The sequence below is a fragment of the Nocardia sp. Root136 genome (assembly GCF_001427185.1).
Lineage (GTDB): Bacteria > Actinomycetota > Actinomycetes > Mycobacteriales > Mycobacteriaceae > Nocardia > Nocardia salmonicida.
On record NZ_LMFE01000011.1, the window covers coordinates 1 to 57,671 of the forward strand.

Annotated in this window: 51 protein-coding genes, 1 tRNA gene and 1 pseudogene (1 of these 53 running past the window's edge); 28 read left to right on the top strand and 25 right to left on the bottom strand. The window is 67.5% G+C overall.

The features are described from left to right. The 4 genes from ASD42_RS27660 to ASD42_RS27675 all read left to right on the top strand — a co-directional run. Positions 1-952: AMP-binding protein (locus tag ASD42_RS27660; protein WP_156677609.1), on the top strand; the 952-nt coding region annotated here is incomplete at its 5' end. 147 nt (positions 953-1,099) lie between these two features. Beyond that, a complete protein-coding gene (nhaA, locus tag ASD42_RS27665; protein ID WP_056821909.1) occupies positions 1,100-2,329 on the top strand; it encodes a Na+/H+ antiporter NhaA in 1,230 nt (409 codons plus the stop codon). Continuing rightward, positions 2,326-2,853 carry a phage holin family protein gene (locus tag ASD42_RS27670; protein WP_056821912.1) on the top strand — a complete coding sequence of 176 codons (528 nt, stop codon included), beginning with the start codon at positions 2,326-2,328 and terminating at the stop codon, positions 2,851-2,853. The genes nhaA and ASD42_RS27670 overlap by 4 nt, the downstream gene beginning before the upstream one ends. Before the next feature lie 55 nt (positions 2,854-2,908). Continuing rightward, the gene (locus ASD42_RS27675) at positions 2,909-3,895 is read left to right on the top strand and encodes an alpha/beta fold hydrolase (protein WP_056821914.1); all 987 of its coding nucleotides are present in this window, start codon (positions 2,909-2,911) and stop codon (positions 3,893-3,895) included. Between the two features lie 211 nt (positions 3,896-4,106). Here ASD42_RS27675 and ASD42_RS27680 read toward each other — a convergent pair whose 3' ends face one another. Genes ASD42_RS27680 through nth form a run of 4 tightly spaced genes read right to left on the bottom strand, consistent with a single transcriptional unit; the run spans position 4,107 to position 7,471 of the window. Continuing rightward, positions 4,107-5,300 carry a MarP family serine protease gene (locus ASD42_RS27680; protein ID WP_056821917.1) on the bottom strand — a complete coding sequence of 398 codons (1,194 nt, stop codon included), beginning with the start codon at positions 5,298-5,300 and terminating at the stop codon, positions 4,107-4,109. Continuing rightward, positions 5,297-6,025, bottom strand: a complete 729-nt coding sequence (locus ASD42_RS27685; protein ID WP_235569855.1) for an NUDIX hydrolase — start codon at positions 6,023-6,025, stop codon at positions 5,297-5,299. The genes ASD42_RS27680 and ASD42_RS27685 overlap by 4 nt, the downstream gene beginning before the upstream one ends. 40 nt (positions 6,026-6,065) lie before the next feature. Further along, the gene (locus ASD42_RS27690) at positions 6,066-6,716 is read right to left on the bottom strand and encodes a TlpA family protein disulfide reductase (RefSeq protein ID WP_235569856.1); all 651 of its coding nucleotides are present in this window, start codon (positions 6,714-6,716) and stop codon (positions 6,066-6,068) included. Beyond that, positions 6,713-7,471, bottom strand: coding sequence for an endonuclease III (nth, locus tag ASD42_RS27695; protein WP_056822715.1), 759 nt, complete (start codon positions 7,469-7,471; stop codon positions 6,713-6,715). Before nth ends, ASD42_RS27690 begins: the two co-directional genes overlap by 4 nt. A 167-nt stretch (positions 7,472-7,638) precedes the next feature. Here nth and ASD42_RS27700 point away from each other — a divergent pair, with 167 nt between their 5' ends. Beyond that, positions 7,639-7,881 (top strand): hypothetical protein, encoded by a 243-nt coding sequence (locus ASD42_RS27700; RefSeq protein WP_056821920.1) that lies wholly within the window; start codon positions 7,639-7,641, stop codon positions 7,879-7,881. A 145-nt stretch (positions 7,882-8,026) separates the two neighbouring features. Continuing rightward, positions 8,027-8,701 (top strand): Crp/Fnr family transcriptional regulator, encoded by a 675-nt coding sequence (locus ASD42_RS27705; RefSeq protein WP_040703546.1) that lies wholly within the window; start codon positions 8,027-8,029, stop codon positions 8,699-8,701. Between the two features lie 167 nt (positions 8,702-8,868). Here ASD42_RS27705 and ASD42_RS27710 read toward each other — a convergent pair whose 3' ends face one another. Genes ASD42_RS27710 through ASD42_RS34600 form a run of 3 tightly spaced genes read right to left on the bottom strand, consistent with a single transcriptional unit; the run spans position 8,869 to position 10,298 of the window. Further along, complete coding sequence (locus tag ASD42_RS27710) at positions 8,869-9,663, bottom strand: MBL fold metallo-hydrolase (protein WP_056821922.1); 795 nt, start codon at positions 9,661-9,663, stop codon at positions 8,869-8,871. A 9-nt stretch (positions 9,664-9,672) separates the two neighbouring features. Beyond that, the gene (locus tag ASD42_RS27715) at positions 9,673-10,134 is read right to left on the bottom strand and encodes a RidA family protein (RefSeq protein ID WP_056821924.1); all 462 of its coding nucleotides are present in this window, start codon (positions 10,132-10,134) and stop codon (positions 9,673-9,675) included. 2 nt (positions 10,135-10,136) lie between these two features. Continuing rightward, positions 10,137-10,298, bottom strand: coding sequence for a DUF4177 domain-containing protein (locus ASD42_RS34600; protein WP_101464811.1), 162 nt, complete (start codon positions 10,296-10,298; stop codon positions 10,137-10,139). Between the two features lie 59 nt (positions 10,299-10,357). Here ASD42_RS34600 and ASD42_RS27720 point away from each other — a divergent pair, with 59 nt between their 5' ends. Together ASD42_RS27720 and ASD42_RS27725 are read left to right on the top strand one after the other, a co-directional pair. Continuing rightward, entirely contained in the window at positions 10,358-11,395 is a 1,038-nt protein-coding gene (locus ASD42_RS27720; protein WP_056821926.1) for an ArsA-related P-loop ATPase, read from the top strand. Then, entirely contained in the window at positions 11,392-12,525 is a 1,134-nt protein-coding gene (locus tag ASD42_RS27725; RefSeq protein WP_056821929.1) for an ArsA family ATPase, read from the top strand. Before ASD42_RS27720 ends, ASD42_RS27725 begins: the two co-directional genes overlap by 4 nt. A 113-nt stretch (positions 12,526-12,638) precedes the next feature. Here the strand turns inward: ASD42_RS27725 and ASD42_RS27730 are convergent, their stop codons facing one another. Next, positions 12,639-12,962 carry a WhiB family transcriptional regulator gene (locus ASD42_RS27730; protein WP_056821932.1) on the bottom strand — a complete coding sequence of 108 codons (324 nt, stop codon included), beginning with the start codon at positions 12,960-12,962 and terminating at the stop codon, positions 12,639-12,641. Positions 12,963-13,334: 372 nt separating this feature from the next. Between ASD42_RS27730 and ASD42_RS27735 the strand changes: the two genes are divergently transcribed. After that, positions 13,335-15,713 carry a penicillin-binding protein gene (locus ASD42_RS27735; protein WP_082843777.1) on the top strand — a complete coding sequence of 793 codons (2,379 nt, stop codon included), beginning with the start codon at positions 13,335-13,337 and terminating at the stop codon, positions 15,711-15,713. A 48-nt stretch (positions 15,714-15,761) separates the two neighbouring features. Here ASD42_RS27735 and ASD42_RS27740 read toward each other — a convergent pair whose 3' ends face one another. Further along, on the bottom strand, positions 15,762-16,226 hold the full coding sequence (locus tag ASD42_RS27740; protein WP_056821934.1) for a GatB/YqeY domain-containing protein: 465 nt from the start codon (positions 16,224-16,226) through the stop codon (positions 15,762-15,764). A 122-nt stretch (positions 16,227-16,348) separates the two neighbouring features. Here ASD42_RS27740 and ASD42_RS27745 point away from each other — a divergent pair, with 122 nt between their 5' ends. From ASD42_RS27745 to atzF, 6 genes are all read left to right on the top strand, one after another. After that, on the top strand, positions 16,349-17,311 hold the full coding sequence (locus ASD42_RS27745; RefSeq protein WP_056821935.1) for a metallophosphoesterase: 963 nt from the start codon (positions 16,349-16,351) through the stop codon (positions 17,309-17,311). Between the two features lie 10 nt (positions 17,312-17,321). Continuing rightward, a complete protein-coding gene (locus ASD42_RS27750; protein ID WP_156677610.1) occupies positions 17,322-18,875 on the top strand; it encodes a hypothetical protein in 1,554 nt (517 codons plus the stop codon). 67 nt (positions 18,876-18,942) lie between these two features. Next, positions 18,943-19,016, top strand: a tRNA-Pro gene (locus tag ASD42_RS27755). 214 nt (positions 19,017-19,230) lie between these two features. Continuing rightward, positions 19,231-19,938 (top strand): YrhK family protein, encoded by a 708-nt coding sequence (locus tag ASD42_RS27760; RefSeq protein ID WP_082843778.1) that lies wholly within the window; start codon positions 19,231-19,233, stop codon positions 19,936-19,938. A 486-nt stretch (positions 19,939-20,424) separates the two neighbouring features. After that, complete coding sequence (locus tag ASD42_RS27770) at positions 20,425-21,129, top strand: GntR family transcriptional regulator (protein ID WP_056821939.1); 705 nt, start codon at positions 20,425-20,427, stop codon at positions 21,127-21,129. Between the two features lie 26 nt (positions 21,130-21,155). Further along, positions 21,156-22,853 carry an allophanate hydrolase gene (atzF, locus tag ASD42_RS27775; protein ID WP_056821940.1) on the top strand — a complete coding sequence of 566 codons (1,698 nt, stop codon included), beginning with the start codon at positions 21,156-21,158 and terminating at the stop codon, positions 22,851-22,853. Here atzF and ASD42_RS27780 read toward each other — a convergent pair. Next, complete coding sequence (locus tag ASD42_RS27780; protein WP_056821942.1) at positions 22,810-23,478, bottom strand: arsenate reductase ArsC; 669 nt, start codon at positions 23,476-23,478, stop codon at positions 22,810-22,812. The two genes, atzF and ASD42_RS27780, sit on opposite strands and share 44 nt — an antisense overlap. A 727-nt stretch (positions 23,479-24,205) precedes the next feature. Between ASD42_RS27780 and ASD42_RS27785 the strand changes: the two genes are divergently transcribed. Together ASD42_RS27785 and ASD42_RS27790 are read left to right on the top strand one after the other, a co-directional pair. Continuing rightward, positions 24,206-25,444, top strand: a complete 1,239-nt coding sequence (locus tag ASD42_RS27785; RefSeq protein WP_056822721.1) for an APC family permease — start codon at positions 24,206-24,208, stop codon at positions 25,442-25,444. 75 nt (positions 25,445-25,519) lie between these two features. Beyond that, positions 25,520-26,872, top strand: a complete 1,353-nt coding sequence (locus tag ASD42_RS27790) for a serine hydrolase domain-containing protein (RefSeq protein ID WP_063893758.1) — start codon at positions 25,520-25,522, stop codon at positions 26,870-26,872. Here the strand turns inward: ASD42_RS27790 and ASD42_RS27795 are convergent. Further along, the gene (locus tag ASD42_RS27795) at positions 26,862-27,230 is read right to left on the bottom strand and encodes a nuclear transport factor 2 family protein (RefSeq protein WP_162256243.1); all 369 of its coding nucleotides are present in this window, start codon (positions 27,228-27,230) and stop codon (positions 26,862-26,864) included. The genes ASD42_RS27790 and ASD42_RS27795 overlap by 11 nt on opposite strands. Positions 27,231-27,265: 35 nt before the next feature. On the opposite strand from ASD42_RS27795, the pseudogene ASD42_RS27800 reads away from it, so the two are divergent. Next, positions 27,266-27,553: pseudogene (locus ASD42_RS27800) on the top strand (SbtR family transcriptional regulator); the annotation flags it as partial. Positions 27,554-27,607: 54 nt separating this feature from the next. Here ASD42_RS27800 and ASD42_RS27805 read toward each other — a convergent pair. The 3 genes from ASD42_RS27805 to ASD42_RS27815 form a co-directional block, all read right to left on the bottom strand. After that, positions 27,608-28,642 (bottom strand): aspartate-semialdehyde dehydrogenase, encoded by a 1,035-nt coding sequence (locus ASD42_RS27805; protein WP_056821949.1) that lies wholly within the window; start codon positions 28,640-28,642, stop codon positions 27,608-27,610. Between the two features lie 3 nt (positions 28,643-28,645). After that, positions 28,646-29,911: an aspartate kinase gene (locus tag ASD42_RS27810; RefSeq protein WP_056821952.1), complete on the bottom strand. Its 1,266-nt coding sequence runs from the start codon at positions 29,909-29,911 to the stop codon at positions 28,646-28,648. A gap of 135 nt (positions 29,912-30,046) precedes the next feature. Beyond that, positions 30,047-30,622, bottom strand: coding sequence for a dihydrofolate reductase family protein (locus tag ASD42_RS27815; RefSeq protein ID WP_056821955.1), 576 nt, complete (start codon positions 30,620-30,622; stop codon positions 30,047-30,049). Between the two features lie 71 nt (positions 30,623-30,693). On the opposite strand from ASD42_RS27815, the gene ASD42_RS27820 reads away from it, so the two are divergent. The 3 genes from ASD42_RS27820 (at position 30,694) to ASD42_RS27830 (ending at position 33,091) form a co-directional block, all read left to right on the top strand. After that, positions 30,694-31,266, top strand: a complete 573-nt coding sequence (locus ASD42_RS27820) for a TetR/AcrR family transcriptional regulator (RefSeq protein ID WP_235569857.1) — start codon at positions 30,694-30,696, stop codon at positions 31,264-31,266. Positions 31,267-31,364: 98 nt separating this feature from the next. After that, positions 31,365-31,823 carry an SRPBCC family protein gene (locus ASD42_RS27825; protein WP_056821960.1) on the top strand — a complete coding sequence of 153 codons (459 nt, stop codon included), beginning with the start codon at positions 31,365-31,367 and terminating at the stop codon, positions 31,821-31,823. 65 nt (positions 31,824-31,888) lie between these two features. Then, complete coding sequence (locus ASD42_RS27830) at positions 31,889-33,091, top strand: low temperature requirement protein A (RefSeq protein ID WP_056821961.1); 1,203 nt, start codon at positions 31,889-31,891, stop codon at positions 33,089-33,091. Here ASD42_RS27830 and ASD42_RS27835 read toward each other — a convergent pair. The 3 genes from ASD42_RS27835 to ASD42_RS27845 all read right to left on the bottom strand — a co-directional run bounded on the left by ASD42_RS27835 (position 33,078) and on the right by ASD42_RS27845 (position 36,525). Beyond that, positions 33,078-33,911, bottom strand: a complete 834-nt coding sequence (locus ASD42_RS27835; protein ID WP_056821963.1) for an ion transporter — start codon at positions 33,909-33,911, stop codon at positions 33,078-33,080. The two genes, ASD42_RS27830 and ASD42_RS27835, sit on opposite strands and share 14 nt — an antisense overlap. Before the next feature lie 117 nt (positions 33,912-34,028). Next, a complete protein-coding gene (locus ASD42_RS27840) occupies positions 34,029-35,639 on the bottom strand; it encodes a GMC oxidoreductase (protein WP_082843787.1) in 1,611 nt (536 codons plus the stop codon). Positions 35,640-35,757: 118 nt separating this feature from the next. Next, positions 35,758-36,525, bottom strand: a complete 768-nt coding sequence (locus ASD42_RS27845; protein WP_056821967.1) for a sulfite exporter TauE/SafE family protein — start codon at positions 36,523-36,525, stop codon at positions 35,758-35,760. 298 nt (positions 36,526-36,823) lie between these two features. Here ASD42_RS27845 and leuA point away from each other — a divergent pair, with 298 nt between their 5' ends. Both leuA and ASD42_RS27855 read left to right on the top strand, forming a co-directional pair. Further along, on the top strand, positions 36,824-38,620 hold the full coding sequence (leuA, locus tag ASD42_RS27850) for a 2-isopropylmalate synthase (RefSeq protein WP_056821969.1): 1,797 nt from the start codon (positions 36,824-36,826) through the stop codon (positions 38,618-38,620). A gap of 572 nt (positions 38,621-39,192) precedes the next feature. Beyond that, positions 39,193-40,659 (top strand): MinD/ParA family ATP-binding protein, encoded by a 1,467-nt coding sequence (locus tag ASD42_RS27855; protein WP_371852061.1) that lies wholly within the window; start codon positions 39,193-39,195, stop codon positions 40,657-40,659. Between the two features lie 30 nt (positions 40,660-40,689). Here ASD42_RS27855 and ASD42_RS27860 read toward each other — a convergent pair whose 3' ends face one another. Beyond that, positions 40,690-41,589, bottom strand: coding sequence for a LysR family transcriptional regulator (locus ASD42_RS27860; protein ID WP_056821971.1), 900 nt, complete (start codon positions 41,587-41,589; stop codon positions 40,690-40,692). A gap of 71 nt (positions 41,590-41,660) precedes the next feature. On the opposite strand from ASD42_RS27860, the gene ASD42_RS27865 reads away from it, so the two are divergent. From ASD42_RS27865 to ASD42_RS27880, 4 genes are all read left to right on the top strand, one after another. Continuing rightward, the gene (locus ASD42_RS27865; RefSeq protein ID WP_056821973.1) at positions 41,661-42,587 is read left to right on the top strand and encodes an EamA family transporter; all 927 of its coding nucleotides are present in this window, start codon (positions 41,661-41,663) and stop codon (positions 42,585-42,587) included. A 186-nt stretch (positions 42,588-42,773) separates the two neighbouring features. Then, complete coding sequence (locus ASD42_RS27870; protein ID WP_056821976.1) at positions 42,774-44,528, top strand: hydroxysqualene dehydroxylase; 1,755 nt, start codon at positions 42,774-42,776, stop codon at positions 44,526-44,528. Between the two features lie 63 nt (positions 44,529-44,591). Further along, positions 44,592-45,827, top strand: coding sequence for a Mur ligase family protein (locus ASD42_RS27875; protein ID WP_056821978.1), 1,236 nt, complete (start codon positions 44,592-44,594; stop codon positions 45,825-45,827). Beyond that, on the top strand, positions 45,824-46,540 hold the full coding sequence (locus tag ASD42_RS27880) for a type 1 glutamine amidotransferase (RefSeq protein WP_056821980.1): 717 nt from the start codon (positions 45,824-45,826) through the stop codon (positions 46,538-46,540). Before ASD42_RS27875 ends, ASD42_RS27880 begins: the two co-directional genes overlap by 4 nt. A gap of 1 nt (position 46,541) precedes the next feature. Here ASD42_RS27880 and ASD42_RS27885 read toward each other — a convergent pair whose 3' ends face one another. The 7 genes from ASD42_RS27885 to ASD42_RS35475 form a co-directional block, all read right to left on the bottom strand. After that, the gene (locus ASD42_RS27885; protein WP_056821983.1) at positions 46,542-46,916 is read right to left on the bottom strand and encodes a type II toxin-antitoxin system VapC family toxin; all 375 of its coding nucleotides are present in this window, start codon (positions 46,914-46,916) and stop codon (positions 46,542-46,544) included. Beyond that, positions 46,913-47,164 carry a type II toxin-antitoxin system Phd/YefM family antitoxin gene (locus tag ASD42_RS27890; protein WP_056821985.1) on the bottom strand — a complete coding sequence of 84 codons (252 nt, stop codon included), beginning with the start codon at positions 47,162-47,164 and terminating at the stop codon, positions 46,913-46,915. Before ASD42_RS27890 ends, ASD42_RS27885 begins: the two co-directional genes overlap by 4 nt. A 116-nt stretch (positions 47,165-47,280) precedes the next feature. Beyond that, entirely contained in the window at positions 47,281-48,162 is an 882-nt protein-coding gene (locus ASD42_RS27895; protein WP_056821988.1) for a bile acid:sodium symporter family protein, read from the bottom strand. A gap of 118 nt (positions 48,163-48,280) precedes the next feature. Then, on the bottom strand, positions 48,281-49,348 hold the full coding sequence (locus tag ASD42_RS27900) for a zinc-binding metallopeptidase family protein (protein WP_056821990.1): 1,068 nt from the start codon (positions 49,346-49,348) through the stop codon (positions 48,281-48,283). Positions 49,349-49,351: 3 nt separating this feature from the next. Next, positions 49,352-50,248 carry a transglutaminase family protein gene (locus tag ASD42_RS27905; RefSeq protein ID WP_056821994.1) on the bottom strand — a complete coding sequence of 299 codons (897 nt, stop codon included), beginning with the start codon at positions 50,246-50,248 and terminating at the stop codon, positions 49,352-49,354. Continuing rightward, positions 50,245-53,370 (bottom strand): circularly permuted type 2 ATP-grasp protein, encoded by a 3,126-nt coding sequence (locus tag ASD42_RS27910; RefSeq protein ID WP_056821996.1) that lies wholly within the window; start codon positions 53,368-53,370, stop codon positions 50,245-50,247. Before ASD42_RS27910 ends, ASD42_RS27905 begins: the two co-directional genes overlap by 4 nt. A 41-nt stretch (positions 53,371-53,411) precedes the next feature. Further along, the gene (locus ASD42_RS35475) at positions 53,412-57,479 is read right to left on the bottom strand and encodes a transglutaminase family protein (protein ID WP_056821997.1); all 4,068 of its coding nucleotides are present in this window, start codon (positions 57,477-57,479) and stop codon (positions 53,412-53,414) included. Between the two features lie 131 nt (positions 57,480-57,610). On the opposite strand from ASD42_RS35475, the gene ASD42_RS27920 reads away from it, so the two are divergent. Further along, on the top strand, positions 57,611-57,671 hold the start of the coding sequence (locus tag ASD42_RS27920; protein WP_056821999.1) for a hypothetical protein. 581 nt of this gene lie beyond the right edge of the window; the window shows 61 of its 642 coding nt (coding positions 1-61); its start codon is at positions 57,611-57,613; its stop codon lies off the right edge, out of view.

A 57,671-nucleotide genomic window follows, 5' to 3' on the forward strand; every position in this document is an offset into this window, starting at 1 on the left:
CTCCCCCGACGAACACCGACACTTCCAGATCATCGAAAAATACGGCGTCACCATCTATTACACCGCGCCCACCTTGATCCGCACCTTCATGAAATGGGGGCGTGAAATCCCCGACGCACACGATCTGAGCACCCTGCGAGTGCTCGGCTCCGTCGGTGAACCGATCAATCCCGAAGCATGGCGCTGGTACCGAGAAGTGTTCGGCGCGAACAAGACTCCGATCGTCGATACCTGGTGGCAGACCGAGACCGGCGCGATCATGATCTCGCCGCTGCCGGGCGTCACCGCGACCAAGCCCGGCGCGGCGATGGGTCCATTGCCCGGGATCTCAGCGACGGTCGTCGACGAAGAGGGCAACCCGGTGCAGCTCGGGGAAACCGAGGCCAACGGATACCTCGTGCTCGACAAGCCGTGGCCGTCGATGCTGCGTGGCATCTGGGGCGACATGGATCGCTACCGCGCCACCTACTGGGAGCGCTACGCCGAGCAGGGGTGGTACTTCGCGGGCGACGGCGCCAAGCTCGACGCCGACGGTGACCTGTGGGTGCTCGGCCGGGTCGACGACGTCATGAACGTCTCCGGGCATCGCATCTCCACCGCCGAGGTCGAGTCCGCGCTGGTGGGGCATCCGGCCGTCGCCGAGGCCGCGGTGGTCGGCGCCACGGACGCGACCACCGGGCAGGGGATCGTCGCCTTCGTCATCCTCACCGGTGAGGCAGCGGGGTCGGCGGGGCCCGAGCTCGTCGCCGAGCTGAAGGCGCAGGTGTCCAAGGAGATCAGCCCCATCGCCAGGCCGCGTGAGATCCACATCGTGCCGGAGCTGCCCAAGACTCGCAGCGGCAAGATCATGCGCAGGCTGCTGCGCGATGTGGCCGAGGGACGCGAGCTCGGCGACACCTCGACGCTGGTCGATCCGGGCGTTTTCGAGGCCATTCGTACCGAGAGCACATGACGTGCACCCGGCCGGCGACACCCGATGTCACCGGCCGGGTCCGTTAGGATCACGTCAAGGTGTGCCGGGAAGTCTGGTCGGCATGCGGTCGTGAATCGAGTTGATGAGCGCCCGCAGCTCAGTCGACCCCTGCCGGAAGGCTTGCCCTTGATCACGCGCGTTCGCTCGGAGCTCACCCGCTATCTCCGCACCGAGACGGTGGGCGGTGCGCTACTTCTCGTGGCCGCCGCGGTGGCCCTGATCTGGGTGAACTCGCCGTGGAGCGCGAGCTATCAGACGATGATCGACACCCAGCTCGACATTTCCGCGCTGCACCTCGACCTCACCCTGGCCGACTGGTCCAAGGACGGGTTGCTCGCGATCTTCTTCTTCGTCGCCGGGCTCGAGCTCAAACGCGAGTTCGCCGTCGGTGAGCTGGCCGACCCGAAACGGGCCGCGCTGCCGATCATCGCCGCGGTGGGTGGTGTGATCACCCCGGCCGTGATCGCGCTGGCGGTGGGCCACGGCGTGCCCGGCATGGACAAGGGCTGGGCCATTCCCGTCGCCACCGATATCGCCTTCGCCCTCGCGATCCTCGCGATGACCGGTTCGAGGATTCCCGCCAGCGCGCGGGTGTTCCTGCTGAGCCTGGCCGTGGTCGACGACCTGCTCGCCATCATTCTCATCGCGGTGCTGTTCACCGCCTCGCTGTCGCTGCTGTGGCTGGCCGCCGCGATCGCCTGCTGCGGCGCGTGGGCGCTGGCCCAGAAGCTGCGACTGCACACGCCGCTGTTCTACATTCCGGTCGCGCTGGTGTGCTGGTACTCGCTGCACGAGGCGGGCATTCATCCGACGCTGGCCGGTGTCGCGCTGGGGCTGCTCACCAGGGTCCGCAAGGATCCCGGCGAGAAAACCGCGCCCGCGACGCATCTCGAGCATGTGGTGCAACCGATCTCGGCCGGGTTCTGCGTGCCGGTGTTCGCACTGTTCGCCTCCGGTGTGCCACTCAACAGCGAGGTGTTCGGATCACTGTTCACCGACCGGCTCTCACTGGCGATCATCCTCGGGCTGTTGCTCGGCAAAACGATCGGGATCTTCGGTGTGAGCTGGGTGGTTATCAAGCTCGGCTGGGCGAAACGCCCAGGCGGACTGGAGTATCGCGACATGTTCGCCCTGTCGGTACTCGGCGCGATCGGGTTCACCGTTAGCCTTCTCGTGGCGGAACTCGCGCTCACCGACGTCGGCACCGATGCAGTCGATCTTGCCAAGGCCGCCGTTCTGGTGACCTCGATGGCAGCATCGCTGATCGGATCGGCGCTACTGTTGCGCCGAGGACGTGTGCACCAGGCGCGCCGCGATGCAGACCAGTTACCACAGGGAGAAGGGTCGACGAAGTGAGTTACACCCAAGGCGGAAATGACGGTCGGACGGTCACTTCGATCCCGTTGACCGACGCCAATCCGCCCGGATCGGCGAGCATCGGCAGCCTCGTGCGCGATGCCACCGAGCAGATGTCGACACTGGTTCGCGCCGAGGTGGCGCTGGCCAAGGCCGAGGTCACCGGTGAGATCAAGAAGGGCCTCACCGGCAGCGTCTTCTTCATCCTCGCGCTGACAGTGCTGCTGTTCAGCTCGTTCTTTTTCTTCTTCTTCCTCGCCGAGCTGCTCGACATGTGGCTGTGGCGCTGGGCCGCGTTCCTGATCGTGTTCCTGCTGATGGTGCTCACCACTGCCTTGCTGGCATTGCTGGGGTGGCTCAAGGTACGGAAGGTGCGCGCGCCGGAGAAGACGATCGGCTCGCTCAAGCAGGCCGCCGAGGTGCTGCCCGCGGCGTTCACCCACCGCGACGCGGCCGACGCGCATGCGGCCATCGGATCTCGCGGTGCGGGCGCCACTTCGCTGGACAAGTCGAGCAACCGATGACGCGCCGGGCGGGCCCGGTCGCAACAGCCGGACCCGCCCACTAGGCTCGATCGGCGTGTCGGCTAACTCATTCCCGGATCCCTCCAGCGTCCGTTTCGACGGACCGTGGACCCACCGGGACGTGCACGCCAACGGAATCAGATTCCATGTCGTCGAAGCCGACGGTACGGACCGCTCCGAGGCGCCCTTGGTGCTGCTTCTGCACGGTTTCGCCGACTTCTGGTGGTCGTGGCGGCATCAGCTCACCGCACTCGCCGACCACGGGTACCGCACTGTCGCGGTGGACCTGCGCGGCTACGGCGACACCGACAAACCACCGCGCGGCTACGACGGGTGGACCCTCGCCGGTGACATCGCCGGACTGATCCGGGCACTCGGACACACCGAGGCCACGCTTGTCGGACACGCCGAAGGCGGACTGGTCTGCTGGGCCACCGCTGTGCTGCATCCGCGACTGGTCCGCTCGATCGCACTGGTCAGCTCGCCGCATCCCGCCGCGCTGAAGAGCGCTGTCCTGCGCGATCCGGCGCAACGCGCGACCTGGCTCCCCGATTTCCTGCGGTATCAGCTGCCCCGCTATCCCGAGAACCTGCTCACCCGGCGTGGTGGAGCCGAGGTCGAACGGCTGCTGCACGATCGGGTCGGTGAGCCCTGGTCACGCAGTGCGGAATTCGTCGAGACCGCGTCGCGGATGCGCCATGCCATCCGGATTCCGGGGGCAGCGCACAGTGCGCTGGAATATCAGCGCTGGGCCTTTCGCAGTCAGTGGCGGCCCGACGGTAAGCGGTTCATGGCCACGATGCGCACGCCGATCGACATTCCGGTACTGATGTTGCGCGGTGAGCACGATCGGTATCTGTTGGATGCCACATTCCAGCGTGGCGAGGTGTGGTCTCCCCATCGGACGCTGGTGTCGATTCCCGATGCCGGGCATTACGCGCATCAGGAGAATCCGGGCAGGGTGAACGAGGTGCTGACTACGCGCTGGCGCGAGCAGAACGGGGTGAACGGGTCGCCTTATGACGACCTGGTCTCTCCGTAAGTTGGAGCTAGGGCATATCGGGTTTGACCGGGTCCGGGTTGCTGGGGGCTGTGTTTTTGGAGCGCTGGCGCGCTCGAGCGGGGCCCTTCGGGCCCCCGATCTTCCCTCCCTACGGGTACTCCTTCGTCGCACCCTTCGGTCAGTCCAGATCGGGGCGGGCCCCTTTGGGTAGAGACATACGGGGTGAACCTGGCCCGGGGGGAGGGGATGATCAGGTCAGGACGCAGGCGCCGGTGTTCACCGGGGCGCTGCTCGGGGCTGCGGCTTTCAGTTCTGAGGCGACTTCGTTCAGGGTGAGCACGTAGCCCGTGTCGTCGTCGGTGACGGCCGCGCCGAAGACCACGCCGAGCAGTTGTCCCTCGGCGTCGACCAGTGGTCCGCCCGAGTTGCCGGCCCGGACCTGGCCGCGGACGGTGTACACCTCACGCTCGACGGTGCCGTCGCGGTGGATGGTCGGGCCGGTGAGGTCGAGGGTCTCGCGCACGCGAGCGGCGCTGGCCGTGTACGGCCCGCCACCGGGGTAACCGAGCACGATCGCGCTCTCGCCCGAATCCGCGGGCTCCGGGGCCTGTTTCAGGACAGGGGCGGTGAGCCCGGGTACCGCGAGGACCGCGATGTCCTTGGACGGGTCGAACAGCACCACGGTGGCGTCGAGCGCGCCACGGGCGGTATCGACCGACACGGTGTTGGTGCCAGCGACGACGTGCGCGTTGGTCATCACACGTTCCGGCGCGACGATGAAGCCCGAACCCTCCAGCGCCCGCTGGCAACTCGGTGCCGTGCCGCGGATGCGCAGCACGCTCTGCTGCAACGAGGCCGCCACCGGGCTCGCCAGTACGGACGGATCCGGTGGTTCGACGGCGGCGATCGGCGCGCGGCCGAACGGGCCGATCACATCGGGCAGACCGGAGGTGTCGAGCAGCCTGGAGAATTCGTTGGGTACCTTGCGCAGCCAGTCCGGCGCGACGGAGTTGACGTCGGCGAGAACCTTCGACCCGTTGATCGCGGCGGCGACCGCGGGTTGGGACGCGGTAGCCAGCGGCAACGCGAGCAGCCAGGCCGCGACCAGCACGGTCACCGCCTGCAACATCGCACCGACGACGCTGTCCACGCTGCGCGCGACCGGCTGACGGATGCTGGTGCGCGCGGCCCGGCCGAGCACCATGCCCGCGACCTCGCCCACGATCACCAGCAGCACGATCAGCAGGATGCCGCCGAGTACCCGACTGCGGCCCTCACTGAGGTGTTTGAGGATGTGCGGTGCGATCAGAATGCCCGCGACCGCGCCCAACGCGACGCCGAAGAACGCCAGCGCCGACGCCACCGCGCCTTGCCGCCAGCCGGTGGACGCCGCGACCAACGCGATCAATACCACCGCGATATCGAGCCATACCGAGGCGCTCACAGGGTCATTCCGACCGCAGCCAGCGAGCTCTCCAGGTCACGCACGTCGCCCCGATCCCAGCTTCTTTCCCACCCAGCGGATTTGATGATGCCGGCGAGGATACCGCCGGTGAGTCCCCACACCAGCATGCCGTCGACCTGGAACGCGGGGCTCTGGTAGCCGAGACTGCCACGCACCATGAATCTGTGTGCTGGATCGAGCAATTCGGCGAGCGGCACACGCACGACACGCTCGGTTTCGCCCTGATCGACGACGCGGACCGCACTGGGTGCCCGCCAATAGCCGAGTACCGGAGTGACATCGAATTTCGACGGCGGCACGAACAGTTTCGGCAGCAGCGCGAACGGCTCGACGCCCGAGGGGTCGAGACCGGTTTCCTCGGCTGCCTCGCGCAGCGCGGTGCCGACCGGGCCTCCGTCGCCGGGATCCTCGGCGCCGCCGGGGAACGCGATCTGGCCGCGGTGCTGGCGCATCGTCGAGGCGCGCTGGGTGAGCAGGACGTCGGCGTCGGCGGGCACGCCGCCGGGGGCCGACTCGTCGGCGTCGGGCGAGCCGCCGAACAGCACGAGGACGGCGGCCTGGCGTGGTTTGCCGGTGATCGACATGGCCCGGCGTAGTGCGCGGGAGGTAGCGAGGGTGTCGTCGGCATCGGGGCCGCCGGTTCTGGTCGCGGTGCGCAACCAGGGGGGAATGCCGGAATCGTCGAGCCTCGCTACATCGTTCACGCCATCGCCTTCGATCCGCACGCCACCATTACGTCTTCTGTCATACCGTTACACCGAGCTTCGCGGCTACCGTATCCGCGATGTCGGCCACGTCGGCAAAGGTACGCACCTCCACACTCGCGATGGTGCCATCGGCCCGCACCAGTACCGAAACGGGCAGGACCGCGGGCGCACCCACCGCGCTGCGCACCGCGGCCTGCGGATCCTCGACACCGGGCAGGGTGATGCCGAGCCCGCTCAGCCGCGACAGTGCCTTCGCCTCGTCGGGATCGCTGTGCACGGTCATGACCGTGAGTTCCGAACCTGCCCGCTGCGCGAATTCCTGCAGGTGGGGCAGCTCGATGGCGCAGGGGCCACACCAGTAGGCCCACAGATTGAGCAGTGCGGGCTTTCCGGCAAGGGCAGCCGCGAGATCAACGGGCTTTCCATCGGCCAGACAGCTCAGCGTGAGACCGGACAAGGGACCCGACCCGGTCGCCGTCGCGGTCGCCGGTGCCGGGCACGGCGCCGACCCCGCCGCTGCTCGTTCCTCGGCCGACACGCCCGACGCCTGTCGCGATGTCTGCGAAACGGTGCCTGCGGTCTCGGCGCCCTCACGCGGCCACAGCGCGACCGTGGCCGCCGCGACCAAGATCACCGCGGCGAGCACCCAGCGCAATGCGGGCCGCCGCAGCAGCAAGGGTTCGCTCACAGGCCGACCATATTCAGCAGGTGTTCGCGCTCGGGCCCCTTCACCAACTCCGCGGCCACCGCAGGATCGGTCGGGCCGAGCCCGAACGAGGGGCAGTCGGCAGCGAGCACACACGCGCCACAGGCCGGTTTGCGCGCATGGCACACCCGGCGCCCCTGGAAGATCACCCGGTGCGAGAGCATCGTCCAGTCCTTGCGCTCGAACAGCGCGCCGACCGCGTGCTCGACCTTGACCGGATCTTCTTCGTCGGTCCACTTCCAGCGGCGCACCAACCGTCCGAAGTGGGTGTCGACGGTGATGCCAGGAACATCGAACGCGTTGCCGAGGATGACATTGGCGGTCTTGCGCCCGATGCCGGGCAATTTCACCAATTCGTCCAGAGTGTGAGGCAACTCACCGTCGTATTTTTCGATCAGCGCCTGGCCGAGCCCGATCAGCGAACTGGTCTTGTTCCGGTAGAAGCCGGTGGGCCTGATGTATTCCTCCAGCTCCACCCGGTTGGCCTGCGCGTAGTCGTAAGCGCTGCGGTACTTCGCGAACAGGGCCGGAGTGGTGAGGTTGACCCGGACGTCGGTGCACTGGGCGGACAGGATCGTCGCGACGGCCAGTTCCAACGGAGTGGTGAAGTCGAGCTCGCAGTGCGCGTCGGGGAACGCCTCGGCGAGCGTGCGGTTCATCCGACGTGCGCGGCGAACGAGTCCGATCCGCGTTTCCGCAGCTATCGCACGGTTCTTACGCTTGCGGGCGGCGGTGATGCCGGTGGGCGCGGCGGCCGTTTCCACGGCCGGATCGGCATCGCCCGCGGCGGCGGGGGCAGGGGAAACGGGCACTGCTTCACCATACGGAACCACTACGACAACATTGCCCGGCCAGTTTGCCCGCTGTGTTCCATCTGAGACCTGGACCGTGTTTACTGCCAGTCATGCAAGGACTCGCTGTGGTGCTCTTCCCAGTGCTGTTGATGCTGTTCGCGCTGGGGATGGAGCGGGTCGAGAATCGGCTCCGAAAGCTTCTCGAACCCGACGAAGAGGTTCAGCAGTACCTGGACAACGCAAGCAACGCCGAAGTGAAAGAGCTGACGAAGCTCGGCCTGCCCGCCGCCGTGGCGCGCGTGCGCAAGCGCCGTTCCCGCACCTCCGAATTGGATGTGGCCCGGGCAAGCTGACCGATAGATAAACGATCGATTCTCAACGCGCAATCCACTCTTTACGTGGTGTCTGTCACTGCGGTGCCGGAATGCCGCGTAGACTGCGCGGTTGGTCGATTCGCTCGACCAGGTTCGCAAGCCATATCCCATAAGGAGCACATTCGTGGACGAGGCCCTCGCCAGAGCAGGCATCTTCCAAGGCGTCGAGCCCACCGCGGTGGCCGCGCTCGCCAAGCAGCTGCAGCCGGTAGATTTTCCGCGCGGCCACGTCATCTTCAACGAGGGCGAACCCGGCGATCGGCTGTACATCATCACGACGGGCAAGGTGAAGATCGGCCGACGGTCCCCGGACGGCAGGGAGAACCTGCTGACCATCATGGGTCCGTCCGACATGTTCGGTGAACTGTCGATCTTCGACCCGGGCCCGCGTACCTCGACCGCAACCACGGTCACCGAGGTCCGCGCCGTGACGATGGATCGCGACGCTCTCAAGTCGTGGATCGATCAGCGCCCCGAGATCGCTGAGCAGCTGCTGCGCGTGTTGGCACGACGCCTTCGCCGCACCAACAACAACCTCGCCGACCTGATCTTCACCGACGTGCCAGGTCGCGTCGCCAAGGCGCTGCTGCAGCTCGCACAGCGTTTCGGCACCCAGGAAGCGGGCGCGCTGCGCGTGACCCACGACCTGACCCAGGAAGAGATCGCCCAGCTGGTCGGTGCTTCCCGGGAAACCGTCAACAAGGCGCTCGCCGACTTCGCTCATCGCGGGTGGCTGCGGCTCGAGGGCAAGAGCGTGCTGATCTCGGATTCCGAGCGTCTGGCACGTCGCGCTCGCTGACGTTCTAACACAAGGCCGTTCCGGTACGACGGGACCGCGTCTGCGTGTGGGCTGCGAGGAGAGGGCCTCGTCCACACCAGCGCGGTTTTGTCGTGCCGGGACGTCTGCGTTGTCGCCGTGACACGACTCGATCGCCGAGCGAGCAAGCGTCGGCGATCGAGTCGGTATCAGTTCTGTTCGGCCCGCAGATATTCCAGCTGCGCCTGCACGGAACTGCGTGCGGCGGGCCACAGCCGTTTGTCCACATCGGCGTACACCTTGCGGACCACCGCCAGGGCGCCCGCCTCGGAACCCAGTTCCACCAGCGCGGCCCGCACCTGATCGAGCCGCTCACGCCTGTGGTCGAGGTAGTACTGCACCACCGGTACCGCATCGGGATGATCGGGCCCGTGCGCGGGCAGCAATGCCTTGCCCTCGCCCAGCTCACGGAGCTTTTCCAGCGACGCGAGGAAGTTCGCCAGCGCACCCGGCGCGGATTCGAGCACCGTGGTGCCACGGCCGAGGACCGTGTCACCGGTGAGCACCGCGTCGTCGAGCAGCAGACTCACCGAATCGGTGGTGTGTCCCGCCGTGCCGAGCACCGTGATCCCCACACCGGCGACCTCGATGACCTCGCCGTCGGCCAACGGCACGACCGCACCGCGCAGATACGCCGGATCCACCGAACGCACCGGCGTCCCGGTGGCCTTCACCAGGTGATCGATACCGCCGGTGTGATCGTGATGGTGATGGGTGATCAGGGTCAGCGCGATCCGGCCGCCGGTGGCCTCGACGATGGCGGCGGTGTGTTTCTTGTCCCTCGGTCCCGGATCGACGACCACGTAGGAGTCGCTGTCCGAGCCGCGCAGCAGCCAGGTGTTGGTTCCGTCGAGGGTCATCTGACCGGGGTTGTCGGCCAGAAGTACCGATGCTGTCGAGGTGACCTGCCTGACCTGGCCGTACGCGGGATGTTCTGATGCCATGACGGCTACCTATCCGACCTCGACGATCAATTCCACCTCGACGGGCGTGTTCTTGGGCAGTTCCGAGACGCCCACCGCCGAGCGCGCGTGCACGCCCGCCTCGCCGAACACCTCACCGAGGAACTCCGACGCGCCGTTGATCACGATCGGCTGATCGCCGAATCCGGGCGCCGAGGCGACGAATCCGACGACCTTCACGACCCGCACCACCTGGTCGAGTCCGACCAGATCGTGCACGGCGGCGAGCGCGTTCAACGCGCACAGCCGAGCTGCCTCCTTGGCCTGCTCCACATCCACCTCGGCCCCGACCTTGCCGACCGCCGACAATTCACCGTCGACGAAGGGCAACTGGCCGGAGGTGTACACCAGCGAACCGGTGCGCACAGCGGGGATGTAGGCCGCGACAGGAGCGGCGACCGGCGGCAGCGTGACACCGAGCCGGTCGAGCGCGTCCTTCCACGCGGTGGCCACGGCTACTTCTGCCGCTTCAGGTAGGCGACGTGCTGTTCTCCGGTCGGTCCTGGCAGCACCGAAACCAGCTCCCAGCCGTCGGACCCCCACTGGTCGAGGATCTGCTTTGTCGCGTGCGTCAACAGCGGCACGGTCGCGTACTCCCACAGGGTGACTTCACTCATGGTGTGAGTTTAGGACTCACCCCGAACGCCTGGGAGAAACGGGTTATAGGCTCGGCGACGTGGGAGCACCAACAGTAGAGCCGGTTTCGTCGGTTCCCGAACCGTCGACCGGATGGCCACAGCGCGCGGCCAAGGCCCGCTTGCACTACGTGACCGGCAAGGGAGGCACCGGCAAGTCGACCGTTTCGGCCGCACTCGCACTCGCGCTCGCCGCGGGGGGACGCAAAGTGCTGCTGGTCGAAGTCGAGAGTCGCCAGTCCATCGCGCAACTCTTCGACCGGCCACCGTTGCCGCCCACCGAGACCCTGATCGCCAGCGCCGACGGCGGTGGCGAGGTGACGGCGCTGGCCCTGGACATCGAGTACGCGTTCCTCGAATACCTCGACATGTTCTACAACCTCGGCTTCGCGGGGCGGGCGATGCGCCGGATGGGCGCCATCGAGTTCGTCACCACCATCGCGCCCGGTCTGCGCGATGTGATCCTCACCGGCAAGATCAAAGAATGTGTGGTGCGGGTCGGCAAGGACGGCAAACCCGCCTTTGACGCCATCGTCGTCGACGCGCCGCCGACCGGCCGGATCGCCGGGTTCCTCGACGTCACCACGGCCATGGCCGAGATCGCCAAGGGCGGCCCGATCGCCTCGCAGGCAGAGGGCGTGTCCAAGCTGCTGCACTCCGGTCAGACGATGATCCACCTGGTGACGCTGCTCGAGGCGCTGCCGGTGCAGGAGACCGCCGACGCGATCGCCGAACTCACCGCCGACGATCTACGGATCGGCACGGTGATCGTCAACCGGGCGGCCACCGCCGAGCTCACCCCGACCCAGCGTGACGCGGTCGTGGCGGGCGAACTCGACACCACCGCCATCGCCGCCGAACTGGCGAAGGCCGGCATCGTCCTGTCCGAGTCGGACTTCGACGGCCTGATCGCCGAAACGATCGACCACGCGACGGTGCTCACGGCGCAGAACGTGAGTGCCGCCGAACTGGCGCAGATCGATGTCCCCCAGCTGTCGCTGCCCGCCCTCGGCGACGGCATCGACCTGGGCGGCCTCTACGAATTGGCCGAACAGCTATCCGCGCAGGGAGTCCGATGAGCGAGCACGTTTCCACCCCGCCCTTATTGGACGTTTCGAAGATCATCGCCGATCCGAACGCCAAGGTGATCGTGTGCTGCGGGTCCGGCGGGGTCGGCAAGACCACCACCGCGGCCTCGATCGCGCTGCGCGCGGCGGAATCGGGTCGCAAGGTGGTGGTGCTGACCATCGATCCGGCGCGCAGGCTGGCACAGTCGCTCGGCGTGGCCGAGCTGGACAACAACCCGCAGCGCGTGGAACTCGGTCCCGAGGTGCCCGGCGAGCTGCACGCGATGATGCTGAACATGCGCCGCACCTTCGACGACATGGTGCTCGAGCACACCAGCGCGGACAAGGCCGAGCAGATCTTCGCCAATCCGATCTATCAGACGGTGGCGTCCTCGTTCGGCGGCACACAGGAATACATGGCGATGGAGAAGCTCGGCCAGCTGGCCGCGCGCAAGGAGTGGGACCTGATCGTGGTCGACACTCCCCCCTCGCGCAACGCGCTGGATTTCCTCGACGCGCCCAAACGGCTCGGCACCTTCCTCAACGGCAAGATGATCCGGTTGATCATGGCGCCGGGGCGCGGTGTCGGCCGGATCGTCACCGGGGCGATGAGCCTGGCGATGCGTGGAGTGTCGACCATCGTCGGTGGGCAGATGCTCAAGGACGCCTCGACGTTCCTGCAGTCGCTGGAATCGCTGTTCGGTGGGTTCCAGGATCGGGCCGAGCGCACCTTCGCGATGCTGTCCAAGCCGGGCACCCATTTCCTGGTGGTCGCCGCGCCGGAGCCGGACGCGCTGCGCGAGGCGTCGTTCTTCGTCGACCGGCTGTCGACCGAGAAGATGCCGCTGGCCGGTCTGGTGCTGAACCGGACCCATCCCGCGCTGTCGGAGCTGTCCGGCGACCACGCGCTGACCGCGGCGGACCAGCTGGCCGATTCCGACCCGCTGATCGTCTCGGTGCTGCGCATCCACGCCGATCGGGTGTCGACGGCAGCACGGGAGCGGCGGCTGCTGCATCGGTTCACCGGGGCGCATCCGCACGTGCGGATCGTCTCCGTGACGGCGCTGCCTTTCGAGGTTTCGGACCTCGAAGCGTTGCGCGCGGTAGGCGATCAACTGACAGGTACTCCGGCTTCGGCCTGACTGATTCAGACAAATCCGCTATAGCTGACAATCCGGTAACACTCACGAACGGCGCCGATTCCGCAAACCATGCGGTCTCGGCGCCGTTTGTGATAGCGACCCGGTCTCGTCGGCTAGATGGCCACCTGGTGCTGCCGCTGGGCGTTGAAGAACTCCGCCCACGACGTCACGTCGGGATGCTGTTTGAGCAGCGCACGCCGCTGTCGCTCGGTCATCCCGCCCCACACTCCGAACTCGACCCGATTGTCGAGCGCATCGGCGCCGCACTGCATCAGCACCGGGCAGTGCCGGCAGATCGTTGCCGCCTTGCGCTGCGCCGCACCGCGAACGAACAGCTGATCAGGGTCCACTTCCTTGCATCGCGCCTGGGCAACCCAAGCGATCCTTGCCTCGGCCTGCTCTACATCCAGTCGAGCGATGGGGGTTGTGATGTGCATTTGATGTGCCCCTTTGCAGTCCGAACACCGTTGTGCGGCGCTCCAGAATCGCGAGCGCGGATCACAGCAACCCAACTACCGCTGCGGCCCGCACCACATTCCACTTTGAGTGTTAGCTCTATCACACTGGGTTCTCAATCTAGGTAAAGGTATGGCGGTTACGCAAGACCGCCCCCCGATTTTTTGGTACGGGCGTCCATTCAAATCGGGTCAGAACCGCGCAGTAGTGCTGATCACCGGCGTGGCCGGTCGCGACACGCCGATGTGATCATTTTGTTGACACGCCCGAGCAACCCCCCTGGCACCGCCCGGACATTCCCCGTCGAGCAGCACAGCCGTGAACCTCACCACCCCACCCTCTAGTCTGGGATCGTGCCGATCACTCAAACGCTCGCGAGGCTGGCCGGCAGCTGCGCGCTGGCCGCCGTGCTTGTCGCTGGGCTGTTGTTCCCCATGGCCGGTGGGTTCGGATTCATCTCCAACCGCGCCGCCGATGCCGTCGACAATGTCTCAGCCGAACTGGTGGAGGGCACCGTCCCCGCCGTTTCGACCATGGTCGACGCGAACGGGTCGCCCCTAGCGTGGCTCTACGAGCAACGCCGCTTCGAGGTGCCGAGCGATCGCATCTCCAACAACATGAAGCTGGCGATCGTGTCCATCGAGGACAAGCGCTTCGCCGACCACAAGGGCGTGGACTGGCAGGGCACGCTGCGCGCGTTCCTCACCAACACCTCCTCGGGTGCGGTGCAGCAGGGCGCGTCGACCCTGGACCAGCAGTACGTGAAGAACTTCAACCTGCTCGTGGTCGCCAAGACCGATGCCGAGCGCCGCGCCGCGATCGAGACGACACCGGCGCGCAAGCTGCGCGAGATCCGGATGGCGCTCACGCTGGACCGCGAGCTGTCCAAGGACGAGATCCTCACCCGCTATCTGAACCTGGTGCCCTTCGGCAACGGCTCCTACGGCATCCAGGACGCCGCCCAGACCTACTTCGGCGTCGACGCGTCCGAGCTCACCATCACCCAGTCGGCGATGCTGGCGGGCATGGTGCAGTCCAGCTCCAAGCTGAACCCCTACACCAACGTCGCCGGCGTCACCGACCGCCGCAACACCGTGCTCGACACGTTGATTCAGAACATCCCGCACCGCGCCGAGGAGTTCCGCAAGGCCAAGGCCGAACCGCTCGGCGTGCTGTCCGAGCCCAAGGGTCTGCCGCGCGGCTGCATCTCCGCCAACGACAAGGGCTTCTTCTGCGACTACGCGCTGCAGTACCTGGCCGAAGCCGGGATCAGCCGCGAGCAGATCGACAAGGGCGGCTACCTGATCAAGACCACGCTCGATCCGGTGCTGCAGGAATCGGTGAAGCGTTCGGTGAACGAGCAGGCCAACCCGAACCTCGACAACATCGCCGAGGTCATGTCGGTGGTCGCGCCCGGTCAGGATTCGCACCCCGTTCTCGCGATGGCATCCAGCCGCACCTACGGCCTCAACCGCGACGCCAACGAGACGCTGCTCGGCCAGCCGTACTCGATGGCCGGTGACGGCGCGGGCTCGATCTTCAAGCTGTTCACCACCGCCGCCGCGATGGAGAAGGGCCTCGGTATCGCCGCCCAGGTGGATGTACCGGGCACCTACGCGGCCAGGGGCATGGGCTACTCGAACTCACCGGGTTGCCCGGCCGACTCGTGGTGCGTCAAGAACGCGGGCAACTACCCGGGGTCGATGTCGGTGACCGACGCGCTCGCGACCTCGCCCAACACCGCCTTCGTGAAGATGATCCAGGACGTCGGCGTCGCCTCGGCGGTGGACATGGCCGTGCGCCTGGGCATGCGGTCCTACACCGATCCCGGCACCTCGGGGCACGGCAACGCGAGCCTGGCCGACCACATCAAGAACAACAACATGGGCTCGTTCACCCTCGGCCCGTTCGCGATCAACCCGCTCGAGCTGACGAATGTGGCCGCCACGCTCGGCTCCGGCGGCAAGTGGTGCCCGCCCTCGCCGATCAAGGAAGTCGTCGACCGCAGCGGCAAGGCCGTTCCGCTCACCCAGCAGGCCTGCGAGCAGGTGGTGGACCCGGGTCTGGCCAATACCCTCGCCAACGCGATGAGCAAGGACGACATCAGCGGTACCGCCGCCGGCGCGGCACGTGCCGCGGGGTGGGCAGCGCCGATGTCGGGCAAGACCGGTACCACCGAGAGCCACCGTTCCTCGGCGTTCCTCGGGTTCACCAACGCGCTGGCATCGTCGGTCTACGTCTACGGCGACAGCCCGACCCCCGGCGAGATCTGCTCGTTCCCGCTGCGCAACTGTGGCGCCAGTGACGCCTCCGGCCTGTTCGGCGGTAACGAACCGGCCCGCACCTGGTTCAACGCCATCAAACCGTTGATGGACCGATTCCCGCCGCCGGGGCTGCCGCCGGTGGACGACAAGTACGTCCGTGGCGCGAACAACTCCCAGGTCCCCGATGTCGCGGGCAAGTCGCAGGGCGAGGCCACCTCGATCCTGTCCGGCGCGGGCTTCCAGGTCTCCGCGGTGACGGGGGCAGGCTCGCAGCCCAAGGGCACGGTGATGGGCAGTTCGCCGAACGGCTCGGCCATTCCGGGCTCGGTGGTCACGATCTACATCAGTGACGGGACCGTGCGAGTGCCCGCGCCGACGACTCCCCCGCCCGCCGCGCCCGCACCGGTGATTCCGGGGCTGCCGCAGATTCCGCGCCTGCCACCGATCCCCATCCCGGTGCCGCGCTAGTCACACGACAAAGGCCGCCGTCCGATTCGGACGGCGGCCTTCACGTTTTCAGAGCCTGGCTTTGACCGCGGCGGACAGTCGCGAACCGTCGGCCTTGCCGTCGGCGAGCGCGGTGGCGGCCTTCATGACCTGGCCCATCTGCTTCATCCTCGGGCGCTCACCGAGCTGCTCGGCAACCTCGGCGATCGCGGTATCGGCGATCTGCGCCACCTCGGCGTCGTCGAGCTGAGTCGGCAGGTACTCCTCGATGATCTGTTCCTCGGCGCGCTCGTTCGCGGCCAGTTCACCGCGACCGTTCTGCTCGTAGATCACGGCCGCTTCGTTGCGCTTCTTCGCTTCCTTCTGCAACAGCGATACAACATCGGCATCGGAGAGTTCGTGCGCCTCCGTACCGGAGACCTCGGAAGTCTGGATAGCGGCGAGCAGCATCCGCAGGGTCGCGAGACGCAGTTTGTCCTTGGCTTTCATCGCGGTGGTCATATCCGCGCGCAGCTTGGCTTTCAGTTCCGACATGCGGTTTACCGTAGTCGTTCGCTGTGTGGAGTCCCATCACATTTTCGTCGCGACGGAAATTCCAGACCGTTTGTGCGGAAACACACGCGCCGATCCGGGAGGGGGTCGCCTATGCTGGGCAAATGCCCGTTATCTCGACGTCCGCTGTCCGCCGAACCGCGTTGGGAGCCGCAGGGGCCGCCGTCGCAGGCATCGGCTACGCCACGCTGATCGAACGGAACGCGTTCGTCCTGCGCGAAGCCACGATGCCGGTGCTCGCGCCCGGTTCGCCGACGTTGCGCATTCTGCACGTCAGCGACTTGCACATGATGCCAGGCCAGCAGCTCAAACAACAGTGGCTGCGCGAACTCGACCGCCTCGAACCCGACCTGGTCGTGAATACCGGCGACAATCTTTCCCATCCCAAGGCCGTGCCCGCCGTGGTGCAATCCCTCGGTGCGCTGCTGGCTCGACCGGGCTTGTTCGTGTTCGGTTCGAATGACTATTTCGCGCCGGTGCCGAAGAATCCGCTGAAGTATTTCAAGAAAGATCACCGTCGCGTCTACGGCGATCCGCTGCCGTGGAAGGACCTGCGCGCGGCATTCACCGAACGCGGCTGGCTCGACCTGACCCACACCCGGCGCGACCTCGAGGTGGCGGGCATCCGCATCGCCAGCGCCGGTGTCGACGACCCGCACCTGCAGCGCGACCGCTACGACACCGTCGCGGGCGCACCGAACCAGTTGGCCCAGCTCAGCATCGGTGTCACGCACTCGCCCGAGCCGCGCGTGCTCGATCGCTTCGCCGAAGACGGCTACGACCTGGTGCTGGCCGGTCACACCCACGGTGGGCAGCTGGTCGTTCCCGGTTACGGCGCGCTGGTCACCAATTGCGGCATCGACAAGTCGCGCGTGAAGGGCGCCTCCCAGTGGGGCGCGCACACCCAGCTGCACGTCTCGGCGGGCATCGGCACTTCCCCGTGGGCGCCCTACCGTTTCTGCTGCCGCCCCGAGGCCACGCTGCTGACATTGGTCGGCTCCCAGCCCAAACGGCCCTCCGCCGATACCGGCTTCGGCATTTCCACCTCGGAGGCCGTAGCCCGCTAGGGTCGCGACCGTGAGCAGTGGATCCGACGACAGGCGCGACGACCCGACCGTATTCGGCGGCCCCGGCGCACCGAACCAGCCCGATCAGCAGTGGCAGCGGCCCGGTTCGCCGGATCCGGCTACCGAACAGCCGAATCCGGGTACGCCTGACCCCACCGCGGTCTGGACGCCGGGCAGCACCGGCCTCCCCCCGACCCTGCGGTGGGACGGTTCCGGCCCGCCACCCGGGCTCCCCGAACCGACGCAATGGGCACCGGCGGGTCCACAGGATTGGCAGGATTCCGGTAGCCCTGCCGCGGGACAGCAGGTTCCGCAGCCAGGACAGGCCGATCCCACCCAGCTGCGTCAGCCGGCACCCTGGCCAGGCGCGAATCCGCCTGTGGGTCAGCCGGGTTCGAGTCAGCCGTGGCAGCCCGGTATGAATCCGGCTGCCGGACAGCCTGGCCAGCAGTGGCATCCCGGGGGGCCGCAGCTGAGCGGCCCGGTCGGTGCCAATTCTCCAGGTGGACAACCTGGTTCGAATCATCAGTGGCAGCCGGGCATGAATCCGCCTGCCGGACAACAACCTCCGGGCCAGTGGGGCGCGCCCGTACCTCCTACTCAGCAGTGGGGCGCGCCCGCCGGTGGTGGACAGCAACAATGGGGTGCGGGCGGTCCGGCGAATCCGCCCGGTCAGCAGCAGTGGGGCGCACCGAGTTGGCAGCAGCAGGCGCCGCAGCAGCAATACGGTGAAATCCCCCCGCTCGATCACCGCGGCGTCCAGTCCTACGGCCAGCCCTTCCCTCCCGATCAGAAATCCGGTAGCAAGGCGGCGATCTGGGCCGCGGCAGGCGTAGCGGCGCTGCTCCTGGTCGGCGGCACGATCACCGCGGTCGTGCTGACCCGAGGCGACGACGCACCGAACACCACCGCGGGCGCCACCCCGTCGATGGTCAGCGCCCTGTCCACCACCCCGGGACCGTCCTCGTCGAGCAAGCCCAAACCCAGCACGACCACCCCCTCCCCCTCGGGCGCCGCGTCGAACCGCAAACCTCTCATCGACGGCTACCAGGTCGTCGCCTCCCCCGACCGTGGCGCCGCCTACGACGTCCCGGCGGGCTGGAAGGTCGCCACCGAAACCACCATCGGCGGCGTCGGCGAGCCCCCCGGCGACTCGGTGGTCGGCAAGGGCTACGCCTCCGACGGCCGCGACTACTGCCCCAACTCCACCCGCACCATGTCGCTGCTCACCGGCTCCAAGAACGCCGACAACGCCGCAGCGGGCGCCGAACTCGGCACCAAGGCCGCCCCCCTCGCCTACCAGGGCTCCCAAGGAACTCCCGGCCCCGCCCAGCCCTTGAAGTCGATCGACGGCCGAACCGAGGGCATGTTCACCGAGACCACCGGCACCGTCCCCGCCCCCAAACCCGGCTGCGCCACCACCTACTCCGTCTACACCTACGCCTTCAAAGGCGCCAAAGACGGCAGCTTCGTCATGGTGATGATCGCCGACACCGGCGTCCCCGGCGCCGTCGACGCCGCAGAAGCCAAGCGCATCTTCAGCACCATCAGATCCCTCGACTAGTCCCCACCTGACCAGCCAATTTAACGTTTCCCGACCCCGCGTTGTAAGCTACTTCAGGTTCGCCTCACGGGGTGTGGCGCAGCTTGGTAGCGCGCTTCGTTCGGGACGAAGAGGTCGCAGGTTCAAATCCTGTCACCCCGACGTGTTGGTTGAGACACAAAAGAACCCCTGACCTGGGATTCCTGGGTCAGGGGTTCTTTGCTATCCACCCTCGGCTGCCGGGTGGGTACACAGCGCGTTTCCGAGGGGCCTGTGTACGTATCGGGAGTGAGCGCCGCCGACCATCCCAGAAGTCGCGCCCTGCGTCATGCCGCGCATATGACATTCACGCCGCGGCCGGTCGTACGCTCGAATCATGACGCCAGAGCGCCGGGTGCGCCTCCGCCGTGAAGCGTGGGGATTCGCGATCGGATCTGTGTTCTTCGCCGTCGGAGCGGTGCCGTTCTACGCCGACGCCGTGGGCGCCGTCGTCACCAACACGACGTTCTTCGTCGGGGCGATCTTCTTCACGCTGGCGGCGTTCATCCAGCTGGCGCTCAGCGGTCGGCGCCCAGCTCGCCGAGGCTCCGATCGCGCGGTTCGGTCTGATTGGTGGGCAGCCGTGGTGCAGTTCGTCGGGACGCTGTTCTTCAACCTCAGCACGAGTGCGGCGCTCATCAGCGCTGTGAACGAGAACGCGCGCGTCGGATCGGGCTGGCGCCCGGACGCCCGGGGATCGGTCTGCTTCCTGGTGGCCAGTGCGCTCGCGGTTCTCGCGACGACCGAGCGGGACCGCCTGTGGGACCCGAAAGCGCGGACGTGGCGCTGTACCTGGCTGAACATGGTGGGATCGGTGTTCTTCGGGGTGTCCGCGGTCGGGGCGTACATTGTCCCGACCACCTCCGATTTCGTCAGCCAGCTGTGGGCGAACCTCGGAACCTTTCTCGGCGCACTGTGCTTCTTAGCAGCGGCGCTGCTGAGCCGGCGCGACATCCCCGCGGGCTACGGGCCGGCCCCCAGCGTCTGGACCTGGACGAATTCCAGACTCTTCGGCCAGGTGCGACGGCGAGGTCCTCGTCAGTGAAGATCCGCGAGGGGGCTCCCCTGTTCATCTCGCAACGCAACGAGGATCCCAGCCAGGTTCTCGAAGCGAAGAGATCGCGGGTTCAAATCCTGTCACTCCGAGGTGCCGGCCGAGACGCAGAGGAGCCCCTGACCAGTTCACCGGCCAGGGGCTCTTCGCTCGTCTGTGGGGGCTTGCGGTCGAGGGGGTTCGGCCAGCAGATGGTGAGGGCCGTGAGAGAGAGCAAGCCGAGGATGAGGGCCAGAATGGTGGGGCACATGGGGGTCGCCCTTCCGGGGTGAGCGGAGGTGGGAGCACGGCGGTGGGCTCGTGGTTCGAGTGTTGCCGTATCCATGGCAAGTGGGGTTGCCTGCGTGTTCGGGGTTGGTTGAGAAGTTCTCCCCACGCCAGGCTCTGCGTGGTGAGGTCGCCGGTGTGAGCAAGGGATAACCTGGCGCTTACTTTCTGTCACTTGATAGAAATTAGCGGTCGATAGCGTATACACCCATGTCGACAAGGGTGGATGCACCGGGCGATGGCTCGGGAAGGCCGTTGCGCGACGTCGTGTACACGACGTTGCGGGGGGAGTTGATGAACGGCGACATCCGGTTCGGGGAGCGACTCACCGAGCCGAAGCTGTCGACCAGATTCGGGATCTCCCGCACACCGGTTCGGGAGGCGCTCACGATGCTCTGCTCGGACGGGCTGTTGCAGCGGGAGGAGTTCGGGTTCAGTCCGGTGCGGCCGAGTGTGTCGCGAATTCGCGATCTCTACGAACTGCGGCTGACCCTGGAACTGGGCGGGATGACGCGGGTGCGGGCGGATCCGCGGATCACCCACGACACCGCGCTGCTGCGTGCCGAGCGGCAGAAATGGCTGACGCTGCAGGCCGACCCGCCCGCCCAGGAACCGGGTTTCGTCGTGGTCGACGAGGAGTTCCATGTCGCGCTGCTGACCGCCGCGGGCAATGCCGAGATGGTGCGCGCCCTGGTGGCGGTGAACTCCCGGATCCGGCATGTGCGCATGTACGACTTCATGATCAACAACCGCATCGAGACCACGATCAGCGAGCACCTCGGCATCCTCGACGCCGTTCTCGCCGGTGACCTCACGCTGGCTCAGCAGCTCTTGCACACCCACATCGGCGATTCGCTGGATGTGGTGCTCGAGCGGATCTCGCGTGCCGTCGCCGCCATGTCTCTCAGCGAGTAGAGCCCGTAGGAATCAGAGGAGCGTCAATGTCTGTAACCCCGACCGCGCGGGTCGCCGCCGCCTACGCACGGATCGCCGAGGTGGATCGGCCGGAGGTCTGGATCACGCTGCGTTCGCAGGAGGTTCTGACGACCGAAGCCGTCGAGCTGGAACGCCGGGTCGCGGCGGGCGAGAAGCTCCCGCTGGCGGGTCTGCTCCTCGCGGTGAAGGACAACGTCGACGTGGCGGGTTTGCCCACCACCGCCGCCTGCCCCGAATTCGCCTATGAGGCGACCGAAAACGCCGCAGCTGTGCAGCGGCTGATCGCGGCGGGCGCACTGGTCCTCGGCAAGACCAACCTCGACCAGTTCGCCACCGGTCTCGTCGGCACTCGCAGCCCCTACGGCGCCGTCCGCAACGCACTGCACCCCGCATTGATCTCGGGCGGTTCGAGTTCCGGCTCGGCGGCGGCTGTCGCGCTCGGCATCGCCGACCTCGCCATCGGCACCGATACGGCAGGCTCGGGCCGCGTGCCCGCCGCGCTGCACGGAATCGTCGGCATCAAGGCCACCCTCGGCGTGATCCCCACCCATGGCGTCGTCGCCGCCTGCGCCGACTACGACGCGGTCACCATCTTCGCCGCCGACTTGGACCTGGCGGTCACCGCCACAAAGGCGATGGCGGGCAAGGATTCTCGAGACCCGCGCAGCCGCGAATGGCCCGTCGACATCCGTCTCTCGGCATCCGCCGAACCCGAGATCGCCATCCCCCGACCCGAAGACCTCGAACCGCTGAGCCCGGCCTACCGCACCGCCTTCACCGAAACCGTTGCCGCCCTAGGTGATCAGGGCCTGCGCGTCACCGAGATCGACATCTCGCCACTTCTCGACGCGGCCCGCTTGCTCTACGACGGCGCGATTGTCGCCGAGCGATACGCGGCGGTCGGCGAGTTCGTCGACAAGGGCGCTCCGGGTCTCGACGACACCGTCGCCGGAATAATCAGCGCCGCAAAGGAACTCGACGCACACTCCTTCGCCCACGACCTGGACACCCTGGCCCGCGCACGCACCACCGCGACAACACTGCTCGCCGGCTTCGACGGTCTGCTGCTCCCCACCACCACCGAACACCCCTCGATCGCCGAAGTCGAAGCCGACCCTCTCGCGATCAACCGCCGCCTCGGCACCTACACGAACTTCTGCAACCTGCTCGACCTCGCCGCCGTCGCGGTCCCCGGCAAACCCACCGCCGACGGTCTCCCGTTCGGCGTGACGGTCGTGGTCCCCGCCTTCGCCGACCAACTCGCCGTCGACCTCGCCGCCCGCATCACCGGCACCCCGGCGCCGCTTCTCGTGGAAACCGGTGTGCCCCTTGCTGTTTTCGGGGCCCACCTGCGCGGCCAACCCCTGCACTGGCAACTCGAACAGCTGGGCGCGCGCTTCGCGGGCGAGATCACGACCACCGGCGCCTACCGCCTCACCGCCCTCGACACCACGCCGTCCAAACCCGGTCTGGTCCGCCACGGTGACGGACAGGGCGCACCGATCCTCGGCGAACTGTTCCTGGTCTCCCCCGCGGGCCTCGGCCGATTCCTCGCCGAACTACCGCCACCGATGGCACTGACCAGCATCGAACTGTCGGATGGCCGCGCGGTGGTCGGTTTCGCCTGCAGCTACGACGCCGCCGTCGCAGCCACCGACATCACCCGGTTCGGGAGTTGGGTGGCGTATCTACGGGATCGGTGACGTCGATGCCGAGCTCGGCGAGCAGGCCCGTCACGCGATGACCGATGTCGTCGCGGATGGGCCGCACCAGCTCGGCATCGAGCCCGGCCGGATCCTCGATGATCCACTCCTCGTAGCGCACCCCCGGCACCAGCGGACAGGTATCGCCGCAGCCCATCGTGACGATCACGTCGGCCGCGCGGATGATCTCATCGGTCCACGGCTTCGGATACTCACGCGAGATATCGACGCCCACCTCCGCCATCACCGCCACCGCGGCCGGATTGAGCTGCCCGCCCGGCACCGACCCGCCCGACCAGGCCACCGCCCGCCCCAGCGCCAAATCTTCGAAGAAGCCGAGGGCCATCTGCGACCGGCCCGCGTTGTGGGTACACAGGAACAGCACCGTGGGGCGCGGCCGGGCCACCTTGCCTTCGATCTTGGCCAGCGCCTGCAACCGTTGCCGCCCGAATCGCTCGGCCAGCAGCGGCAAGTACATAGTCACCGTCGCGCGAGCGGCGAAGTTCTCATAGGAGGCATGCAGGAAACGATGGATCGTCTCCAGCTCGAACATCGTCGCGAATTCTTCGCGTAGACGCGCCTCGGCACGGTCGAGCGCGTCGGAGTGCTCGGCAATATCGACCACCCCCCAACACTTACCCGAATTCGAGCCATACGCAAACGCCCGGGCCGATCAACCCCTCGACCGACCGGCCCGGCACGCGTACTCGCCGACACAACGTGGAACATCTTCGGCCCAGCCCGTCGGTGTGGTTACCGTCGGCAGTGCGTCTTCAGCGTCTGGAAGAGCCACCTTCTGGTCTGCACCGCCGGGTCCGACCGATCACCCCTCGAGACCGATCGGACCCGGTTGTTCCGGTGTCTGAAGCAACAATGCGGTGTCGGTCTCTAGAGCTTCTTAAGAACAACTTGTCGGCGAAGGCGGGTTGTCGGCGATGATGGATGGACCGACGCAAGGAGATCGACTATGGAAACCGCGATCGTCTGGTTGCTGGCATGCCTTCTGTACTGGTTCAGCAACTTCTGACCCCTGTCATCGACCACTGGAGCCCGGAACCAAGCCCGCGCCCGCCTATGAGATGAGGCGTAGCGCGGGTCACATCGAGCCGCCGGAATAGTTCACCGGCACCCGCGGTTGGACACACTGTCGACGTCCGAACAGCCCCGGGCCTCACCCCTTTTGTCGCTACGAGCGACCACCCGCCGAGAGGCGCTTGTGGGGCGTCGACACCCTGACGGGCCGTCCTCGAGGTGGCCCATCGACTCGAACGCCGCCAGGTCACCCTCATCGACCTGGCGGTGTTTGTCGTCTCCGGGTCGCGGGTCCCGCACCCATGCTCGAGGATGGGTCTATGACTTCGGATGGGCAGTTGCGGCGGGGGCTGGGCTTGGGGGATTCGGTGGTCGTGGGGTTGGGGGCGATGGTGGGGGCCGGGGTTTTCGCGGCGTTGGGGCCCGCGGCGGGGGTGGGCGGGTCTTGGTTGTTGGTGGCCTTGGGGGTGGCCGCGGTGATCGCCTATTGCAATGCGATGTCGTCGGCGCGGCTGGCTGCGTTGTATCCGGTGTCCGGGGGGACGTATGTGTACGGGCGGGAGCGGCTCGGGGCGTTCTGGGGGTATGTGGCGGGGTGGGGATTCGTGGTGGGGAAGACGGCGTCGTGTGCGGCGATGGCATTGACGGTGGGGAGCTACGCGTGGCCGGGGCAGGCGCACGCGGTGGCGGTGGGGGCCGTGGTGGTGGTGACGGGGATCAACTATGTGGGGGTGCAGAAGTCGGCATCGGCTTCGCGGGTGATCGTGGCGGTGGTGTTGACCGTGCTGCTGGCGGTCGTCGTGGTGGGCGTGGGCGGGAATCATTCGGGAGCAGCGGTGCTCGACAAGGAGATCGGGCCGTACGGGGTGTTGCAGGCGGCGGGGCTGTTGTTCTTCGCGTTCGCGGGGTACGCGCGGATCGCCACGCTCGGCGAAGAGGTGCGTGAGCCGGAGCGGACGATTCCGCGGGCGATCATGCTCGCGTTGGCGGTGGCCTTGGCGGTGTACGCGCTGGTGGCGGTGGCCGCGTTGCTGACGCTGGGGTCGGGCGGGCTTGCGGCGGCGCGTGATCCGCTCGCGCAGGTCGTCGAGGCGGCGGGGGCGGGCTGGCTGACGCCGGTGGTGCGGATCGGTGCGGTGCTGGCGGCGGCGGGTTCGCTGATGGCGTTGGTCCTCGGGGTCTCGCGGACCTCGCTGGCGATGGCGCGTGACGGCCATCTGCCCCAGAGCCTGGCCCGGATCCATCCGAAGTACGCCGTCCCGCATCGCGCCGAACTGGCGGTGGGTGTGGTGGTGGCGGTGCTCGCGGCGACGGTGGATCTGCGGGCGGCGATCGGGTTCTCGTCGTTCGCGGTGCTCGCGTATTACCTCATCGCCAACCTGTCGGCGGCCACGCTGACCGTCGCCGAGGGAAGGCCGCAGCGCTGGGTACCGGTGCTCGGCGCGGTGGGATGTGTGGTGGTCGGGTTCGCGTTGCCGATCGGGTCGGTGCTGGCGGGGCTCGGAGTGCTCGCGATCGGTGCGGGGGTGTACGGGATCCGCCGTGTTGCGAGGAGGTGAATATGCCTGTGATCAGTGGGTTCTACGGCCACGCTATACGGGTTACGGTGCGTGACAAGGGCTACTCTCGGCCGCATGCGGCCCATCACGAGCGTTTTCGCGGGAACGATCGCTACGGTGCTGGCCTCGGCGAGCCTTTTCGCCGTCCCGGCCCACGCCGCGCCGAGCACGACCTGTGAGGTGACGTCGGCTCGCGAGCTGGAACGTGCCCAACCCGAACAGGTCGGGCTCGATTCGGCGAAACTCGAAGCGGCACTACAGTTCGCCGCCACTCGCAACCGGCTCAATGTCCAGATCTTCCGGCACAACTGCCTCGTCGGTGAAGGGCTGCGCAACGACGAGACCGGCAATACGCCGTGGAACATCTGGAGCGTCACCAAATCGGTGGTGTCGATGCTGGCCGGAATCGCTTCCGACGAAGGCAAAATCGATATCGCCGCCCCTATCGATCGCTATCTGCCGCCAGGCCTCGGCGACGCGGTGCACCGGTCGATCACCGTCGAGAACCTGCTCACCGAGACCTCGGGCATGCAGGTCGGAGTGCTGTCGGAGGGCGTCACCGCGGTGATCCCGATCGACCCGCACTCGGCGGTGCAGGCGCTGTCGGTGCAGTTGACCAACCCGCCCGGCACCACATTCAGCTACAGCCAGCGCAATGTGGACCTGCTGTCCTACGTGATCGAACTGGCCGTCGGCGAACCGCTGCAGCAGTTCGCGCAGCGCGAATTGTTCGACCCGCTCGGCATTCCGCGCAGCGACTACTACTGGGCCAGTGACCGATCCGGCCACACCTACGGCTACGCCCATCTCATGCTGCCGCCCAACGACCTGTCCAAGATCGGACTGCTCGTCGCGAACGACGGCCGCTGGGGCGCCGACCGGGTGGTCTCCTCGGACTATCTGCGCAAAGCCCGCACACCGTCGAAGGCGAACAGTTGCTACGGCTATCTGTTCTGGCTCGGCGCCGATTGCAGCGAATCCCCCGACTTCATGCCCGCGGACAGCTATTTCATGTCCGGGCTCGGCCTGCAGAACGTCTTCTTCCTGCCGAGCCTCGACCTGACGGTGATGTGGACCGGCCCGTTCGGCAACCAGACCGCCTACGGCCCGAGCGGCATCCTCGCCCACGCCGAAGAACTGCCCCACGAATTCTTCCGCCGCCTCTTCGCCGCCGTCACCGACACACAGGCGCCGGTCGCCGAACCCTATGTGGAGCCCCCGCTCGAATTCGACGCGGCCAAACTCATCGACGCCAACATCCTGCTGGCCGTCTTCGGCATCGGCCCCGGCGCCTACCCCGGCTGCACCGTCTTCAACTGCCTCAACCAACCGCTGGCCGCCCCCTTCGCCAGCATCCCACCGGGCTGCGCCATCCTGGCGTGCGTCGGCAACGACCCGCGCACCCCGGGGATCCGAACTATCCGTTGAACGCGGCCGCCTGGAAACGGGCCGAATCTATGTAGTCGCGGAACAACACCACCTCGCCGTCGCGCACCTGGATCACGTTGACCGACGACCGGACCCTGGTGCGTTCCGCGCCCGGCCGAGTTACCTCCACCTCGTTTTCGACAACAACGATCTCAGGATCGTCGGTGGCGTAGATCCGCGGGTGGATGGCGTGCAACCGGACGGCCGACGTCGCGGTCCAGCGCTGTTCGAGGGCTGCGTGAATCGCCGCCCTGCCCTCGATGCGGGTCGGTACGCCGGGCGGGGCGAACGGCACCTCGAATGCGGCGTCGGTGGCGAATCCGGCGGTGAAAGCCGCCGCATCGCGGCTGGGCGGCACGGCCACTCTCCACCGCCGACGACGCAGGCGTCGCCTTCTTCGAATTCCTCGCCTTTATGGCGCGCGAGAACGGCGTGAAACGCGACCTCGCCGATGCCGTCGGATCGGATCGACTCGCCGCCCTCGGCGCGTCGGCGGATCTGTCCGGGGCAATCGGCACATTGCTCGCGCGGGCACAACGCGCCGGCGCGATCCGTCCCGATATCGACGTTCGACGACCTGATGCTCATCCTGAAAGCAGGGTTCAACGCCACCCGCGATGCGACGACCGCAGACGCCGACTCGCCTTCTCGGTGATACTCGACGGCCTGCGCCGGACGTGAAACGCAGCAGACCGGGCCACCTGGAGTGGTGACCCGGTCCGATCGCGTACTCGGTCAGCGGTTCTCGAGCAGAACTTCCGCGATCTGAATCGTGTTGAGGGCAGCGCCCTTTCGCAGGTTGTCACCCGAGATGAACAGCGCCAGACCGCGACCGCTCGGCACGCCCGGATCCTGGCGGATGCGGCCGACGAGCGAGTCGTCCTGGCCCGCGGCGGCCAGCGGGGTGGGCACGTCGACCAGACGCACGCCCGCCGCCTTGGCCAGCAGTTCCTGAGCCTGCTGCACCGAAATCGGTTCGGCGAATTCGGCATTGATCGACAGCGAGTGCCCGGTGAAGACCGGAACGCGCACGCAGGTGCCGCTCACCAGCAGGTCGGGCAGGCCGAGGATCTTGCGGCTCTCGTTGCGCAGCTTCTGGTCTTCGTCGGTCTCGAAGGAGCCGTCGTCGACCAGGGCGCCGGCCAGCGGGATCACGTTGAAACCGATCGGCGCGACGTACTTGTTCGGCGCGGGGAACTCCACGGCCGAACCGTCGTGCACCAGCTTCTCCGCATCGGCGGCCACCGCGCGGATCTGCGAGGCGAGCTCCTCCACACCGGCCAGCCCGCTACCCGAAACTGCCTGGTAGCTCGACACGATCAGGCGCTGCAGACCGGCCACATCGTGCAGCGGCTTGAGCACGGGCATCGCGGCCATGGTGGTGCAGTTCGGGTTGGCGATGATGCCCTTGGGCAGGTTGCGAGTGGCCTCGGGGTTGACCTCCGACACCACCAGCGGCACATCGGGGTCCTTGCGCCAGGCCGAGGAATTGTCGATCACAGTGACGCCTGCCGCGGCGAAGCGCGGGGCCTGCACACGCGACATGGTGGCGCCTGCCGAGAACAGCGCGATGTCCAGACCCGAGGGATCAGCGGTCTCGGTGTCCTCGACGACGATCTCGCCGCCGCGCCACGGCAGCGTCTTGCCCGCGGACCGAGCCGAGGCGAAGAACCGCACCTCGTCGGCCGGGAAGTTGCGCTCTTCGAGCAGCTTGCGCATGACGGTGCCGACCTGACCGGTCGCACCGACAACACCTACACGTACACCCATTGCCTAACGCCCCGTTCCGCCGTGGACGACAGCGGCCTCTTCGCCGCCGAGATCGAATGCCTTGTGCAACACCTGCACCGCTTCATCCAGTTCGGTGTCGCGCACCAGCACCGAGATCCGGATCTCCGAGGTGGAGATCAGGTCGATGTTGACGCCCGCGTTGGCCAGCGCCTCACAGAAGGTGGCGGTGACGCCCGGGTGCGACTTCATCCCGGCGCCGACCAGGGAAACCTTGCCGATGTGATCGTCGGAGAGGATCTCGGCGAAGCCGATCTCGGCCTGACGCTCGGTGAGCTTCTGCACCGCGCGGACCAGGTCGGTCTTGGGGCAGGTGAAGGTGATGTCGGTCTTGCCCGTGTCGACCTTGGAGATGTTCTGCAGCACCATGTCGATGTTGATCTCGGCGTCGGCCACCGCGCGGAACACCTTGGCCGCGTAGCCCGGCTCGTCCGGTAGGGCGACGACGGTCACCTTGGCTTCGCTGCGGTCGTGCGCGACGCCGGTCAGGATTGCCTGCTCCACGGGAATGTCCTCCATCGATCCGAAAACAGTGGTGCCGATCTTGTCGGTGTAGGACGACCGAACATGAACGGGAACGTTGTAGCGGCGCGCGTACTCCACGCAGCGCAGCATGAGCACCTTCGAGCCGCAGGCCGCCATCTCGAGCATCTCCTCGTAGGAGATGTTGTCGAGCTTCTGGGCGTCGGGCACGATGCGCGGGTCGGCGGAAAAGATGCCGTCGACGTCGGTATAGATCTCGCAGACATCGGCTTTCAACGCCGCGGCCAGCGCGACGGCGGTGGTGTCGGAACCGCCGCGGCCCAGCGTGGTGACGTCCTTGCTGTCCTGGCTCACGCCCTGGAAGCCGGCCACCAGCACGATCTGGCCCTCGGCGAGCGCCTCCTGCAGACGGCCGGGGGTCACGTCGATGATCTTGGCGTTGCCGTGCGCGCCGGTGGTGATCACGCCTGCCTGCGAACCGGTGAACGAGCGAGCCTCGGCGCCGAGAGTGTGAATAGCCATGGCCACCAAGGCATTCGAGATGCGCTCGCCCGAGGTGAGTAGCATGTCCATCTCGCGAGCAGGCGGCGACGGGGCCACCTGCTCCGCGAGATCGAGCAACTCATCGGTCGTGTCGCCCATGGCAGAGCACACGACAACCACGTCGTGCCCCTGCTTCTTGGTCTCCACGATCCGTTCAGCGACGCGCCGGATCCGCTCGGCGGTAGCCACCGAGGATCCTCCGTACTTCTGAACTACGAGAGCCACAGCAGGTCCTTCACGATCGAGTGTCAGATTGGTATCAGCGACCAAGAGTACCGGGCCCCGGCCACCGGTTTTGCTGCTACCTGCCCTGCCTGTGGAAAACGACACAGGCTTGTCACCTGTGGATAACCGCCGGATTCAGCTCCGATCGAACCAGGTGACCTGCGCGCCGCTGTCGAATTCCTTGCGTCGGGTCGGAGCGAAAAGTGTCGGTTTGAAGACGCCGGTGAAGGCGGGAATGCCCTCGCCCGCGATAACCGGGTAGGTCTTGACGATCAGCTGGTCGATCTCGTCGAGGAGCTGTCCCGCGAGTTTCCCGCCGCCGCACAGCCAGATGTCGAGACCTTCCCGCTGCTTGAGCTCGCGCACCAGCTCGACCGGATCACCGTCGACGATCTCGATGTCGGGGGCGTCGACCGGGCCGAGCGAGGAGGAGAAGACGTACTGCTTCATGTGGGCGAAGGGGCTGAGGATGCCCGCGTCGTACGCGGCCGCGTAGGTGCCGCGACCCATGAGCATGGTGTCCCAGTTCTTGTTCGGCGTATCGACGTCGATGCCGAAATGCGGGCGGAGGTGGACCGGGATCGCCTCGGGAAATTCGCCGTTGAGCCAGCCCGAGTATTCCGGCGGGGTCGGGTAGAACTCGAATTCACCGCCGGGACCTGCGATGTAGCCGTCGAGGGAGACGCCGATGTAGTAGACAAGCTTTCGCATGGTTACCGCCTTACTTGTTGTACTATGCTTGAAGTGGTTTCAAGGTAGTACTACAGATGGAGTGGTGTCAAGTGCGTACCAACCCCGAACGACGACAAGCTCTCCTCGACGCGGCCATCGAGGTCCTCGCCGACGAAGGCGCCCGCGGCCTCACTTTCCGCGCGGTGGACAAACAGGCGGCGGTCCCCGCGGGCACGGCGTCGAACTACTTCGCCAATCGCGACGAGCTCCTGACGCAGGCGGGGGTGCGCTTCTACGAGGTGGTGCAGCCGAGCGAGGAGACGATGGCACTGGTCAGCGATGGGCCGAAGGACATCGACAACATCACCACGCTGATGAAAGAGCTGGTCGGACGCATCGAATCGCATCGCAAGGCCTATCTCGCGCTGCTGGAACTCCGCCTCGAGGCCACCCGGCGTCCCGAGCTCCGCACGGTGCTCACCGAACGCGTCCGCGCCGACATCGATTTCAACGTGCGCAATCATCTGGCATCCGGCATGCCGGGCGACGCGGAGTCGGTACTACTGCTCTACCTGGCGCTCAACTGGCTCATCGTCGAACACCTCACGCTGCCCGGAATCTTCACCGAGCAACAGAGCATGGCGCTGATCGAAACGGCCGTCGAGCGTGTGATACGCACCTGACCCGGTCATTTGTCCAGACCATAGACGTGTTGACGATCACTAGTACGACTGTGCACAATCGGGCGCGAAAGCTGCGGGGGTTCGGAGGATAGACACAGATGCGCTCGAAGATCGACATCCGATTCACCGTTGACGCCGAGATCGACCAAGTGATGGACGCACTACTGGCCGTTGACCTGATGTCGGAGTGGTCGACCTCGCTCAGTGATGTCCGGGTGGGCCCGCGCGATGCAGACGGCAGGCCGCGCCGGGTCTTCGCCACCGCCCACTTCATGGGAAACTCCGACGCCCAGGTGCTCGAGTACACCTGGGAGCAGTACCGGTCGTCGTGGCAGGTGGTCGACAGCAGCCGCGGTTCCAAGGGCGGGGGCTGGATCGAGCTGCTCGAGACTCCCGAGGGCACCGAGGTCGACTACCACGTGGAGCTCTCACTTCCGCTGCCCATTCCGGGCATCCTGTTCAACCGCACACTGCGCAAGCTGCACGACGAGACGGTCGCGAACTTCATCGACTTCGCCGAGCGATATCCCGAGATCGGGGGCTACGTGGCCGGCTGATTGCGCCGTCTGCGAAACCATCGTCGCCGCGCGCGGATCGGGGCCTCGGGTGCGAACATTGACGCATGATCGGAAATCGACGGGTCCGGTTCCGTCCGGTCACCGCGGACAGCTCGGTGACCCAGCTCGAATTGTTCTTCGACCTGGTGATCGTCTTCGCCTTCACCATGGTCACCGACCTGGCGGCAGAAGAGACCACGGCGGCGAACATGCTGCGGGCCACGCTGGTCCTCGCCCTGATGTGGTGGCTGTGGATCGCCTACTCGTGGCTGGGCAATGTGGTACGAGCCGACGAGGGCATCGCGCGGGTGGGCATCTTCGTCGCGATGGGCGGTGCGTTCATCGCCGCGCTCACCATTCCCGAGGCGTTCACCGATCTGCCCGGCGGCTGGTTCGGTCCGCTGGTCTTCGCCATCGCCTACCTGGTGGTGCGGCTGGTGCACGTCGCCATCTTCTGGGCGGTCAGCGCCGAGGACTCCCAGCTGCGCGGGCAATTGCTGCGCTGGGCGCTCGGTTCGATCACCGTCGGCACCACGCTGCTGGTGATCGCCGCGATGACCTCGGGCCTCACCCAGATCCTGCTGTGGATCGCCGCGATCGTCGGCGACATGGTGTGGACCTTCGTGGCGGGTACCGACTGGCGCCTCAATTCGGCCAAGCACTTCGCCGAACGCTACGGGCTGATCGTCATCGTGGCGCTGGGCGAATCGATCGTCTCGATCGGGATCGGGGTGGCCGGACTGCCGATCTCGTGGCCGATCGCGCTCGGCTCGATGCTCGGGCTCGCGGTCTCGGGTCTGCTGTGGTGGCTCTACTTCGACGTCGCCGCGCTCTCGATCGAACACAGTTTGGCCCATGCCAAGGGCGCCGAGCAGATCAAGATCGCGCAGAACAGCTACACCTACTGGCACTTTCCGATGATCGTCGGCGTGATCGCGCTCTCGCTCGGGTTGAAGAAGGTGCTGTACTACGTGGGCGACTCCTCGCACCACAAGCTCACCGACCCGCTCTACGGCATCCCGCTCGGTGCGCTCTACGCGGGACCAGCGCTGTTCATCCTCGGCGTCGTCGTGGCGAAATACTATGCCTCGAAATCGGTGTCGATCGCGCGCGTGATCACCGTGGTCCTACTGCTCGCGCTGATCCCGGCCGCCGCGCACCTGCCCGCGCTCGCCTCGCTCGCCGTGCTGTGCACCGTGCTGGCCGCGCTGGTGATCTTCGAGACCCTGCGCTTCGCGCAGCCGCGTGACCAGATCAGGCACGCTTGATCTGACCGATGTGGTGGCGCACGCTGTGCTCGGCGGGCGTCGCCCCACGGTGTGAGGGCGGCACCGTCACCCCGGCCCGCACGGCGTCGTTGATCTGGTCGAGGTTCTCGCGCAGCATGTCGGCGACGAGTTCGTCGGTGCGCGGGTCGTCGAGCAGCTGACGCAGCATGCGGTAGACCGTGTCGGCGACGAGCCGGATGATGTCGTCGTGGAACGGGACGTAGCGCAGCTTGCCGGTCTGCGGGTCGTTCTTGATCAGGTCCATGATCAGCTGATCGACCTCGGCGTGGTTCTCCTCGAGCGCGGCGGCGATGTTCTGGGTGTAGTGGCCCGCGCGCAGGACCTTGGAGACCTCGTCGAGGATCGCGATCGTCATCGGACGCTTGATGACGTCGACGATCGTCCCGACGAACCGGTTGACGATCGTCGCGGTGACCCGCTCCCCCATCGCCCGGTCGGCGACCCGGCCCAGCCGGATCAAGATCACCACGATGCGCAACAGCCGGAACCCGCGGAACAGCGGGGTGGTCACCGGGATCATGCCGAGGACCTCGTACCAGTAGATGAACGGGAACGACCACGGCCAGCCCGCCCGGCGCCAGCGCCACAGGAACTCGACCAGGAAGATCGCGCAGATCGACGTGTCGACGACGACGATCGCGTGGTAGGTCGGCCCGCTGACCTGGAAGAAGGTGATCCACACGACCAGCACCACCGAGACGATGGCGAGGATCAGCATGAAGATGTCGGTGCGCAGGCTGGGCGTCTTCGAGCGCACGTCCGGCAGGGCCTCGACCCGTTCGATCCCCGGTGAAGCCACTGTTGCTCCTGAATATCTGGCGGTCGGCGCCGCGTAGGTCGGCCTTGACATCACTGCCCACGCTAATTGGTGGACCGGCGCCGCGAGGGGAGTTGCGGACGCCGGTCGGTGGCGTGTTCAGCCGCGCAGGACGGCCTCGATATTGCGTTCTGCCAGTGCGGTGATGGTCAATGACGGGTTGACGGTCGCGGTGCTGCCGGGGATCGCGGCACCGTCCATCACGTAGAGGCCGGGGTGTCCGTGAACGCGACCGAAGGCGTCGGTGGCCTTGCCGAGGACCGCGCCGCCGAGCGGGTGCGCGGTGAACTGGGCGTTGGCGTCGTAACCGAGCGCGCCGTATTCGGCGACCGCGCCCGCGCGGTCGGCGATCCGGTGATCGACGACGCGAGCCGCCGCGGCGACCGCGTGCTGCGTGGCCGTGGACCAGTTCAGGCCGACGCCGCCCGTCGCGGCGTGATAGCCGAAGCGAGCGCGGGTCGGATCGAGGACCATGCCGAGCGAGGCCAGCGCGCCTGTCTCGAACGGGATGCCGGGGATGTACCAGTTCTCCAGGGTGACCGGCACGTTGGAATCGTCGTGGATCCGGCTGGCGCTCGGCACTCCTTGGCCCTGGCCCGCGATGGCGCTCGCGCCGCGGGCCAGCACCACGTCACCGTTGGTGCCGAAGCCGTCGCCGATGTGTTCGTTGAGGTTGGGCAGCGTGCCGGTGGCCTGGGCGCGGACCAGCAGCTCCGAGGTGCCGATCGAACCGGCGCCGAGGAACAGCTTGTCGCAGGTCAGGTTGCGGGTGCTCAGCACCTGACCGCTCGGCGCGAGCTTCGACACGGCCACGACGAACCTGCCGCTCGCCTCCTGGGCGATGGCGTCGACGCGGTGGCCGGGGAACACCTGGGATCTGCCGGTCTCGCGGGCATAGCGCAGGTAGTTCTGGTTGAGGTCGAACTTGGCGCCGTTGGAGTTGCCGAGGTTGGAGCGGGCCGAGGTGGCCGAGGCACGCGAGCTTCCCGCGAGTTCGCTGCGCAGCACGTCCCAGGTGAAGATCGAATCGTTGGGCAGCGGCTGGTAACCGGCGGCACGCACCTGCTCGTCCCAGGCGCGCGAGTGCGCGAACGGCGAGGAGTGGTAGATGTCGGCGGGCATCTGGTCGAGCCGCAGCATCTGGCGCACCCGCGGGTAGTAGACGCTTTCGAGCTCGCCGTAATCGACCACACCACCGAAGACCTGGTCGAAGAGCCTGCGCTCCGGCGCCACCATCGCCCCGGTGAAGATCACCGATCCGCCGCCGACAGCAGCGGCCCGCCACACGTCGATACCGGAATACTCGGTCACATCCAGCACCCCGCCGAACGCGCTGAAACTCATCGGCACCTTGGTGACGCCGGTGAAGCTGGTGCGATGCCAGAACCCGCGGCCGTCGGGCAGATCGTCGCCGGTGAAGATCTCGCGCCACGGATCGTTCGGCCAGTGCGAACCGCGCTCCAGCACCGTATTGGTGATCCCGGCCTCGGCCAGGCGCAGCGCCGTGACGGCGGCGCCGAAGCCGGATCCGATGACGATCGCCTGTGTATGCGCCGGCGCGTCCGGGATCGGGGCGAAGATCTCCGGTACCCAGGACTGGAACATCGTCTCGCGCGGATCCGCCGAAGCGGGCACGCTCGCCAGCGTCGTTCCCACGGCACCGGCAACAGCCGCCAGTCCCGCCGCCTTGAAAAAGGCACGTCTGTGCACCAGGCCACCTCCCTCATCACGCATGGCCGACGCGAAGAATACCCCGCAACATGAAGGATCGCCCGGTGGCGACCACATTTGTCACAAGTCACGACGAGCGCGTGAGGCTACCGGGGCCTCAGCTGGTGAGTAGGCGGATCACCGCGATGGTGCCGACCACCACGATCACCCCTCTGAGCACATTCGGCGACAACTTCCGCCCGACCTTCGCGCCGAGCTGCCCGCCGATGATCGAGCCGATCGCGATCAACGCGACCACCTGCCAGTCCACCTCGGCGATCGCGATGAAGATGACCGCCGACACCCCGTTGACGATCAGGGCGAGCACGTTCTTCACGCCGTTGAGCCGCTGGATGTCCTCGTGCACGAACACCCCGAGCAGACCGATCAGCAGCACGCCCTGGGCGGCCCCGAAGTAGCCGCCGTAGATGCCGGTGGCGAAGACCGCGACCAGCAGAATGGGCCCACCGTGTTCCGGCGTCGCCGACGCGCCGTCCGCCCGGCGCTTCTTCACCCACGCGGCCAGTCGCGGCTGCACGACGACGAGGATCAGCGCCACGATGATGAGGACGGGCACGATCGCCTTGAACGCCGCCGCGGGCATGGTCAGCAGCAGGATCGCGCCGGTGATGCCGCCGAGTAGCGACGCGGTGCCAAGCTGCAGCAGTCGGGACCGCTGTCCTTCCAGTTCCCGCCGATAGCCGATGACCCCGCTCACCGAGCCGGGGACGAGACCGATCGTGTTCGACACATTCGCTGTCACCGGCGGCAACCCGAACGCGAGCAGCGTGGGAAAGGTGATCAGCGTGCCCGATCCGACGATCGTATTGATGCCACCCGCCGCGATACCCGCGGCGAAGATGGCCACCTGTTGTAACCAAGTCATTCGAATTCCTTTGGTACGTCTCGTCGGACGCGCAGGTCCGTACAAGCGTGCGTTATGGGGAAAACCGTACTGGTCAACCGGTGAGCGAATGGCAGCGGACTTGATCCACGGAATTGTTCCGGGCCGCTTACAACCAGGGGTGGGCACGCGGTAAGCTCGGAGGATCATGCTGCAGCGGGCTCTTCTTCTCGGCCGCCGCGACGGGTCCTGATACGGACCGGCTCCCGTCGCGGGGTTCCAACGCGCCGGTCGACCCGCTCCCATTCAGGGAATCCATCACACCCACGGAGAAACTTGCATGTCCTCGGCTGACGCATTCGTATCCGCTTCGCGCACCATTTCGGCCCCCGGCAAACCCGCACCGGCCGACCAGCCCGCCTGGAACACCCAGAAGAACTCCTCGATGCCCGCGTTCCGGTATCGCCCCTTCGCCGAAGAGGTCGAGCCGATCACGGTGCCCGACCGCACCTGGCCGGACAAGATCATCGATCGCGCGCCCGCGTGGTGTGCCGTCGACCTGCGCGACGGAAACCAGGCCCTCATCGACCCGATGAGCCCGGCCCGTAAGCGCCGCATGTTCGACCTGCTGGTGCGGATGGGCTACAAGGAGATCGAGGTCGGTTTCCCGGCCGCGAGCCAGACCGACTTCGATTTCGTCCGCGAGATCATCGAAGACGGCGCTGTCCCCGCCGACGTCACCATCCAGGTCCTCACCCAGTGCCGCCCCGAACTGATCGAGCGCACCTTCGAGGCCTGCGCGGGCGCACCGAACGTGATCGTGCACTTCTACAACTCCACCTCGATCCTGCAGCGCCGGGTGGTCTTCCGCGCCGACCGCGACGCGGTGAAGAAGATCGCCACCGACGCGGCGGCGCTGTGCCTGGAGATCGAGAAGCGCTACCCCGACACCGAGTGGCGCTACGAGTACAGCCCGGAGTCCTACACCGGCACCGAGCTGGACTACGCCCGTGAGGTGTGCGACGCGGTCTCCGAGATCATCGCGCCGACCCCGGCCAAGCCGCTGATCATCAACCTGCCCGCGACCGTCGAGATGGCCACCCCGAACGTGTACGCCGACTCGATCGAGTGGATGCACCGCAACCTGGCCCGACGCGACTCGATCGTGCTGTCGCTGCACCCGCACAACGACCGTGGCACCGCCGTCGCGGCCGCCGAGCTGGGCTACCAGGCCGGCGCCGACCGCATCGAAGGCTGCCTGTTCGGCAACGGTGAGCGCACCGGCAATGTCTGCCTGGTGACGCTGGGCATGAACCTGTTCTCGCGCGGCATCGACCCGCAGATCAACTTCTCCGATATCGACGAGGTCCGTCGCACGGTGGAGTACTGCAACCAGCTGGCCGTCGCCGAGCGTCACCCCTACGGCGGTGACCTGGTCTACACCGCGTTCTCGGGCAGCCACCAGGACGCCATCAACAAGGGCCTGGACGCGATGAAGGCCACCGCCGACGCGCGCGACGCCGATGTGTCCGACATCGTCTGGGAGGTTCCGTACCTGCCGATCGATCCCAAGGATGTCGGCCGCACCTACGAGGCCGTGATCCGCGTGAACTCGCAGTCCGGCAAGGGCGGCGTGGCCTACATCATGAAGACCGATCACGGGCTGGTGCTGCCGCGTCGCCTGCAGATCGAGTTCTCGCAGGCGATCCAGGCGATCACCGACGGCGAGGGCGGCGAGGTGACGCCCAAGGAGATGTGGGACGTCTTCGCCACCGAGTACCTGAACCCGATCCTGCCGCTCGAGCGGATCAAGCAGAAGGTCACCGCGGCCGAGACCGACGGTGGCGTGGACTCGATCGTGGTGACCGTCAAGGTCGAGGGCGTCGAGCAGGAGATCAGCGGTTCGGGCAACGGCCCGCTGGCCGCGTTCGTCGACGCGATCGCGACCGTCGGCTTCGACGTGCGCGTGCTCGACTACAGCGAACACGCGATGTCCGCCGGTGACGACGCGCAGGCCGCCGCCTACGTCGAGGTCGCGATCGGCGACAAGGTCGTGTGGGGCGTCGGCATCGCCACCTCGATCACCACCGCCTCGCTGCGCGCGGTCGTCTCGGCCGTGAACCGCGCCGCGCAATAGGTTGCTCCATGGTGGCCGGGACCGGAGTCTCGGCCACCATGCTGACCTGTGGATAGTTTTACGATCCTGTGGATAACCGCGGTCCGGCTGGTCGGCTTCGCGCCGGATATACCGGTTGAGCTGGGCGCTTTCGATTCCCATCCGCCCGTGCGTGGCAGCTGCCACCGGCGCGCGAAATTTGGCTCCGTGTTAGCGTTTTAGGGCATATTCAGCGCCGAGCTTTCCTGCTCGTTCAGCGAGCAAGTGGGGGAACTGTGACCAACAACGACCATAATCCGACCTCGCCGCCGTGGCTGCAGAGTCCGTCGGCTGACGCGTCCGAAGCTGCGTCCGGTCCCTCCGGTGTGCAGACCGCGACCGAGGACGACATCGAGCCCGCCGAAACCGCCGCCGACCCAGTCGGTGAAGTCAGCGATCCGTCGACCGGTGATCAGCCCGTCGCCGAGCCCGGCCATGCCGGCCTCGCCGACCAAACCGTGTATCAGCCCGCGGGTTTCGCGCCGCCGGGTCAGTTCGCGCAGGGTGCTCCGTACTCGGTGCCCGATCCGTATCAGAACAGCGGCGCGCCGCCGATGAACGGCCCCGAGCAGCAGCCGTGGCCGAGCCAGCCGGGCGAGCAGCCGTGGCTGCCGGGTCAGCCGGGCGCCGAACAGCCCTACCCCGGCCCGCACGCGACCGGCGAGCAGCCGCAACCGGGCCTGCCGCCGCAGTACCCCGGCGCCGAACAGCAGCCGCAGTATCCGGGCGCCGAGGGCCAGCCCTACCCCGGTCCCGAACAGCAGCAACAGTTTCCCGCGCAGGAGCAGGGGCCGCAGTCCGAGCCCATCTACAGCTGGGCTCCGCCGCCGCCGCCGATGTACCAGCAGCCGATGCAGGGCGGGATGCCTCTCGGCCAGCCCGAGCAGCAGGGGCAGTTCCCCGGTCACCCGGGGCAGTTCCCGGGTCAGCTCGGCCAGCCGGGTCCGGCGGGTCCGCCGCCCGGCCAGCAGTGGGGCGGTCCGCCCCCGCAGCAGCAACCGTTCCAGCCACAGCACATGCAGGCACCGAACCAGCCCGGCCATTCGGTCAACGATCTGAACCTGCTCAAGCGAGCGCGCAAGTCACCGCGTAGCGGGTGGCGCAAGGCCGTGCACAAGGTGTCCGGCGGTGTGATCAACCCCGGTGAGTCGGCGGCCGATGTCGTCTACCGCGATCTCGGCGAGCGGGTCAACCAGCCCGTGCGCGGCGATTACCGGATCGCGATCCTCTCGCTCAAGGGCGGCGTCGGCAAGACCACCACCACGGTCGGTCTCGGCTCCACCTTCGCCTCCCAGCGCGGTGACCGCGTGATCGCCATCGACGCCAACCCCGACCTGGGCACCCTCGCCCACCGGGTGCCGCGACAGACCCGCTCAACGGTGCGCAACCTGCTCGAAGACCAGCAGATCACCCGTTACTCCGATGTTCGCGCGCACACCTCACAGGCCCCGAGCCGCCTGGAAGTGCTTGCCTCCGAACAGGATCCGGCCGTGTCGGAGGCCTTCAGCGAGGCCGACTACCGCAAGGCCATCGGCATCCTGCAGTCGTTCTACAACATCATCCTCACCGACTGCGGCACCGGTCTGATGCACTCGGCGATGTCGGGCGTGCTGGATATGGCGAGCTCGCTGGTGCTGGTCACCTCCCCCGCCATCGACGGTGCGCGCAGCGCCTCGGCGACGCTGGACTGGCTCGACCACCACGGCTACAGCAAGCTGGTCGAACGCACTGTCGTCGTCGTGAACGCCTCGCGCCGTGGCGCGTCCACGGTCGACCTCGACCAGCTACGCAAGCTGTTCCTCGACCGCACCCGCGCCGTGCAGATCGTTCCGTTCGACGATCACCTGGCCGAGGGCGCCGAGATCGACCTCGAGCTGGTCAGCAAGCCGACGAGGCGGGCCCTGCTCGAACTGGCCGCGATGGTCGCCGACGACTTCAGCTACCACGGCCAGCCCCAGCAACAGCAGTATCAGCCGGGCCAGCCCTACCCGGGTCAGCAGTACCAGCCAGGCCAGTTCTGACGGAGAACGAATTCTCGGTGCGCGGGTCCGTCACCGCGCGATGACTTCGCGCGCCGCGGCCTCGAACGCGTCGAGCACCGTGGCGACGGCCGGGCTGCGGTGCGCCTGCGGGCGGGTGATGATCTCGTAGACCCTGGCCGCGCGGACCCCGGCCAACGGTAGTACCGACAGGTCGGGGTGGGCTACGGCGTAGCGCGGCATCAGCGCGACACCGTAGCCGGAGGCCACGAGCGTCTCGATCACTCGGAACTCGTTGAGCCGCTGCGCGATCCGTGGCCGCACCCCGGTGACGGTGGCAATGGATTCGAGCACATCGTCGACCGGGAACCCACCGCGCACGCTCACCCAGGTCTCATCGGCGAGTTCTTCCGGACGCACCGAAGACCGCCCGGCCAGTGGATGATCCGGCGCGACGACGACATCGATCGGCTCGCGCATCAGCACCCGCGCCGCCAGCCGCGGCGCGGACAGCGACGGCGCGCGTTCGTCGCGATGGGTGAGCACGATGTCGTAGTCGGCCAGCAGTTTCGACGCCTCACTCGGCGGTAGGTCCTCGTCACCCGCCACCAGCTCGACCCCGCTGGCGGCCAGCGTGGCCAGCACGGGCGGCAGCAGCAGCGCGGCCCCGGACGGGAACGACGCCACCCGCACCTGCCCGCGCGGCGAGCCCCGATAGTGGGCCATCTCCGCGGTAGCCCGCTCCATCGCGGCGAGCACGTCGTCGGCCCGCAACACCAGCGCCTGGCCCGCGTCGGTGAGCCGCACCCGGCGCCCGTCCGGTTCGAGCAGCGCGACCCCGGCCTCCCTGGCCAGCACCTTCAACTGCTGCGAGACCGCCGACGGCGTCATCGACAGCACCTCGGCGACAGCGGCGACGGTGCCACGGTCGGCCAGCTCGCGCAGAATCCGCAATCGCTCGATCGAGAACATGAAGTAAAACTACGTTATCCATCCATATTTATTCGATTGTGCTGATCTTTAGCGGCCCGCACGATAAGGGCGTGACCTCCCGTGACCGCCTGCTCGGACTGACCGTCGTCGTGCTCTGGGGCCTGAACTTCCTGGCCATCCGCATCGGCCTCGACCACTTCCCGCCCTTCTTCTTCGTCGCACTGCGCTTCGCCGTGATCGCGATCCCCGTGCTGATCTTCATCCCGCGCCCCGCCGTTCGCACCCGCTGGCTGCTGCTCTACGGCACCGGCTTCGGCATCCTGCAGTTCGCGTTCCTGTTCACGGCGATGCGCACCGGGATGCCGACCGGTCTCGCCTCACTGGTGCTGCAGTCGTCGGCGCCGTTCACGGTGGTGCTCGGCGCGGTACTGCTGCGCGAGCGGTTACGGCCCGTGCAGATGGCGGGCCTCGCCGTCGCCGTGCTCGGCATGGTGGTGATCGGCGCCGATCGGATGGCCCATGCCACCCTGCTGCCCGTCCTGCTGACTCTGGCAGGCGGCCTCGGCTGGGCGTTCGGCAATATCGGCGCCCGCCAGGCCGGCGCCGATTCCCCCGGCTACAACCCGATGCACCTGACGCTGTGGATGTCGGTGGTCCCCGTGCTGCCGATGCTGGCCCTGTCGATGGTTGTCGAGGGCCCTGGAACCGGTTTCCGCGCGATCGGTGCCGCGTTCTCCGCCGACGGCCTGCCCGCACTGGCCGCGCTCGCCTACATCGCCGTCCTCGCCACCGTCTGCGGATCCGGCCTGTGGACCTACCTGATGAGCCGCTACCCCGCGGGGACGGTCGCGCCGTTGTCGCTGCTCGTGCCGGTCGTCGGCATCGCGGCCGCCTGGGCGGTACTCGACGAGCAGCCGTCGGTGGCCGCACTGGTCGGCGGGGCGATCGTGATCACGGGGGCCTTCGCGGCCACCACCGGCCGTGGACTCACGAAGGCAGCGTCGCCCGCCCCCACTCCCGAATTGGCCCGAGCCTGAACCCGATTTCGACCCACGATCTCTCGAGCTCTGGCTAGCATGTGACCGGTCGCCGATGCGGTTGTTGTGCGACCGGTCGGTTTCGAGCTCGCGAACGACGCACAGGTCGATACAGCCAGGTCTTCGCCGCGCTCTAGAGTGGTGGCAAATCCCAGGCAATACTCGAGCAAGGCAGCTGAACAGCATATGGCGGAACAGCGGTGGCCCGTTTCGCGAAGGAACCTACTTCGCGGCACGGTCGCAGCGGGGGTGATATCGGCGGGGGCCGTAGCGGGAGCGCCGGGATTCGCCGCGCCACCCGGCCGACGGGTCGCCGTTCTCGGCGGCGGTGTCGCCGGACTGACCGCCGCCCATGAATTGGCCGAGCGCGGGTTCGAGGTCACCGTGTACGAGGCGCGGGCGCTGGGCGGCAAGGCGCGCAGCATGGGCGTGCCGGGCACCGGCCGCGACGGCAGACCCGATCTGCCCGGCGAGCACGGGTTCCGCTTCTTTCCCGGCTTCTATCAGAACCTGCCCGACACGATGCGCCGAATTCCGTTCGCCGGCAACGCCGACGGCGTGTGGAACAACCTCGTCTCGGTGCCGGAGGCCAGGTTCTCGCGCCGCGACGGCGACGACATCCTGCTCGCCCTGCCCGACGGCATCACCGCCACACAGGCCACCCCGGATTCGATCAGGGAAACCCTGGCCGCCACCATCGCCACGACCGCCAGGATGTCGGCGGCGGAGGGCATGTTCTTCGCCAACCGGCTGATGGTGTTCAACACCAGCTGCGATGCCCGCCGATTCGGGCAGTGGGAGCACACCTCCTGGTACGACTTCGTGCGCGGGCACGAGCGTTCGCACGAGTTCCGCGCGGTCGTGTCCAGATCGCTCACCTCCATCATGGTCGCCGCCAAGGAGAACCTGGCCAGTACCCGCACCATCGGCAGCATGGGCGAACAGTTCCTCGGCAATCCGCTCGGCCTCGGCAACGACGGGGGCCTGGACCGCGTGCTCAACAACGCGACCAACACCGCCTGGATCGACCCGTGGGTGCGCCACCTGCGTGACCTCGGCGTTCGTTTCGAACTCGGCGCACGGGTGAGCGAACTCGAGGTACGCGACCGGCGGATCCGCGCCGCGCGGATCACCGATGCCACGGGGGCGCGCACCGTCGAGGCCGACTATTTCGTGGTGGCGCTGCCGGTGGAACAGGCCAGAAAACTGTGGTCGTCGCAAGTGCTCGCCGTGGCGCCGGAACTCGCCGTGACGGATCGGCTCTTCGTCGACTGGATGAACGGAATGCAGATCTATTTCCGTGCGCCACTGCGTATTTCGCGCGGACACACGGCCTATGTGGATTCGCCGTGGTCACTCACCTCGATCAGCCAGAATCAGCTGTGGACCGACAAACTTCCGTCCTTCGGCGACGGGTCGGTGGCCGATTGTCTTTCGGTCGATATCTCCGATTGGAATTCGCCCGGAATGCTCTACGGCAAACCCGCCGTCGAATGCACCCACGAGGAGATCTTCCGCGAAGTCTGGGAGCAGCTGAGCAGCCATCTCAACGATCGCGAACAACTGCTTCGCCCCGCCGACGTGCATTCCTGGTTTCTCGATCCGGGAATCACCTGGCAGGGCAGTCGCAACGCGAATGCCGACCCGTTGCTCATCAATACCGCGGGCTCGTGGGATGCCCGGCCGGAGCCGCACGGATCGATCGAGAACCTGTTCCTCGCCGGTGATTACGTGCGCACCGATATCGACCTGGCGACCATGGAGGGCGCCAACGAGTCGGCCCGCGCCGCGGTGAACGCGCTGCTCGACGTGGCGGGCTCGTCGGCGCAGCGCTGCCGCGGTTTCCGCCTGCGCCGCACCCCCGAACTCGAGCCGCTGCGGCTCCTCGACATCGACCGCTACGCCAAGGGCCTGCCCAACCTTTTCGACGACCCGGCCTGACCCGGACGCAGCTCACACCGCTCCCGCACGCGCGCCCGGACGGTACGCACATAGACTCGCGGCGTGGCAGACATCTCGGTGCGTGGGCGATTGGCCTTGCGAGCAGCGGCGGCAGCGTCGTGGGCGTCGCAGAAGGCGGGTCGCGGCAAGGGTTCGATGATCGGCGGCCTGATCGCGTTGAAGATCGATCCGTCGATCATGACGCAGCTCGGACGCGGTCGGCGAACAGTGCTGATCACCGGCACGAACGGTAAGTCGACCACCACCAGGATGACGACCGCGGCGCTGGGCACGCTCGGCGATGTCGCCACTCAGGCCGACGGCGCCAACATGGACGCGGGCATCGTGGCCGCGCTCAGACTGCACCCCGGTGTGGCGCTGGCCGCGATCGAGGTCGACGAGCTGCATCTGCCGCACGTGAGCGACGCGCTCGACCCCGCCGCCGTGGTGCTGCTCAATCTCAGCCGCGACCAGCTCGACCGGGTCGGCGAGATCAACATGATCGAACGCAAGCTGCGCGCCGGGCTCTCGCGTCATCCGAACGCGGTCGTCATCGCCAACTGTGACGACGTGCTGGTGGCCTCCATCGCCTACGACCACCCGAATGTGGTGTGGGTGTCGGCGGGCAGCGGCTGGGCCGTCGACGCCACGAGTTGTCCGCGCAGCGGCGAGCCGATCGTCTGGGAGGGCGAGAACTGGCGCTCGACCGGCGCCGATTTCCACCGCCCGCAACCGGTGTGGTGGCTCGACGGCGAAGACCTGTGCGGCCCCGACGGTTTCCGCGCTCCGCTGCATCTGGCCCTGCCAGGTCGCGCGAATCGCGGCAATGCGGCCCAGGCCGTGGCCGCAGCGGTCGCGATGGGCGCCGAGCCGGCGAAGGCGACCGATGCCACCGGCACCGTGCGCGAGATCGCGGGCCGCTACCGCACCGTCACCGTCGGCGAACACGATGCCCGTCTGCTGCTGGCCAAGAACCCCGCGGGCTGGCAGGAAGCGCTGTCGATGATCGAGCCGACCTCGGCCGGTCTGGTGATCGCGGTGAACGGTCAGGTGCCCGATGGCGAGGACCTGTCGTGGCTGTGGGACGTGCGGTTCGAGCACTTCGAAGGCGTGCAGGTGGTCGCCTCGGGCGAGCGCGCCACCGACCTCGCGGTGCGCCTGACCTACGCCGGCGTCGAACACACGCTCATTCCGGATCCGGTGCGCGCCATCGCGTCCTGTCCCGCCGGGCACGTCGAGGTGCTGGCCAACTACACCGCGTTCCGCGATCTCAACCGTGACCTGGAGGCCCGCAAGTGAGCGAGTCAACCCTTCGTATCGGCCTCGTCCTGCCCGACGTGATGGGCACCTACGGCGACGGCGGCAATGCGCTGGTCCTGCGTCAACGCCTGCGCATGCGCGGCTACGACGCGGAGATCATCGACATCACCCTCGCCGATCCCGTCCCCGACTCCTTCGACATCTACACCCTCGGCGGCGCCGAGGACTCCGCCCAGCGGCTGGCCACCCGCCATCTCCAGAAGTACCCCGGCCTCCAGCAGGCCGCCGCCAAGGGCGCTCCGGTCCTCGCCATCTGCGCCGCCATCCAGGTGCTCGGCAACTGGTACGAGACCTCGGCGGGCGAAAAGGTCGACGGCGTGAGCCTTTTCGACGTCACCACCTCCCCCCAGAAGATTCGCGCCATCGGCGAAGTGACGACCACTCCCCTCGTTCCCGGGCTCAAAGCACCCCTCACCGGGTTCGAAAATCACCGGGGCGGAACGACTCTCGGCGCCGACGCCACCCCGCTCGCCCGCGTCACCCGTGGTGTCGGCAACGGCGTGGGCGACGGCACCGAGGGCGTAGTCCAGGGTTCGGTCTTCGGCACCTACCTGCACGGCCCCGCGCTGGCCCGCAACCCCGAGCTGGCCGACCTCCTCATCGCCATGGCCCTCGGCATCCCGGCCGCCGAGCTGACCCCCCTCGACCTCCCCGAGGTGGACCGACTCCGCAAGGAGCGCCTGCGCGCCTGAGTCAGCAGCGCAGCGAATCGACCTCGTACTGGAGGCAATACGGGTCGCGGGTGACCAGCGTCAGCTCCTCACAACGAGCCTGGGCGACCAGAATTCGGTCGAAGGGGTCACGATGGATCATCGGCAGACGTGCCGCCTCGATCGCATGGCGCGCATCGATAGCCAGCGGCAGGAACCCGCCGCCCACCACCCGCTCGGGTAGGTCGGCAGGACCTGCGAGCTCTCCCGACGCCTGCTTCATCGCGATCTCCCATACCGATGCCGCACTGACATAGACATCGGGATCGTGGTCGAGCCGTTCCCGCAGCTCTGGATCGAGGGTCGAGTCGTCGGTCAGCCACCACAGGATCACATGGGTATCCAGCAGCAGGCTCATGCGTCGAAGTCGTGCGCGATATCGGCGTTGGTCTCGGGCGAATCCCAATCAGCGGACAACTCCACCCGACCACGCAGCGAACCACGCCCGGTGCGATTGACCCGACGGCTCAACGGCACCACCTTGGCGACCGGAGTTCCGGCACGACTGATCACGATTTCCTCCCCCTGCTCCACCCGCTCGATGATGCGCGACAGGTTCGTCTTCGCGTCGTGAATATTGAACTGTTCCGCCGCGCTCCCTGCCATGACGCCTCCTTAGCTAAGAGGTTAGTCCGCTGAAAGGGGCGCTAGGCACTGTCCGCACCGCTGAAGGAGACCGCCGCAAGACGGTTCTGCTCGTCACCCACGGCAGCACGCGTGACTCACTCCGCAGCGACCGCTGACCGTACTTGTCCACGGGTGATGAGCCAGCCGACGAGCCCGGCGAGCGGGAACATCAGCACGCCGTACACCGCGGCGGGAATGGCCATTTCGGTGCTGTCGAGCACGCTGATCGCGATGGTGATGGCGATCGTGCTGTTGTGGATGCCGACCTCGAACGAGCAGGCGATGGCCTGGCGGTCGGCGACGCCGAGCAGGCGCGGCAGGTAGTAGCCGACCGTCAGGCTGATCAGGCAGAACACGACGGTGATGGCTCCGACGTCGGCGAGCGAGCCGGCCAGCGTCTCGTGCTCGCTGGCGATGGTGCCGACGATCACCAGCAGCAGCGTGATCGCCGACCCGATGCGCACCGGCTTGTCCATCCGATCCGCGAACTCCGTCGACCAGCGGCGCACCAGCATGCCGAGGCCGACCGGAACCAGCACGATGGCGAACACCTGGATCACCTTGCTCAGCTGCAGACCGACCGAACCGTCCTCGCCGCTCGGCTCGAAGTAACCGATGGCGAAGTTCGTCACCACCGGCACCGTGACGACCGCGATGATCGAATTGACCGCGGTCAGCGATACATTCAGCGCCACGTCGCCACGGAACAGGTGGCTGAACAGGTTCGCGGTCGTCCCGCCGGGCGAGGCGGCGAGCAGCATCATGCCGACCGCCAGAATCGGCGTCAGGTCGAACAGCAGCACCAGACCGAACGCGACCACCGGTAGCACCAGCAATTGGCACACCAGCGCGATGGCGACGATGCGCGGCGTCTTCGCGATCCGGGCGAAGTCGGCGCCGGTGAGCGAGAGCCCGAGGCCGAACATGATCACCGCCAGCGCCAACGGCAGACCGACTGATACCAGTGGAGAGTTCATAGCCACACACTTCTCGTCGAGCAGTCCGAGTCGAGGTACCGACCGGATTGAGACGCATTGGTCTCAATCAGGCAGCGTAGCCAGCTGTGACGCTCGTCGCAGTGAAATCGACAAGGTCTCACCCCGTCGAGACGACAGCCTCCGGGGCCGCGGCATGACTGCCGGTGCACAGATCGTGGACGAAGCGCATCTTCTCCAGCACCCGTTCGGGCAGGACGAAGGGGTACAGGTCGTCGCGGCCCATCGAGCGGTTGACCATGTTCAGCGACCAGGTCAGCGGCAGCCAGAGCTCGATGATCTTGTCGAACCCCGCGCGGCCGATCTGCGGGCGGTCGAGGGTCGCGCCCGCGGGTGCGAGGCCGAAGGCCGCCGCCGTATCGAGGGTGTCGCGGATGTGCAGATAGTGGGCGAAGGTCTCGGCCCAGTCCTCGGCGGCGTGCATGGTGGCGTAGGAGGAGACATAGTCGCGTTTCCAGCCGCTGGGCGCGCCCTGGGAGTAGTGGCGGTCCAGGGCCGCCTGGTAGTCGGCGAAGGGATCGCCGAACAGGTCGCGAAAACGTTGCAGGGCAACGTCATCGGCGACCAGCACGGAGAAGTAGTAGTGCCCGGTCTCGTGCCGGAAGTGGCCGAGCAGAGTGCGGTACGGCTCGGCCATCTCGACGCGCAACTGCTCGCGGTGCGGGTCGTCGGCCTCGGCCAAGTCGAGGGTGACCACGCCGTTCATATGGCCGGTGAGCACGTCGTCGGTCCGGCTGGACAGCAGATCGAAGGCCAGCCCGCGCTCGGGATCCTCGTCGCGGCCGACGATCGGCAGGCCGAGCTCGACCAGTTCGAAGATCAATCGCCGTTTGGCCGTCTCGGCCTCGGCGAAGGCGGCGAGGCCGTCGGTATCGGTGTCGTTGGGCCTGGTCCTGGTGAGCTTGCACGACACGCACAGACCGGGGCCGGACGCGTCACCGTCGACCAGCCAATTGCACTGCGCCACATGCAGGTTGTCGCACAGGCGGAAGCGGTCGCTGTCGACGACGCCCGCCACGTGGTCGATCGCCTCGTCACTCGGCGGGTCGCCGATCACCACCAGCGCACGCTCGCCGAGGCTGAAACCCAATGCGCTGCGGCACGATAGGCAAACCGAGTTCTCGAAAGCCAGTTGCTGACCGCAATTCGGACAAACGAAGTCACGCACGGACTACACCTCCACCGGAGCTACATCGACCGACACCTTGATTGTGGACTGCTTGGCATCGGTGTAGATGATGCCACGCAGCGGCGGAACGTCCTGGTAATCGCGGCCCCACGCCACCGTCACGTACCGCTCGTCGGCGAACTGGTCGTTGGTGGGGTCGAAGGCGATCCAGCGGCCGGTGCGATCGGTGTCGTCGGTACCGGGCAACCACACCGCCGCCCAGGCGTGCGTGGCATCCACACCGACCATGCGCTCCTTACCCGGAGGCGGGTCGGTGGCGAGGTAGCCGGAGACGTAGCGGGCGGCCAGGCCCTGCGAGCGCAGGCAGGCCGCGCCGATCCGGGCGAAGTCCTGGCAGACGCCTTCGCGGGCGGCGAACACGTCGGCCACGCTGGTGCTCACCGTGGTGGAGCCCGAGCGGTACTGGAAGTCGTTGTGGATGCGCGTGTTCAGCTCGGTAACGGCTTCGAGCAGCGGCCTGCCCGGCGGGAAACTCTCCGCCGCGTAGACGATCACGTCGGGGGTGATCTCGGGCGGGAGCAGGTCGAGGGTGAACTCGACGGCGAGCGGTCCGGTGGCGGTGCTCGGACGCGCCGCCTCCCAGGGCATATCGACGCCCGGCATGCTCCCCGGGTGTTCGCCGTCGACATCGACCAGGGATTCACCGGTGACTTCGAGATTGCGATGCTCGGAGGTCACATGGAAATACGTCGTGGTGTTGCCGTAGACGTCGGTGCCCACCGAGCGGTCCGAGGGGACGGGGTCGATGTAGATCTCGTGCTCGAGCAAGCGCTGGCCCGGGTACTCGCGCGGGGTGAGGTACGCGCGACCGTAGGAGCTGGTCACCTCGTCGGAGTAGCTGTAGGTGGTGCGGTGCACCACCATGTATCGCCGGGTCATCCGACCATCCTGGTGTTACCCCAGAGGGGCTGGATGCCCGCCGGGACAGCGAGTTTGGTGGTTTCGAACGATTCGGCCAGCTTGCGCAGTCGCAAGTGCACCCCCTCCAGCAGTTCCACCAGCTCGGTCCGTACGCCGTCGTCATCGGTGTTCTCCAGGTCGGCCGGGTCGACCCGGCGCAGCATGCGCTGGGCATCGGCGAGCAGCCGCTGCGGGCGCGAGACGCCGGAACCGCCCGGCAGTGCCTGGAAATCGGCCTCGAGACGGTCGAGCTGATAGATCAGCGAACGCGGATTGCCCGCATCGAACAGCAGCAATCCCGCCAGCGCGGCAACGCGCGGCGCACCACGATGGCGGCGACGGTAACTCACCGCCGACTCGGTCGCGGTGAGCACGGCCTCGGCGACCACTCCTTGCGCCTCGGCCGAACTCCGCTGCCCCAGAGCGGCATTGATCAGCGACGTCACGGCGAGCCCACGCTCGATCCGTTTGCCGATATCCATGACGTACCAGCCGGTGTCGCGCACCATCGACTCGGCCCCGATCCCCGACAGCGACAGCAACGCCGCCAGCGTCAGCGAATGCACCGCCGACAGCGCCGTCTCCTGGTCGGCACTGGCACTGCGGAATTCGGCCAGCGCGCGATCGACAGCACCGACGATCATCCAGGTGTCACCGGAGAGCTGATCGCGCACCGCCCGGGCGGCGGACCCGTAGTGATCCACCGCGTACGACAACGACCCGGCCAGCTCACGATCCCCGGTCACCGAAGCCAGATACTGGAAGCCCTCGGCCGAAGCCCCCGCCACCGCACGTCGCGCGGCGACACCCTCTTGACCACTGGAATCCATCGGGCGATGAGTGAACTGGCCCTGCGCCTGCCGCGACCGAGCGAGAACCGGCTCGGGCTCGGGCTCGGGAACCGGCTCCGGACCACGTTCGGGCGTGAGGCCGGTGGTGCGCAACGCGCGCGCCAGCGCACTGGTTCCTGCCCGCTCCCAAGGCGCCTCCGCCTCATCGACCCCGGAATCGGGTTCCGGCTCACCAGCTGTGGATTGATCCTGTCCGGCGGTCTGACTCTGCACCGCCGACTGTGCTGCCATCGGCTCGGACGGAGCGTCGTGCCGCACTGCCTCCGTTGCTTCTTCGTCGCTCGATGACGGCGTGTCGCGAGCGGGCTCTTCGTCACCTGCCGAATCCTCGTGCTCAGAAACGGAATTCGAGTCTTCAGCAGCAGCGTCATCTCGGGACCGCACCGCTGTCAACTGACCGATTCCGTCGGGCAGCACCGACTGTGGAGCGACAGTGCCCGTGGTGATCGACAGGGCGCGCATAAGGATCGGCAAGGCTTCGGCGCCGTCCAGCCAGGGGCGGTAGCGGTAGTCCCGATAGACGTCATGGGTGGCGGCGAGCAAGCGCACCACCGACTCGGCGCGTTCGCTGTAGCGGCCCATCCAGAACAGGTCGTTGAGCACACGCGGTGAACTGATCGCCTCGACGACCGGCACCGCCCTGCGCAACCGCTCCTCTGGCGGCGCTTCCGAACCCACCGCGGGCACGGTGGCCGGGGCCGCGCGCACCCACACGTCCTTGGCGGCGACCTTGATCACGCTGCGGGTCGGTTCGAGCCGCATGCGCTGCTGGCCGAGTCCACCCGACATCGCCGTATAGCCGCCCCGCCTGGCCAGCGAGAACAACCGCATGCCCACCGGCGCGGGCGCCAACCCCGCCGGGCCGTCGACCGCGGGCGCGACCGAGAACTCGGCGGGTTCCTGCCCCACCCACTTCCACCGTTCGACCTCGATCCGGGCGGCGAGGTCGGCGCGTTCGGCCGCCGACAGGCTCGGTCCGAAGATCGTGGAGCCGTCGACGGCGGAGCGCAGCACCAGATCACCGACGTGCGACACCAGGTGCGCGCGTTCGGTGTCGTCGCCACCCCAGTACGTGGGGGTCGCGTCGAGCAACAGATCCTCGCCGAGCACCGAGCGGGCGATGCGCGGCAGGAACGGGCTCAGCGCGGGCGATTCCAGCAGTCCGCTGCCGAGGGTGTTCACCACCGTCACCGCTCCGCGGCGCAGCACCTCGACCAGACCCACCACACCCAGCCGCGAATCGGGTCGCAGATCCAGCGGGTCGGAGAACTCGGCGTCGACGCGCCGCAGCACCACATCGACCCGTTCCAAGCTGCCGAGCGAGCGCATCCACAACGCGCCGTCGCGCACCACCAGGTCGGAGCTCTCGACCAGCGGAAAACCGAGCATCTGCGCGAGATATGCCTGGTCGAAAGCGGTTTCGGAATGCGAACCCGGGCTGAGCACGACAACGACCGGCTCTTCCTCGTCGGCCAGCTCGGGCGCCGCCTCCTCGAGCATCAACCGCATGGCCCTGGCGAACGGGCTGAGCGGACGCGGCCCCGCGTGCTCGAAAGCCTCGGGGATCGCCGAGGCCACCACGCGCCGGTCGGCCAGGGCGTACCCGGCGCCCGAAGGAGCCTGCGCCCAGTCGGCCAGCACCCGGAACTGCCCGTCACTCCAACGGCTGATGTCACAGGCATGCAGGAACAGTTGGTGGGTGCCGGGGATCGTGATGCCGTGCGCTGCCCGCACATACCCGGTATTGCCGAACACCACCTCCGGCGGCAGCAGACCCGAGCTCAGCAGTCGGCGCGGGCCGTACACATCGGTGAGCACCTCGTCGAGCACCAGCGAGCGCTGCACCAGCCCGGTCTCCAGGCGGGTCCAGTCCTCGGCCGAGACCAGCAGCGGAATCGGGTCGAGGCGCCACGGTTGCGGTATCGCGGTGTCGTCCTCGCCGCCGAGACCGACCTCGGTGTAGGTGACGCCGTCGTCCTCGATCTGTCTGCGCACCCGGTGATCGATCCGGTCGATCCCGCCGATCCCCTGATCGATGAAGTCGGCGGACAACTCCGACCACATCGACCGCACCCGCCCGCGCCCGTCGACCAACTCGTCGTAATAGCCCGTGGTCGGCCTGCCGCACTCGTCGAAGCGCGAACCCGCCGAGCTTTCAACCCGATACCGCGCGAACTGCTCGGCAACCTGGGCGCGTACGCCCGATCCCTGCCGATTCCCGCCCCGTTGCGCTTCGTCGCGCTGAGCCACCGAGCCTCCTGTGTTGATTGCGGCTGGCGCCAAATGACCGACTATGTACCCCACACGGTTCGTGCGCGGCGTAGGTCAAGGATGCCTGGTGCTCCGACATCGGTCGACTGTGCCGAGATCTTCGCACGGAGTTCGGCGGGATCCATCGGGTTCACCGTATGGCCGGCGGCCTCGAAACGGCGATTTCGGCGTGACTGGGCCGCGACCGCGTTGACCGGTGCGTCGTCGTAGGCCCGGCCGCCGGGGTGCACGACGTGGTACGTGCAGCCGCCGCGGGAGATACCCGTCGCGACGTCGACCAGGTCGAACACCAGGGGCGCGTCGACGGTGATCGAGGGGTGCAGGGAGTTCGGCGGCTGCCAGGCGCGGTAGCGCACGCCCGCCACCTGCACGTCGGATTTGTCGGTGGCCAGCAGCGGTACCGGCATGCCGTTGCAGGTCAGGACGTAGCGGCCGCGGTCGGCGCCGACCAGGCGCACCTGCAACCGTTCCACCGAGGAGTCGACGTAGCGAGCGGTGCCCTGGCCGGTGGTCTGTTCGCCGAGGGTGAGCCACGGTTCGATCGCGCCGCGCAGTTCCAGCTCCGCCTCACCGATCATGGCGGTGCCGATGCGGGGGAAGCGGAACTCGGTGAACGGGTCGAGCCAGGCGGTGTCGAAGTCGACGCCCGCCGCGCGCAGGTCGGCGGCCACTTCGGCGATGTCGTTCATCAGGAAGTGCGGCAGCAGATAGCGACCGTGCAGGTTGGACCCGTGGCGGATCAGCGGCGCGCGCAGCGGCTTGTCCCAGAACATCGCGACCAGACCGCGCACCAGCAGCGACTGCACCATCGCCATCTGGAAATGCGGCGGCATCTCGAAGCCGCGCAGCTCCAGCAGTCCGAGTCGGCCGCGGGCCGAGTCGGGGCTGTACAGCTTGTCGATGCAGAACTCGGCACGGTGGGTGTTGCCGGTGAGATCGGTGAGCAGATGCCGCAGCGCGCGGTCGATATGCCAAGGGGCCGACTGGATTTCGTAGGGCGTCGGGCCGGGGGCTTGCTCGGCGGTGAGCCGGGCGACCTCGGCGAAGGCGATCTCGAGTTCGTAGAGCGCGCCTTCACGACCCTCGTCCGCGCGGGGCGCCTGCGAGGTCGGACCGACGAAACGACCCGCGAACAGGTACGACAGCGCGGGATGACGCTGCCAGTAGGTGAGCATGGAAACCAGCAGGTCGGGGCGGCGCAGCATCGGCGAACGCGCCGGGGTGACCCCACCGAGGGTGATGTGGTTGCCGCCGCCGGTACCGCCGTGCGTGCCGTCCACATCGAAGGATTCCGTGCTCAGCCGGGCGAGCCTGGCCTGCTCGTACAGGGTGTTCAGCACCTCGGCCTGCTCGGCGAACGAGCTGGTCGGCATGATGTTCACCTCGATCACGCCGGGGTCGGGCGTCACCGAGAACGTCTGCAGCCGAGCGTCACTCGGCGGCGCGTAGCCCTCGAGCACCACCGGCTGCCCGATCGCCACCGCCGCCGCCTCGACCTTGGCGATCAGATCGAGGAAGTCGTCGAGCTCGGTGACCGGCGGCAGGAACACATGCAGCCGCCCCTGCCTGACCTCGGCGACCAGTGCGGTCGTCGGCGTGAAATCGGCGGACTCCACCGCGGCGGGCGGCTCGACCCGTTCCGCGCGCAGCGGTTGCTGGTAGAGCGGGTCGCTGTCGGGCAGGATCGGCGGTGCGTGCCAGGACACCGACCCGATCGGAAGACGAAGTCCGGCAGGCGAATCGCCATCGGCCAACACGATCCGACCGCGACCGCCCTCGGCCCGTCCACGACGCAGCTGCCAGTCGGCACTGGCCCAGCCCGCCCCGTCGGCCCGCCGGTGAATCGGCAGCACATACGCCGACGGCTGATCGACCGACTCCTCCAAACTCTCGAGCAATACCCGCCGCACCTCGGGCGAGTCCTCGGTCGGGTCGATATCGGCGGGCGGCGGATCGCCGTACGGCGCGCTCACTGTCGCCGCCAACCGCGCCAACGGATCCTCGAACGCGGGCCGCACCTGCGCATCGGGCAAGCCGAGGGTGCCCGCGATCTCGGCGATCAAGGCCTTGGCCGCACCGATCTCGGCGGCGGGCACCCGGTCGTGGATCACCCCGGCGGCCGAGTTGCTCGGCTGGGAGCGGGTCAGCTGGATGTGCGGGTGGGCCGTCTGCGGCGCACTCCCGGATCTCCTGTCCTTCTTGCCGCGAACCTTCTTTATCCCCAGGATCCTTCGCAGTTCGTCCGCGGCCTTCTCGGCGGCCTCGGCCGACGCCTTCGCTTCCCGCTTCGACACCTCGGCCTTCGTCACCGGGCGATCACTGCCACCGGCGTCGGCGCAGGCCTGCTGGCTCTCCGCGGTGCGGCGATGCTCGGCGGCGACCAACTCGACGGGCTCGTCGATCAGCACCGGTCCGTCGCCGGACTCCACCTCTTCGAGACCCTCGACCTCGACGGCAGGTTCTGCCTCCTGCGCGAGATCGCCCTGGTCGGCGTCGCGTCGGAAGTCGTCATCGTCAGCGAGGCCGAGCGCGACGACAGCGGCAGCGACTTCGTCACCACCGACCCGACGACGCGGGTCGAGGACCGGGACCATGTCGACAGGGACGACCGTGGGCGGGCGCTCATCGAGCACCGATACCGCGTCGACCGACGCGGGCACGTCATCGGCCGCGATCGGGCCGGACTCGTCCGCCAGGCCGAGCGCGACCACGGCGGTCGCGACCTCGGCACCAGCCGGTGCGTATCCATTCGAGGGGCTGGAGCCCGCCGCTTCGGTGGCACCCTTCGGGGCCGTTGTCTGCCGCGAAACCGGCGTCCACGGATCGGTGAGCAGGTCCTGCCGCTGCCAGATCGGCACGCCGTCGGCCCGCCAGGCGATCGCGATCTCCCAGCGGGGCAACGGTTCTCCGGGATACCACTTGCCCTGGCGGTACTGCACGATGCCGGTCGGCGCGTAGATCGAGCGGAGGCGGTCGGCGAGGTCGACGGCGCGCTCACGTTTGTGCCTGCCGTCGGCGTCGGTGGTCCACTGGGCGCTGACCTGGTCATCGATCGAGACGAAGGTCGGCTCACCGCCCATCGTGAGGCCAACATCCGCCCCGGCCATCCGGGCATCGATCGCGGCACCGGAGGCGACGATGCGGTCCCACTGAGAATCGGTGTAGGGCAGCGTGACTCGCGGGTCCTCGTGGATCCGGCGAACCACATTGCTGAAGTCGAGGGTGGCCTCGGTGATCCCGGTCGCGCCGGTGATCGGGGCAGCGGCGCCGGGATGCGGGGTGGCGGCGAGCGGAATGTGGCCTTCCCCCGCGAACAGGCCGGAGGTGGGATCCATCCCGACCCAGCCAGCACCGGGCAGATACACCTCGGTCCAGGCGTGCAGGTCGGTGAAGTCCGCGGTCGGGCCGGACGGACCGTCCAGCGACGGCACGTCGGAGGTGAGCTGGACCAGGTAGCCGGACACGAAACGGGCGGCCAATCCCAGCTCACGCAGCACGCCGACCAGCAACCAGGCCGAGTCACGGCAGGATCCGAGCGCGGTGCGCAGCGTGTGGTCGGGCGTCTGCACACCCGCCTCCATGCGCACGGTGTAGTCGACGGCGTTGCGCAGCGCGTAGTTGAGCTCGACGAGATAGTCGATGGCACGAGTCGGGCCCTGCGGGCGGTGCGCCTGCGCCCAGTCGCGCAGCAACTTCCCCGGCCCGCTGCCCGGCTCCGCCTCGTCGACGCGCCGCAGATAGGGCCCGAGATCCTCGGCGAGTGCGGTGTCGTACTCGAACGGGAAGAACTCGGCGTAGTCCTCGATGAAGAAGTCGAACGGATTGACCACCTCGAGGTCGGCGATCAACCCGACGGTGATCGACAACTCCTTCGTCGGATTCGGAAACACCAGGCGCGCAACGAAATTGCCGAACGCGTCCTGCTGCCAGTTGACGAAGTGCTCGGCCGGTGACACCTCGAGCGAATACGCCTCGATCGGTGTGCGCGAATGCGGTGCGGGGCGCAACCGCACTTCATGCGGATGCACCTCGACGAGACGATCGAAGGAATATGCCGTGCGGTGCTCGAGTGACACCTTGATGCCCATTCACCAAGTTGACCACATACCCCCGGCACCGCGCGGGCCGACGAAACCGGAGTTTCCCGACCGGCACCCCTTTCGAAACACCGCGGTAATAGCCGACCGAGACCCGCGGCGCCAGCCGCTAGAGTGACAGCGTGAGCTACGACCACATCCTGCTGCCGTCCGGCGTCGCCAGCTCTGTCGACGAAATCGACG

Coding starts and splice junctions, on each gene's coding strand:
- ASD42_RS27700 (WP_056821920.1), top strand. CDS start 7,639: ATGCAAGGACTCGCTGTGGTGCTCTTCCCAGTGCTGTTGATGCTGTTC.
- ASD42_RS27710 (WP_056821922.1), bottom strand. CDS start 9,663: ATGGCATCAGAACATCCCGCGTACGGCCAGGTCAGGCAGGTCACCTCG.
- ASD42_RS34600 (WP_101464811.1), bottom strand. CDS start 10,298: ATGAGTGAAGTCACCCTGTGGGAGTACGCGACCGTGCCGCTGTTGACG.
- ASD42_RS27725 (WP_056821929.1), top strand. CDS start 11,392: ATGAGCGAGCACGTTTCCACCCCGCCCTTATTGGACGTTTCGAAGATC.
- ASD42_RS27730 (WP_056821932.1), bottom strand. CDS start 12,962: ATGCACATCACAACCCCCATCGCTCGACTGGATGTAGAGCAGGCCGAG.
- ASD42_RS27740 (WP_056821934.1), bottom strand. CDS start 16,226: ATGTCGGAACTGAAAGCCAAGCTGCGCGCGGATATGACCACCGCGATG.
- ASD42_RS27745 (WP_056821935.1), top strand. CDS start 16,349: ATGCCCGTTATCTCGACGTCCGCTGTCCGCCGAACCGCGTTGGGAGCC.
- ASD42_RS27760 (WP_082843778.1), top strand. CDS start 19,231: ATGACGCCAGAGCGCCGGGTGCGCCTCCGCCGTGAAGCGTGGGGATTC.
- ASD42_RS27770 (WP_056821939.1), top strand. CDS start 20,425: ATGTCGACAAGGGTGGATGCACCGGGCGATGGCTCGGGAAGGCCGTTG.
- atzF (WP_056821940.1), top strand. CDS start 21,156: ATGTCTGTAACCCCGACCGCGCGGGTCGCCGCCGCCTACGCACGGATC.
- ASD42_RS27785 (WP_056822721.1), top strand. CDS start 24,206: ATGACTTCGGATGGGCAGTTGCGGCGGGGGCTGGGCTTGGGGGATTCG.
- ASD42_RS27790 (WP_063893758.1), top strand. CDS start 25,520: ATGCGGCCCATCACGAGCGTTTTCGCGGGAACGATCGCTACGGTGCTG.
- ASD42_RS27805 (WP_056821949.1), bottom strand. CDS start 28,642: ATGGGTGTACGTGTAGGTGTTGTCGGTGCGACCGGTCAGGTCGGCACC.
- ASD42_RS27815 (WP_056821955.1), bottom strand. CDS start 30,622: ATGCGAAAGCTTGTCTACTACATCGGCGTCTCCCTCGACGGCTACATC.
- ASD42_RS27825 (WP_056821960.1), top strand. CDS start 31,365: ATGCGCTCGAAGATCGACATCCGATTCACCGTTGACGCCGAGATCGAC.
- ASD42_RS27830 (WP_056821961.1), top strand. CDS start 31,889: ATGATCGGAAATCGACGGGTCCGGTTCCGTCCGGTCACCGCGGACAGC.
- ASD42_RS27845 (WP_056821967.1), bottom strand. CDS start 36,525: ATGACTTGGTTACAACAGGTGGCCATCTTCGCCGCGGGTATCGCGGCG.
- leuA (WP_056821969.1), top strand. CDS start 36,824: ATGTCCTCGGCTGACGCATTCGTATCCGCTTCGCGCACCATTTCGGCC.
- ASD42_RS27855 (WP_371852061.1), top strand. CDS start 39,193: ATGAACGGCCCCGAGCAGCAGCCGTGGCCGAGCCAGCCGGGCGAGCAG.
- ASD42_RS27860 (WP_056821971.1), bottom strand. CDS start 41,589: ATGTTCTCGATCGAGCGATTGCGGATTCTGCGCGAGCTGGCCGACCGT.
- ASD42_RS27870 (WP_056821976.1), top strand. CDS start 42,774: ATGGCGGAACAGCGGTGGCCCGTTTCGCGAAGGAACCTACTTCGCGGC.
- ASD42_RS27885 (WP_056821983.1), bottom strand. CDS start 46,916: ATGAGCCTGCTGCTGGATACCCATGTGATCCTGTGGTGGCTGACCGAC.
- ASD42_RS27890 (WP_056821985.1), bottom strand. CDS start 47,164: ATGGCAGGGAGCGCGGCGGAACAGTTCAATATTCACGACGCGAAGACG.
- ASD42_RS27895 (WP_056821988.1), bottom strand. CDS start 48,162: ATGAACTCTCCACTGGTATCAGTCGGTCTGCCGTTGGCGCTGGCGGTG.
- ASD42_RS27905 (WP_056821994.1), bottom strand. CDS start 50,248: ATGACCCGGCGATACATGGTGGTGCACCGCACCACCTACAGCTACTCC.
- ASD42_RS35475 (WP_056821997.1), bottom strand. CDS start 57,479: ATGGGCATCAAGGTGTCACTCGAGCACCGCACGGCATATTCCTTCGAT.